The 57,671-nt window shown below is 37.3% G+C and carries 58 protein-coding genes, 5 pseudogenes and 1 CRISPR repeat array (1 of these 64 running past the window's edge); of the genes and pseudogenes, 43 read left to right on the forward strand and 20 right to left on the reverse strand.

Annotated features, from left to right (window positions below):
• Positions 1-29: 29 nt before the first annotated feature.
• Complete coding sequence (gene alr / locus H5968_RS01730) at positions 30-1,217, reverse strand: alanine racemase (protein WP_187038563.1); 1,188 nt, start codon at positions 1,215-1,217, stop codon at positions 30-32.
• 334 nt (positions 1,218-1,551) lie between these two features.
• Here alr and H5968_RS01735 point away from each other — a divergent pair, with 334 nt between their 5' ends.
• The 8 genes and pseudogenes from H5968_RS01735 to H5968_RS01770 all read left to right on the forward strand — a co-directional run bounded on the left by H5968_RS01735 (position 1,552) and on the right by H5968_RS01770 (position 10,185).
• Positions 1,552-2,049, forward strand: a complete 498-nt coding sequence (locus tag H5968_RS01735; RefSeq protein WP_096570942.1) for an HNH endonuclease — start codon at positions 1,552-1,554, stop codon at positions 2,047-2,049.
• Positions 2,050-3,033: 984 nt separating this feature from the next.
• Positions 3,034-4,332 (forward strand): bifunctional oligoribonuclease/PAP phosphatase NrnA, encoded by a 1,299-nt coding sequence (locus tag H5968_RS01740; protein ID WP_187038564.1) that lies wholly within the window; start codon positions 3,034-3,036, stop codon positions 4,330-4,332.
• Between the two features lie 188 nt (positions 4,333-4,520).
• Positions 4,521-4,619, forward strand: coding sequence for a DUF29 family protein (locus tag H5968_RS01745; protein WP_187038565.1), 99 nt, complete (start codon positions 4,521-4,523; stop codon positions 4,617-4,619).
• 252 nt (positions 4,620-4,871) lie between these two features.
• A pseudogene (locus H5968_RS01750) lies at positions 4,872-5,195 on the forward strand (transposase); the annotation flags it as partial.
• The gene (locus H5968_RS01755; RefSeq protein ID WP_255427017.1) at positions 5,167-5,697 is read left to right on the forward strand and encodes a TniB family NTP-binding protein; all 531 of its coding nucleotides are present in this window, start codon (positions 5,167-5,169) and stop codon (positions 5,695-5,697) included. The pseudogene H5968_RS01750 and the gene H5968_RS01755, both read left to right, overlap by 29 nt.
• Entirely contained in the window at positions 5,697-6,203 is a 507-nt protein-coding gene (locus H5968_RS01760) for a TniQ family protein (protein WP_187038566.1), read from the forward strand. The genes H5968_RS01755 and H5968_RS01760 overlap by 1 nt, the downstream gene beginning before the upstream one ends.
• A 179-nt stretch (positions 6,204-6,382) precedes the next feature.
• On the forward strand, positions 6,383-9,145 hold the full coding sequence (locus H5968_RS01765; protein ID WP_187038567.1) for an N-6 DNA methylase: 2,763 nt from the start codon (positions 6,383-6,385) through the stop codon (positions 9,143-9,145).
• A complete protein-coding gene (locus H5968_RS01770; RefSeq protein ID WP_187038568.1) occupies positions 9,142-10,185 on the forward strand; it encodes a ComEC/Rec2 family competence protein in 1,044 nt (347 codons plus the stop codon). Before H5968_RS01765 ends, H5968_RS01770 begins: the two co-directional genes overlap by 4 nt.
• 83 nt (positions 10,186-10,268) lie before the next feature.
• Here H5968_RS01770 and H5968_RS01775 read toward each other — a convergent pair whose 3' ends face one another.
• Positions 10,269-10,754: a MerR family transcriptional regulator gene (locus H5968_RS01775; RefSeq protein ID WP_222620523.1), complete on the reverse strand. Its 486-nt coding sequence runs from the start codon at positions 10,752-10,754 to the stop codon at positions 10,269-10,271.
• Positions 10,755-10,904: 150 nt separating this feature from the next.
• On the opposite strand from H5968_RS01775, the gene H5968_RS01780 reads away from it, so the two are divergent.
• Positions 10,905-11,078 (forward strand): hypothetical protein, encoded by a 174-nt coding sequence (locus H5968_RS01780; protein WP_187038570.1) that lies wholly within the window; start codon positions 10,905-10,907, stop codon positions 11,076-11,078.
• Positions 11,079-11,274: 196 nt separating this feature from the next.
• Here the strand turns inward: H5968_RS01780 and H5968_RS01785 are convergent, their stop codons facing one another.
• The 4 genes from H5968_RS01785 to H5968_RS01800 form a co-directional block, all read right to left on the reverse strand.
• On the reverse strand, positions 11,275-12,606 hold the full coding sequence (locus H5968_RS01785; protein WP_187038571.1) for a type I restriction endonuclease subunit R: 1,332 nt from the start codon (positions 12,604-12,606) through the stop codon (positions 11,275-11,277).
• Between the two features lie 78 nt (positions 12,607-12,684).
• Positions 12,685-13,188 carry a restriction endonuclease subunit S gene (locus H5968_RS01790; protein WP_222620524.1) on the reverse strand — a complete coding sequence of 168 codons (504 nt, stop codon included), beginning with the start codon at positions 13,186-13,188 and terminating at the stop codon, positions 12,685-12,687.
• A complete protein-coding gene (locus H5968_RS26005; protein ID WP_222620525.1) occupies positions 13,175-13,852 on the reverse strand; it encodes a type I restriction-modification system subunit M N-terminal domain-containing protein in 678 nt (225 codons plus the stop codon). The genes H5968_RS01790 and H5968_RS26005 overlap by 14 nt, the downstream gene beginning before the upstream one ends.
• Positions 13,853-14,026: 174 nt before the next feature.
• Positions 14,027-14,488 (reverse strand): MerR family transcriptional regulator, encoded by a 462-nt coding sequence (locus H5968_RS01800; protein ID WP_255427018.1) that lies wholly within the window; start codon positions 14,486-14,488, stop codon positions 14,027-14,029.
• Positions 14,489-14,561: 73 nt separating this feature from the next.
• On the opposite strand from H5968_RS01800, the gene cas12k reads away from it, so the two are divergent.
• A complete protein-coding gene (cas12k, locus tag H5968_RS01805; protein WP_187038573.1) occupies positions 14,562-15,620 on the forward strand; it encodes a type V CRISPR-associated protein Cas12k in 1,059 nt (352 codons plus the stop codon).
• Between the two features lie 219 nt (positions 15,621-15,839).
• On the opposite strand, the gene arsS is transcribed toward cas12k, so the two are convergent.
• From arsS to arsM, 3 genes are read right to left on the reverse strand one after another with little or no spacing between them, the layout of a single operon-like run.
• Positions 15,840-16,829 carry an arsenosugar biosynthesis radical SAM (seleno)protein ArsS gene (gene arsS / locus H5968_RS01810; RefSeq protein ID WP_187038574.1) on the reverse strand — a complete coding sequence of 330 codons (990 nt, stop codon included), beginning with the start codon at positions 16,827-16,829 and terminating at the stop codon, positions 15,840-15,842.
• Positions 16,830-16,880: 51 nt separating this feature from the next.
• Positions 16,881-17,840, reverse strand: a complete 960-nt coding sequence (locus tag H5968_RS01815; RefSeq protein ID WP_187038575.1) for an inorganic phosphate transporter — start codon at positions 17,838-17,840, stop codon at positions 16,881-16,883.
• Positions 17,841-17,861: 21 nt separating this feature from the next.
• On the reverse strand, positions 17,862-18,830 hold the full coding sequence (gene arsM, locus H5968_RS01820; RefSeq protein ID WP_187038576.1) for an arsenosugar biosynthesis arsenite methyltransferase ArsM: 969 nt from the start codon (positions 18,828-18,830) through the stop codon (positions 17,862-17,864).
• A 118-nt stretch (positions 18,831-18,948) separates the two neighbouring features.
• Between arsM and sixA the strand changes: the two genes are divergently transcribed.
• The 8 genes from sixA to H5968_RS01865 all read left to right on the forward strand — a co-directional run bounded on the left by sixA (position 18,949) and on the right by H5968_RS01865 (position 26,223).
• The gene (gene sixA / locus H5968_RS01825; RefSeq protein ID WP_187038577.1) at positions 18,949-19,443 is read left to right on the forward strand and encodes a phosphohistidine phosphatase SixA; all 495 of its coding nucleotides are present in this window, start codon (positions 18,949-18,951) and stop codon (positions 19,441-19,443) included.
• 112 nt (positions 19,444-19,555) lie between these two features.
• Positions 19,556-20,692, forward strand: a complete 1,137-nt coding sequence (locus H5968_RS01830) for a citrate synthase (RefSeq protein ID WP_187038578.1) — start codon at positions 19,556-19,558, stop codon at positions 20,690-20,692.
• Positions 20,693-21,291: 599 nt separating this feature from the next.
• Positions 21,292-22,410: an NADH-quinone oxidoreductase subunit NuoH gene (gene nuoH / locus H5968_RS01835; protein ID WP_187038579.1), complete on the forward strand. Its 1,119-nt coding sequence runs from the start codon at positions 21,292-21,294 to the stop codon at positions 22,408-22,410.
• A 96-nt stretch (positions 22,411-22,506) separates the two neighbouring features.
• On the forward strand, positions 22,507-23,091 hold the full coding sequence (gene ndhI / locus H5968_RS01840; protein ID WP_096572790.1) for an NAD(P)H-quinone oxidoreductase subunit I: 585 nt from the start codon (positions 22,507-22,509) through the stop codon (positions 23,089-23,091).
• Positions 23,092-23,193: 102 nt separating this feature from the next.
• A complete protein-coding gene (locus tag H5968_RS01845; protein ID WP_187038580.1) occupies positions 23,194-23,799 on the forward strand; it encodes an NADH-quinone oxidoreductase subunit J in 606 nt (201 codons plus the stop codon).
• A gap of 134 nt (positions 23,800-23,933) precedes the next feature.
• Positions 23,934-24,239, forward strand: coding sequence for an NADH-quinone oxidoreductase subunit NuoK (gene nuoK, locus H5968_RS01855; RefSeq protein ID WP_006199065.1), 306 nt, complete (start codon positions 23,934-23,936; stop codon positions 24,237-24,239).
• Between the two features lie 6 nt (positions 24,240-24,245).
• Entirely contained in the window at positions 24,246-25,169 is a 924-nt protein-coding gene (locus H5968_RS01860) for an NAD(+) kinase (protein ID WP_096570924.1), read from the forward strand.
• Between the two features lie 268 nt (positions 25,170-25,437).
• Positions 25,438-26,223: a GNAT family N-acetyltransferase gene (locus H5968_RS01865; protein WP_096570922.1), complete on the forward strand. Its 786-nt coding sequence runs from the start codon at positions 25,438-25,440 to the stop codon at positions 26,221-26,223.
• Between the two features lie 183 nt (positions 26,224-26,406).
• On the opposite strand, the gene H5968_RS01870 is transcribed toward H5968_RS01865, so the two are convergent.
• Positions 26,407-27,165 carry a Uma2 family endonuclease gene (locus H5968_RS01870; protein ID WP_187038581.1) on the reverse strand — a complete coding sequence of 253 codons (759 nt, stop codon included), beginning with the start codon at positions 27,163-27,165 and terminating at the stop codon, positions 26,407-26,409.
• Between the two features lie 216 nt (positions 27,166-27,381).
• On the reverse strand, positions 27,382-28,107 hold the full coding sequence (gene sfsA, locus H5968_RS01875; protein ID WP_187038582.1) for a DNA/RNA nuclease SfsA: 726 nt from the start codon (positions 28,105-28,107) through the stop codon (positions 27,382-27,384).
• A 453-nt stretch (positions 28,108-28,560) separates the two neighbouring features.
• On the opposite strand from sfsA, the gene H5968_RS01880 reads away from it, so the two are divergent.
• Both H5968_RS01880 and H5968_RS01885 read left to right on the forward strand, forming a co-directional pair.
• Entirely contained in the window at positions 28,561-29,229 is a 669-nt protein-coding gene (locus tag H5968_RS01880; protein WP_187038583.1) for a 2OG-Fe dioxygenase family protein, read from the forward strand.
• Between the two features lie 218 nt (positions 29,230-29,447).
• Positions 29,448-30,725: a tetratricopeptide repeat protein gene (locus tag H5968_RS01885; RefSeq protein ID WP_187038584.1), complete on the forward strand. Its 1,278-nt coding sequence runs from the start codon at positions 29,448-29,450 to the stop codon at positions 30,723-30,725.
• Positions 30,726-30,858: 133 nt separating this feature from the next.
• Here the strand turns inward: H5968_RS01885 and H5968_RS01890 are convergent, their stop codons facing one another.
• Together H5968_RS01890 and H5968_RS01895 are read right to left on the reverse strand one after the other, a co-directional pair.
• Positions 30,859-32,952, reverse strand: coding sequence for a serine/threonine-protein kinase (locus tag H5968_RS01890; protein WP_187038585.1), 2,094 nt, complete (start codon positions 32,950-32,952; stop codon positions 30,859-30,861).
• Positions 32,953-33,308: 356 nt separating this feature from the next.
• Positions 33,309-33,815, reverse strand: coding sequence for a 2TM domain-containing protein (locus tag H5968_RS01895; RefSeq protein WP_137667287.1), 507 nt, complete (start codon positions 33,813-33,815; stop codon positions 33,309-33,311).
• A gap of 277 nt (positions 33,816-34,092) precedes the next feature.
• Between H5968_RS01895 and H5968_RS01900 the strand changes: the two genes are divergently transcribed.
• Positions 34,093-34,476 carry a hypothetical protein gene (locus H5968_RS01900; RefSeq protein ID WP_187038586.1) on the forward strand — a complete coding sequence of 128 codons (384 nt, stop codon included), beginning with the start codon at positions 34,093-34,095 and terminating at the stop codon, positions 34,474-34,476.
• Between the two features lie 175 nt (positions 34,477-34,651).
• Here H5968_RS01900 and H5968_RS01905 read toward each other — a convergent pair.
• A pseudogene (locus H5968_RS01905) lies at positions 34,652-35,752 on the reverse strand (nickel-dependent hydrogenase large subunit); the annotation flags it as partial.
• A gap of 372 nt (positions 35,753-36,124) precedes the next feature.
• Between H5968_RS01905 and H5968_RS01910 the strand changes: the two are divergent.
• From H5968_RS01910 to H5968_RS01930, 5 genes and pseudogenes are all read left to right on the forward strand, one after another.
• Positions 36,125-37,539: pseudogene (locus H5968_RS01910) on the forward strand (site-specific integrase).
• Between the two features lie 241 nt (positions 37,540-37,780).
• Positions 37,781-38,377 (forward strand): GRAM domain-containing protein, encoded by a 597-nt coding sequence (locus tag H5968_RS01915; protein WP_187038588.1) that lies wholly within the window; start codon positions 37,781-37,783, stop codon positions 38,375-38,377.
• 198 nt (positions 38,378-38,575) lie between these two features.
• The gene (locus tag H5968_RS01920) at positions 38,576-39,583 is read left to right on the forward strand and encodes a restriction endonuclease (protein ID WP_187038589.1); all 1,008 of its coding nucleotides are present in this window, start codon (positions 38,576-38,578) and stop codon (positions 39,581-39,583) included.
• Positions 39,584-39,733: 150 nt separating this feature from the next.
• Positions 39,734-40,285: a DUF6036 family nucleotidyltransferase gene (locus H5968_RS01925; RefSeq protein ID WP_187038590.1), complete on the forward strand. Its 552-nt coding sequence runs from the start codon at positions 39,734-39,736 to the stop codon at positions 40,283-40,285.
• On the forward strand, positions 40,282-40,587 hold the full coding sequence (locus tag H5968_RS01930; RefSeq protein ID WP_096570896.1) for a hypothetical protein: 306 nt from the start codon (positions 40,282-40,284) through the stop codon (positions 40,585-40,587). Before H5968_RS01925 ends, H5968_RS01930 begins: the two co-directional genes overlap by 4 nt.
• 22 nt (positions 40,588-40,609) lie before the next feature.
• On the opposite strand, the gene H5968_RS01935 is transcribed toward H5968_RS01930, so the two are convergent.
• Entirely contained in the window at positions 40,610-40,795 is a 186-nt protein-coding gene (locus tag H5968_RS01935) for a hypothetical protein (protein ID WP_096570894.1), read from the reverse strand.
• A 120-nt stretch (positions 40,796-40,915) separates the two neighbouring features.
• Between H5968_RS01935 and H5968_RS01940 the strand changes: the two genes are divergently transcribed.
• The 7 genes and pseudogenes from H5968_RS01940 (at position 40,916) to H5968_RS01970 (ending at position 43,113) form a co-directional block, all read left to right on the forward strand.
• Positions 40,916-41,101 (forward strand): hypothetical protein, encoded by a 186-nt coding sequence (locus H5968_RS01940; protein WP_187038591.1) that lies wholly within the window; start codon positions 40,916-40,918, stop codon positions 41,099-41,101.
• Positions 41,102-41,304: 203 nt separating this feature from the next.
• Positions 41,305-41,526 (forward strand): hypothetical protein, encoded by a 222-nt coding sequence (locus H5968_RS01945; protein ID WP_137668688.1) that lies wholly within the window; start codon positions 41,305-41,307, stop codon positions 41,524-41,526.
• Complete coding sequence (locus H5968_RS01950; RefSeq protein WP_137668687.1) at positions 41,504-41,761, forward strand: type II toxin-antitoxin system RelE/ParE family toxin; 258 nt, start codon at positions 41,504-41,506, stop codon at positions 41,759-41,761. Before H5968_RS01945 ends, H5968_RS01950 begins: the two co-directional genes overlap by 23 nt.
• Positions 41,762-41,911: 150 nt before the next feature.
• Positions 41,912-42,244 carry a GIY-YIG nuclease family protein gene (locus H5968_RS01955; protein WP_370569740.1) on the forward strand — a complete coding sequence of 111 codons (333 nt, stop codon included), beginning with the start codon at positions 41,912-41,914 and terminating at the stop codon, positions 42,242-42,244.
• Between the two features lie 3 nt (positions 42,245-42,247).
• Positions 42,248-42,478, forward strand: a pseudogene (locus H5968_RS26010) (hypothetical protein).
• A 211-nt stretch (positions 42,479-42,689) separates the two neighbouring features.
• Positions 42,690-42,929, forward strand: a complete 240-nt coding sequence (locus H5968_RS01965) for a hypothetical protein (protein ID WP_187038594.1) — start codon at positions 42,690-42,692, stop codon at positions 42,927-42,929.
• A complete protein-coding gene (locus tag H5968_RS01970) occupies positions 42,916-43,113 on the forward strand; it encodes a type II toxin-antitoxin system VapC family toxin (protein ID WP_228051833.1) in 198 nt (65 codons plus the stop codon). Before H5968_RS01965 ends, H5968_RS01970 begins: the two co-directional genes overlap by 14 nt.
• Before the next feature lie 66 nt (positions 43,114-43,179).
• Here H5968_RS01970 and H5968_RS01975 read toward each other — a convergent pair whose 3' ends face one another.
• The 4 genes from H5968_RS01975 to H5968_RS01990 all read right to left on the reverse strand — a co-directional run bounded on the left by H5968_RS01975 (position 43,180) and on the right by H5968_RS01990 (position 45,891).
• The gene (locus H5968_RS01975) at positions 43,180-43,986 is read right to left on the reverse strand and encodes a NifU family protein (RefSeq protein WP_187038595.1); all 807 of its coding nucleotides are present in this window, start codon (positions 43,984-43,986) and stop codon (positions 43,180-43,182) included.
• Positions 43,987-44,083: 97 nt separating this feature from the next.
• Positions 44,084-44,308, reverse strand: coding sequence for a hypothetical protein (locus H5968_RS01980; protein WP_187038596.1), 225 nt, complete (start codon positions 44,306-44,308; stop codon positions 44,084-44,086).
• Between the two features lie 55 nt (positions 44,309-44,363).
• Positions 44,364-44,624 (reverse strand): hypothetical protein, encoded by a 261-nt coding sequence (locus H5968_RS01985; protein ID WP_187038597.1) that lies wholly within the window; start codon positions 44,622-44,624, stop codon positions 44,364-44,366.
• Between the two features lie 286 nt (positions 44,625-44,910).
• Positions 44,911-45,891, reverse strand: a complete 981-nt coding sequence (locus H5968_RS01990; RefSeq protein WP_187038598.1) for a hypothetical protein — start codon at positions 45,889-45,891, stop codon at positions 44,911-44,913.
• A 597-nt stretch (positions 45,892-46,488) separates the two neighbouring features.
• Between H5968_RS01990 and H5968_RS01995 the strand changes: the two genes are divergently transcribed.
• From H5968_RS01995 to hypB, 10 genes and pseudogenes are all read left to right on the forward strand, one after another.
• The gene (locus H5968_RS01995; protein WP_187038599.1) at positions 46,489-47,451 is read left to right on the forward strand and encodes a hydrogenase small subunit; all 963 of its coding nucleotides are present in this window, start codon (positions 46,489-46,491) and stop codon (positions 47,449-47,451) included.
• 99 nt (positions 47,452-47,550) lie between these two features.
• Positions 47,551-48,060: pseudogene (locus H5968_RS02000) on the forward strand (nickel-dependent hydrogenase large subunit); the annotation flags it as partial.
• A gap of 445 nt (positions 48,061-48,505) precedes the next feature.
• On the forward strand, positions 48,506-49,645 hold the full coding sequence (locus H5968_RS02005) for a hypothetical protein (protein ID WP_187038600.1): 1,140 nt from the start codon (positions 48,506-48,508) through the stop codon (positions 49,643-49,645).
• Positions 49,646-49,690: 45 nt separating this feature from the next.
• Complete coding sequence (gene hypF / locus H5968_RS02010; protein WP_187038601.1) at positions 49,691-52,033, forward strand: carbamoyltransferase HypF; 2,343 nt, start codon at positions 49,691-49,693, stop codon at positions 52,031-52,033.
• Positions 52,034-52,169: 136 nt separating this feature from the next.
• Positions 52,170-52,418, forward strand: coding sequence for a HypC/HybG/HupF family hydrogenase formation chaperone (locus H5968_RS02015; protein WP_096570872.1), 249 nt, complete (start codon positions 52,170-52,172; stop codon positions 52,416-52,418).
• 50 nt (positions 52,419-52,468) lie between these two features.
• Complete coding sequence (hypD, locus tag H5968_RS02020) at positions 52,469-53,620, forward strand: hydrogenase formation protein HypD (protein ID WP_187038602.1); 1,152 nt, start codon at positions 52,469-52,471, stop codon at positions 53,618-53,620.
• Between the two features lie 105 nt (positions 53,621-53,725).
• The gene (locus H5968_RS02025) at positions 53,726-53,941 is read left to right on the forward strand and encodes a 4-oxalocrotonate tautomerase family protein (RefSeq protein WP_096570868.1); all 216 of its coding nucleotides are present in this window, start codon (positions 53,726-53,728) and stop codon (positions 53,939-53,941) included.
• A 130-nt stretch (positions 53,942-54,071) separates the two neighbouring features.
• Entirely contained in the window at positions 54,072-55,175 is a 1,104-nt protein-coding gene (gene hypE, locus H5968_RS02030; protein WP_187038603.1) for a hydrogenase expression/formation protein HypE, read from the forward strand.
• A gap of 75 nt (positions 55,176-55,250) precedes the next feature.
• Positions 55,251-55,592, forward strand: coding sequence for a hydrogenase maturation nickel metallochaperone HypA (gene hypA, locus H5968_RS02035; RefSeq protein WP_187038658.1), 342 nt, complete (start codon positions 55,251-55,253; stop codon positions 55,590-55,592).
• Positions 55,583-56,398: a hydrogenase nickel incorporation protein HypB gene (gene hypB, locus H5968_RS02040; RefSeq protein ID WP_187038604.1), complete on the forward strand. Its 816-nt coding sequence runs from the start codon at positions 55,583-55,585 to the stop codon at positions 56,396-56,398. Before hypA ends, hypB begins: the two co-directional genes overlap by 10 nt.
• Before the next feature lie 49 nt (positions 56,399-56,447).
• A CRISPR array of direct repeats spans positions 56,448-57,364; the repeat unit is 37 nt; unit sequence GTTTCAATCCTCAATTACCTTAATTAGTAATTGTCAC.
• A gap of 229 nt (positions 57,365-57,593) precedes the next feature.
• Here the strand turns inward: hypB and cas7c are convergent.
• On the reverse strand, positions 57,594-57,671 hold the 3' portion of the coding sequence (cas7c, locus tag H5968_RS02045; RefSeq protein ID WP_187038605.1) for a type I-C CRISPR-associated protein Cas7/Csd2. Its footprint extends 807 nt past the window's final position; the window shows 78 of its 885 coding nt (coding positions 808-885); its start codon lies off the right edge, out of view — the gene reads right to left on this strand; the stop codon is at positions 57,594-57,596.

The raw sequence follows: 57,671 nt of genomic DNA on the forward strand, positions 1-57,671 counted from the left end.
CCAGTCCCCAGTCCCCATTCCCCAGTCCCCTACATCACAGCAACACGGGGTAGACGATGCTTGAAGCCGCAAAGAATTTCCCACGAAATGGTATTTAATTGATTTGCCCAATCATCAGCTGTGATTTTTTCTCTTCCTTGTTCTCCCAATAAGGAGACTATTTCCCCTTCCTGGACATCGGGTATGGAACTGACATCTATCATGAGTTGATCCATTGTAATCGCGCCAATTTGCTGCAAACGCTGGCCACGCAGTAAAACTTGCATTTGTTGGGAAAGACTGCGGGGAACTCCATCCGCATAACCAATACCCACTACTGCAATCCGCATTTCTCTGGGTGCGATAAACTTATGACCATAGCTCACACCAGTTCCCGCAGCAATTGTTTTTACATGGGTAATTCTGGCTTTGAGTTGTAAAACTGGTCGCAGTTTGATTTGATTTTGCAGGTGGGGAGCAGGATAAAGTCCATAAATGGCTAAACCTGCACGCACCATATCATAATGTAATCTCGGATCTGCCAGGGTAGCGGCTGAATTAGCTAAGTGCAAACTGGGAATTGTGATACCTCTGGCTTTGATTTGGGCGATCGCTTCCTCAAATCGTCTATGCTGTTCTTCCATGATCGCCGGATCAGGACTATCTGCTGTAGCTAGGTGAGAATAAATACTGTCAATATTTAGATGTGGTAATCTTTGTACTAATTGCACAAAATCACCTGCTTGCTGCCAATTAGTACCTAATCTCGACATTCCCGTATCTAGTTTGATATGTACAGGTAAGGGAGAATTATATTTAATTGCTTCTAATGTGTTGGAAAATATTAAAGCTTGTTTAGGGCTGCAAAGTGTAGGTTGCAGTTTCCAATGAGCGATCGCATGAATTTGTTCTGCTGTATTGGTTGCTCCTAAAATTAAAATCGGTGCTTTTATCCCACCTTCCCGTAATTGAATACCTTCGGGAACTGTCGCTACCCCCAACCAACTCGCACCCGCTTCTAACACAGTTTTAGCAACAGTTACCGCCCCATGTCCATAGGCATCAGCTTTTACCACTGCCATTAACTGTGTACGTGGTGATAAAAATCTTACTAATTGCTTGACATTATCGGACAACGCCCCTAAATCAATTTCCACCCAAGCACGTTGAGAAAACCAAGCGTAAGTATTGCGCTCCTGACTATCAGCAAAACTAGGGGTTTGTTTGCTACTAAACATTCCTCTTCACTCCTATCACACCACTGCAAAGCTTCCAGACGCTCCGACTGTGCTAATTTTTGCCCCTTAAAGCCATATCAATTTAATCAGCAAAGTGTAACGTTGATCCGGGAGTTTGTACAAGTAGTCAGGAGTCAGAATAATTTTAGATTTTAGATTTTAGATTTTAGATTTTAGATTTTAGATTGGAATTGACAAAAATAATCCAAAATCCAAAATCCTTTCATTGTATCCCCAGTCACCAAATCATTGAGGAAGTATAAATTATTCTCATCTCCCCAGAAAGGTATATTTGTGTTAAAATATCTAAAACTAATACCTTGAGCTAATATCAATGGGGAAGGTTTTAGTCCTAAACGCCTCCTACGAACCGCTCAACATCACGAGTTGGCGACGTGCCATAGTTTTGTTGATAAAAGGCAAGGCAGAACACGTAGAACACAATGGCAAATTCCTCTACTCGGATTTTCCTCTGCCAACCGTAATCCGGTTGCGTCATTACGTGCGTGTTCCCTATAAAGAAATTCCTCTGACGCGCCGAAATATATTGCATCGAGATGGGCATACTTGTCAATACTGTGGCTACACAGGTGATGAGTTGACCCTAGATCATGTAATGCCGCGATCGCGTGGAGGAGGTGACACCTGGGAAAACATCGTTACTGCCTGTGTACGCTGCAACGTCAAAAAAGGCTGTCGTACACCTCAAGAAGCCCGGATGCCTTTGCGCCATCCACCCCGTCAACCATACAGTAGCCTCTATTTTGAGGTGACAAAACATCTTAAGAGTGGACTTCATCAGGAGTGGCAAAAATATGTGATAGGACTTTGACATTAACACAGAACTAATTGAGACAGCAGGGGAATGAGTCTTCACCTGTAGGTGTTGCTGTTTGACCTTGGTCAAGACAGTATACCACAAGTTGAGGGTTAAATTTGCCCTTGGTAAGTGTTTTTTTGCAGCTTTTCAGGGGCATTCCCCAAAGCTGGAAGGATTGTTTGTTTAAATTCCAGCGAGACAACACAAACACAGGCTCACTATTGTACCTCATTTTTTGAGGCATGGATCATTGTCACTATAAATTATTCCCAATCATCACAAAATTTACCCAAACTGAGATAAATATTGAAGTTAAAATCAGCTTTTAAGAAAAAGTTGCTGGGTTATTCCCAGTAACTATATGTACACCAGTTAGATGTCACTCGATTCTGGATTTACGTTAGCGAAGCGTACGTAGGGTTTGCTGAATAAACCTAAAACCTTGATATATCAAAGGTTAGAGGCTGATAAACACAGAAATTAGTCCAAGGGTTTTGAAGGGTATACCGGAAAAAGTGTGCATTTTTTGGGATTTCAAGAGATGGCAAAGAAATTTTCAAATCTCCTCCTGACTCCTGACTCCTGACTCCTGACTCCTATGCCCTCACGGAAAGACTTTCTCAGCAACCCCTACGTAGCGCAGCGAGTATTTTGGATTTTGGATTGAATCCACCCTAAAGTGTGGAAGCTCGAGAATTTTGGATTTGGGATTTACGTTAGCGAAGCGTGCGTAGCGCAGCGAGTATTTTTCCGTCCTGAAAGACCTAGACCTGTACCAAATTTTTTTAATCTAAAATCTAAAATCTAAAATCTAAAATCTAAAATCTAAAATCTAAAATCTAAAATTCCCGGTCAGCAATCCCTGACTAGTTGGCTTGACAAAACATAGACAAACATGATGCCGTGCCAAAGCTGTAGATTTCTGTCAAGATCGTAATGTGTGGACGAGCCAGAGCATAACTGGTGGAAGCCACAAAGCTGAAAACTAAATTCCCTATGTATTTGAATTCTCCCGTTACTCAATTTGAGGGCTTTTCATTGACCACAGAGCCGAATGGGGAGGAAGTAGAAATAGAGAGAGATGCTCTTGAACTTCCACCACTTACCCGGCCTTCCTTACCAGCAGCAAATGGGGCAGCAGCAAATGGTGATGGAGGTATCTATTTAGCTCAACGTGGCAATTCCCTGGCGATTCAGAAGTCAGAAGAGTTACAAAAAACCCTGCTCAACCATAGACATGAGCGCCATCTGGTACTTCTACAAGATTTTCCTGACCCTGATGCTCTTTCTTGTGCTTGGGCTTACCAACTAATTGCCCAACAATACGATATCAAATGTGAAATAATTTATGCTGGCACTCTCAGCCATCAGGAGAATATTGCCTTAGTTAAGCTAACTACTTTACCTGCTCAACGCTGGACAATGCAAACCCTAAAAAGTAAAGATTTGTTATCTTATCAAGGGTTTGTGTTGATTGATAATCAGGGAACTACATCTCAATTACTAGCAGCAGTACAACAGGCTGGACTTCCCCTAGTCGTGCTGGTTGATCATCATAGCTTGCAAGGAGAACTGAAAGCTGAGTTTACCGATGTTCGTCCTTATGTACGAGCAACTGCCACAATCTTTACACAGTATTTACAATCAGGTTTACTCACATTAGATAGCAGTCTTAGCCAGCACGTAAAATGTGCAACTGCTTTAATGCACGGTTTGCGCTCAGATACCAATCGGTTAATGCAAGCGCAAGAAGAAGATTTTATGGCAGCTGCTTACCTGAGCAGGTTTTATGATGCTCAGTTGCTCAATGCCATTTTACAAGCCAATCGTTCTAAGCGTGTAATGGATGTGATCGAGCGATCGCTCAAAAATCGCATTGTCCAAAATAACTTTTCCATAGCTGGTGTAGGTTATTTACGCTACGACGACCGAGATGCTATACCCCAAGCAGCTGATTTTCTGGTGACAGAAGAAAACGTGCATACTGCTGTAGTGTACGGCATAGTTCACGATGAAGATGACGAACTAGAAGTAGTCATAGGTTCTCTGAGAACCACAAAACTTACCTTAGATCCTGACGAATTTATCAAAGAAGCCTTTGGACAAGATAGCACAGGACGGTTTTTTGGTGGTGGACGCACTGGTGCAGGTGGCTTTGAGATTCCGATGGGATTCTTATCTGGCGGTAACGAAAATTCTGCTTATGCGAAAATGAAATGGGAAGTTTTTGATGCTCAAATTAAGCAGAAATTATTGAAATTGGTAAATCCTAAAGATAACCCAATTCAGTCTTAGTTACACTGTTTCGGCAAAAATCGCCTCATTCCCCATCCGTTGTGAGGTTGGGGGTAAATAAGGCAAAAGTCAGGAGGCAGAAGGCAGGAGTCAGGAGTAAAACTGGCTTTGTGTATAGGTTTTAATTGAGATTGCGTACCTCATTGATATGCAATCTTATTTATCATCATTAAAATGTGAGCAATTCTATGATGAAATATCTTTACGAACAGGATTTTCAAGTTTGGATTGATACAACAATTCAGAATTTACAAAAACGTGAATTTGAATCACTAGATGTACAGTAACTAATTATCTGTCGTCGGGACAAATTAATGTGATTATACAAATCCTTGCTGTATAAGGGTTTTAGCCATTTTACGATACTATACTTAATCTAGTGCAGTGACAAATTAAATGTCAGATTCCATAAATGTGACAAATTAAATGTCGCGTTTCGGACTATAAAAAAGGTCTTATAAATTTTCATAATGACAAATTGACTGTCGCTTTCCATTACAATAGAATAACATTATGTGTTTATAAAAAATTCGTGTTTCATTGATACTTATTCTCGTTGCATTATGGGTATTAATTTAGGTTTTGATGCACCTAGCTCTCAGGTAGTTTCCTTAGCATTACGTCATGCGATTTTACCCAAAAGGTACGGTTCAGAGTACAAACTTCACTGCGAATGGGGAACTTACGGTAAGCCAGAACATTTCTATACTGATGGGGGTAAAGACTTTCGCTCTAACCATTTAAGCCAAATTGCAGCACAATTGGGATTTGTCTGTCATTTACGCGATCGCCCCTCGGAAGGTGGAGTAGTTGAGCGTCCTTTTAAGACATTCAATGATCAACTGTTTTCCACTCTACCTGGTTAGGTATGTTCGATTCAAATCCATCAATGGAACAGTATCTGATATTCGCGACAAAACAACACAAGCCTTAACACACTGTTGTGTAGAAATGATCATTATTGATGAAGCTGATCGGCTCAAGCCTGAAACTTTTGCAGAGGTGCGTGATATTTATGACAACTTGGGAATTGCTGTTGTCTTGGTAGGAACTGACCGTTTAGATGCAGTAATTAATCGAGATGAACAAGTTTATAACCGATTCAGGGCTTGTCATCGTTTTGGAAAGTTGACAGGGAAGGATTTCCAGGATACTGTCCAAATCTGGGAAGATAAGGTTTTAAAGTTACCATTGCCTTCTAACCTGATTAGCAAAGATATACTGCGTATTCTAACTTCGGCTACAGAAGGTTACATTGGTCGCCTAGATGAAATTTTGCGAGAAGCAGCTATTCTCTCTTTATCAAGAGGATTTAAGAAGATTGACAAGGCTGTTTTACAGGAAGTTGCTAAAGAATACAAGTGATGAAAGCACCAAATATTGAGCCTTGGCTTTTTATTATTCAGCCTTATGATGGGGAAAGCTTGAGCCATTTTCTAGGCAGGTTTAGACGTGCCAACTATTTATCTGCTGCTGCTTTGGGTAATTTGGCAGGTGTTGGTGCTGTAGTAGCACGGTGGGAAAGGTTTCATTTTAATCCTCGCCCTAGTGAGAAAGAGTTGGAAGCGATCGCATCTATGGTGGAAGTGGATGTCCAGAGGTTAGTCCAAATGCTGCCACCTGTTGGGGTGGGTATGCAGCATGAACCCATTCGGTTATGTGGTGCTTGTTATGCAGAAACACCTTGTCACCAGATTAAGTGGCAGTTTAAGGAAACAGCAGGATGCGATCGCCATCATTTGCGTTTACTGTCCAAGTGTCCTAAGTGTGAGGCTAGGTTTAAAATCTCTGCTTTGTGGGAGTTTGGAGTTTGCCACAGGTGTACAACGCCATTTGCTGAGATGGTAAATTATCAGAAGTCATTTAATTGAGAAGTTTCACTACTAAATCTCGATTAGTAGAATATTAAAACCCCAATTAATTTGGACTTAGCGATCGCTTTTTTTGAGTAATTCCACTATAGTAATAAAAGCCGTATGTCGGCGTGAAGCTGATAACGGTAGACCAGCGATACAATTTTCTGTTTATAAAACTTGGCTTCGATTTTAACATGGCTGTAAGGGGACTAGATTATGCAATTGAAACTGCACATCGAGTGTGGCAAATAGAGCCACACCGTCATGTCCGTATACCTCCAGCCCAAGGTGATCAGCAACCCATACCTGTAGATGCTTTGTGGACGGATTATGGTCTTCGCCCTAATGCCAATAACTTGTCTTTCATGGTTCAATCTGTTCAGGAATCGGAAATAGACAAATGGAAACAGAGGTTACGTTATTGGCCTATTCGTGCAGGTTTGTTAGTCTCAGATGAAATTTATATACTTCAATATTACACTCAATCTGGCTTAGAAGAACGAATTGTAGATCGTGAATCTCTATCTTCAGAACTAACTAGACCAGATAGCCACTTGTTTAAACCAAAAGCACTGGCAGAATTTCGTACTGGTCAGCTAACACTAGCAGATATTGAAGAATCTGTTTCAGAACGTAGTTTTTCTTTTTTACTGCGGCAAAGAGCCGAATTAGATCAAGCATTCCAAAATGCTATTCAAGAGGTGCTGGCAGAAATCGGTATTCCTAAAAAGAGAAATCCCAAAAATCAAATATCTTCTCGTCACGAAATAGCAGGTCATGGAATCCGTGTAGCGATCGCATTTTTAGCAGGAAGAATTTTAGAAGATAAGGGATTTTTTGGTTCTGAATCACTCATTCCTACAAATGATCCTCGTCTTTTACTTGAAAAAACAGTACCTCGTGCTAATGGTTTTTTCAAAAAAGCACTGGAGGAGTCAATACCTCATCTTACTGACAGAATATTACAGCGTTTAGCAGCTAACTTAGGTAGTCGAGTTAGTTTTGCACTGGTAGATCATCGAGACGTGGGATTGCTGTATGAAAGAGCTATTAAAGAATTACCTAGTGAGATTGAAGGTGAACAATGGACTGATTTGCAGCGACACTATACGCCAATTGCGATCGCTGAAAGAATGCTAGAATTACTGCCTTTAGAAAGGTTACGTCCAGAAGAAAGAATAATTTTTGATCCTGCTGCTGGTTCTGGTAGTTTATTATTAGCTGCTACATCACGTTTAGCAGGGATGATTGATATTCCTGAAAAATTAAAAGCAAGAAAATCTTATCTTGCCAATCATGTAGCTGGTAATGATTTAGATCAATATGCGGATTTAGTAACACAACTACGATATACCCTAGCTAGAGAATCACTAGGTCAAGATATTCCATTTCCTTTTCCTAATAACTTCACTCATCAAAATTATGAGTTATTAACTAAAGAGAATATGGGTATTAAACCAAGAGTTATTGTTGCTAATCCTCCTTTTGCAGAAGATGGTAATACTCAACGGGCTGCAAGATTTATAAAAAAAGCATTAAGTTGGCTAGAACATGGTTCTCAATTTGCTTTTATTTTACCTCAATCTTTTTTAACTAATACAACTCATGGTATTCCCAATGCACGCAGGTTATTAAGTGAAAATTGCCAAATTTTTGAAGTTTGGCAATGTCCAGAAAAAGCGATTGGAATTGAGGCAGAACAGGCTGTATGTATAATATTAGGACAGGTAGGTAAATCAAAAATAATAATTCCCAGTGCATCAAGAGCAGTATTTTCTAGGTCGAAAGACACTGTATCTAATATTCGTGATAATGGGTTTCTTGGTACTCAATGGATTACACAATTAAATTTAGATAACTGGGAAGTTTTTACAGCACCACCTATTGATATTCAAATTCCTACAATTCCGTTAGGAAATCTTTTCTTCGTTTTTAATGGAGTAACTCCTAGTAAAAACTACAAACCAGTTAGTCAATGTCCACCAAATACCCAATGTAAGAGAAACTGGCGTATGAAATGGCGTGATCAAGATCGCTTATGGGTAGATCCAACTAGAGTTCCTGACAACCAGCGTTGGTTAATGTATGGAAAACAATATCTTTCAAGTGCTAGATTAAAATATGAACCACTTTTTGACTTACCAAAAATTTTTGTAGGTCGTAAAGTAAATCGAGGTTCTTTATATCCCCTTGCTGCTCAATTAGATACTATAGGTCTTTGTCCTGACAATAATATCTTTTGTGTTCTTCCTGCACAACAAGCAGGAAAATCCCCTCAACTACCTGATAATAAAAAATTTGTGAAAGAATGGAATCAGCTAACTGATGAAGATCAAAGATTATGGTTGTTAGGCATTCTATCATCTAAAATTGCCAATTCACTATCTTTAATTGGACGCAAAACACATGAAATAACAAGTGATGAGCTATGTAAATTTACCTTACCTCAGAAAATAGATCCGCGAATAATTGAAATTACTCGTCAAATTGTTGAAAGAGATCAACAACATCTTGACATTCCTGAACCAGATAATATACGAATTCAATTAGATAAAATTGTAGAAGAATCCTATGGAAATCCTCATTGGATAGAACTTAAACGAACTGGAGAACCTCCAGAATTAGAATTATGGAAATCAGAACAAACAAAACCTACATTAACTGTGATTGGTCAAGTTTTAGAAATTTCTCAAGATAATACCCACATACTTCTTTATTTAAGTGGTTTGCTAGACGATAACGAAGAAGCATGGCTTCCTATCCTACCAGAAATGCCTGGTTGGGCGCTTGATGGTACAGCTTTTGAAGCTGAACTAAGTGAGTATATAGAAACATTTGAACAACTTGCACAACATCCTTGGGCAATTAGAAGTTTTCGCCATACGCCTTATCCATACCTAACTAATGAAGAATTAAAACAAAAGTTAAGGATAGACAGTATGGAGGAGCGTTTATGACTTGTGAAATTTCATTTTTACCTGTAGGTAATGCTGATTGTATGGTTATATGTGATCACAGTGATGCCGCAGTTGTTGTTGATATTGGGAAACCACGTTTATTACAGAAATGGCTTCAAAACAAAAATAAAAAATATATAAAGCGAATTTATATTACTCATGCACATGATGATCATCTTCCACCGCTACTCAAGCTTGTAGAGTTTCTTGATATTTGGTTAAAACAGGGAGAAGTAGAAACATTTTGTCTTCCTCACTCTTTTTATAAAATCTCAGTCGAAAAACTAATAGCTAATAAAGGAACAAGTCCTAAATATGACAGGCTAGAATTGGCACTGCATCGCCTTGATGATTGGGATAGACTGGGACGTATTCGGTTTATTCCAGCTTCACGGGATTCAAACTCATACACACAGGGAAATTTAGAAATTCACGTTTTACATCCACGACAATTATTCGTTGAAAAGCATTTAGCCACATCTAACACTAAACTTAACGAAATTTCCCTTGTCCTGCGTGTAATTTATGGTAATTTTGCAGCAATACTACTTGCTGATATTGAAAATGCAGGTTTGAAAGAATGCGTAGATATTTGCCAACCAGATGAACTTAACGCTAATGTTGTTAAAGTTCCTCATCATGGAGCGTGGCCAAGAAATGGGGATGATTTAAAGCAATTACTAGAAACTATCAATCCTGAAATAGCAGTTTTATCAGTAGGTAGTACCAACATATTTGGCCACGTTGTTCCAGAACTATTTAACTTGTTACTCAACCTACAAAATGATAATTCTAAACAGTTGAAACAATTTGTTTGTACAGAAGTGACTCGAACTTGTGTTAAATCAGCAAGCGATCGCTCTAGTATGGGTAAATCAGGTTTAACAGCACAACAATTATGTGCAGGAGAAATTACCATTCTTGCAGAAACTTCTGGAAAATGGACTTTGAAGACTCAGACAGATCATGAAAATGTAATCTCTTCATTACCATATCCAGCGTGTCAAGGTCATGCAGAATTGGGTGCAGTCTCTACTTAGTAGGGTAAGTGTTGGTAATAAATTTTTCCAGATTTCATCGTTGATACGTTTGGGTAAACCTCTGTCACCATCCTTATTGGGAATTATGCAGCTTCATTAGAATCATCTTTGTCTTTAATTCTTCTCTTGAATTCTTCAATATTAATTACGCTTGATTGTTTAGCAATACCCCAAATTTCGTTAATAATTTCTTTCAATGCTGGTACGACCAAAAGAGTGTACTGCCCTATTCCTTTACCACGGGAATCACCTATTTTCAGTGCCGAGATTATTTCTCCAAAGTCTGACCAACTAATATCCACCCAAAAGACTTCTTCATTGACTACTACTATTTGCTTGTCTCTTAAAGTTTTATCAATTTGATAGTTTTCAAAAAAATTAAGTATCTTCCTAATTACTTGCAGTGAAGTGGTTTCTCTGAGATTGCGTATTGCTCTTATTTCCAAAATCTGCTGCCAGGTATAGTAAACCTCTGGCTTCTTTTTACCATTCCATACTCGTATTGGTTTGATCAGTTCCGAACGCTCAAGATACTGTAACTGATTGGATGTTGCCCCAGTCAGTTCCATCGTCTCTCGCCTAGTAAACTGATTAATTACACTCATCTTCAAAAAATGTATTCAAACCCGCAAAACAAAATACATTTGCTAGTATAGTTTCTAGAGCATGAGCCAAGCGCCACTTAGCCCATGCTTAGTAAAATATACGAGGCTTTTTCTATGCGATATCGATCTGGACAGAGAGTGCCTGTTAGTGGTCAATATGCAATTATTGATCCTTACGGGCGAAATACCGGATATGAGGTAACAGTAGTTAGTGGAGAACCTTTTCCACCTACCTCTAGTCCTGGCTATACTTTCTTGCTGGTTGATCCAACAAGACACAGAAGATAGTTCTATTTTACAACTCAAGGGCAAGTTGTAAATGGGTCTAAAGACAGGGTGAGAATAATTAGTTCCAACCCTGTCTTAAAAGCTAAAACCTACTGGACTGGGAATGCAGCATGAACCCATTCGTTTATGTGGTGCTTGTTATACAGAAACACCTTGTCACCAGATTAAGTGGGAGTTCAAGGAAACTTATTACTATTTACTCACCAGATGCCTGAGAGTTTCTTTCTGCCAAGTATTGCTGTAAATTATGAAACATGACTTGACGGAACAACTCCCCAAATTTTGTATCATCTGTCAGCTTTTGGTAAATATCAAAATTCGTGTCAATCATGTCTTCTAAAGTAACCTGGAAAAAGGATTCAAATGCTAACTTGCGAGTTTCTTCAGAGGGATTGATACTAGCATCCAAGGCTAGAATTAGGTCTTCCTGGTTTGCTAATATACTGTTCATATCTTCAGTAAACTGATTGAGTTTATCCTCATCTGACCAATCTCCAGGATCAAAGTGTTCATTAACATAAGCCAAAATTGCTGATAGAGGGGCTGGATTATCAGTTTTTGGTTTAACTACACTCAGATCAGATAAAGGCACTAATTCCCCATCTTCTGTTAAAAGCTGAATTCTCCCTGTACTGGTTTGCTCGATGCGATAGGAGTCCATGCTAATGTAATTAGTTAAATCAGTGGGGTAGCGATCGCCAGCAAAGGGCAATTTTTTCAAAAGTAGTCGCCCAAACTGGTAAAATTTCTCTAACTCTGCATCTGTAAAAGTAATTACTTGCACTAAAAAAGCGTAAATACGTACATATTCCCCTAAACGTAAGCGAATTTCTGCCTTATCTTCTGGCGTGCGTTGTTCATATCTATCTACAATGGGGTTGAGGATGGGGTGTAAATTTGCTTGGTTAGGATTGGGGTTTTGTGTGGTGGGAAAGTAAGCACGGGCAAAATTTTCTACTTCATTAGTCGTGAATAAAGCAAAGTTTTCTAATAAGCGTTTGAGGTCATAGAGTCTATTTGGATCTGTAGATTCAGATAAAATTGTTGCTTGATAATAGTCTTGAAAAGCTGACTCGATATCATCGGTTTTGTTAGCAAAATCTAAGACAAATACGCCATTTTTACCGGGGTAATTACGGTTAAGACGGGAAAGGGTTTGTACTGCTTCTACTTTTTTGATGCGTTTATCAACATACATTGTTTGCAATAAAGGCTGATTAAATCCTGTTTGAAACTTACGAGCAACAATTAAAAAACGATATTCTTTTTGTTTAAATACCTCCACTGTCCGACTTTCAGGAAAACCATTGAGACGTGATTCGGTGTAAGGTTCAGGTAAAAGGTTTTCTGGATCAATAACTCCACCAGTGAAAGCAACTAAAGCTTTATATGGATAACCTTTTTCTTCTAAATAACTGTCAAAAGCTAATTTATACTTAACAGCATGAAGACGAGAACGGGTGACGATCATCGCTTTGGCTTGTCCATCTATCAAAGCTGATACCTGTTGGTGAAAATGTTCCACCATGATTTCGGTTTTACTGTTGATGGTGTGGGAGTGGGTTTCAGCGTAGGATTGAAGAACGTAAGCTGCTTTTCTCTGATCCTAATTTGGGGTTTCTGTCGCTTTTTGAACTAATTTAAAATAAGAAGTAAAAGTAGTGTAATTCTGCAAAACATCTAAAATAAAGCCTTCTTCAATGGCTTGACGCATGGAATAAAGAACAATACTATCTGGAAAACAAGCAGGAAAATCTAAAATAGCAACATCTCCAATATTTGCAGCAATAGCCATTACAAGAGTACCTTTAGGAAACTGCTTGCTTACGGCAAAACCAAGAGCATTTAAAGTTTGCTCATAGGTGGTAATATATTTATCTGTAGCGGCGATATCTCCAGTTTGTATAAATGGATAATCCCCATCATATAATTTAGGATCATTTCTTGGACGATGTGAAAATTTACCACGTAAAATTGTTGAAATATATTTAATTTTCTTAACTTCCCAATGTCCAGGAATTTTACCCAACCACTCAACCCCCGAATTTTTATACTCAGAATAAGGGGGAAAATCTTGAAAAAACTTTTGAGCAACTTCAACTAAAGTCAATAGATAACATTCCACCAGAACCACAAGCACAATCATAAATAGTGCGTATCACTCCTGGTTGTTTGAGTGCTGTTTCATCTCCTCGTAATACTAAACGCACCATTAATTTAATTACTTCACGGGGTGTAAAGTGTTCCCCCGGATTTTCGTTCATTTGTTCGTTAAAACGGCGAATTAGTTCTTCAAAGATTGTCCCCATTGTATGGTTATCAATCTTATCTGGACTCAGATCAACTTCGGAAAATTTGTTAATCAGAGGTACTAATAAATTTTTAGAATCTAAAGTATTAATAGTAGTACGTAAACTAAATTTATCAATTACCTCACGCATATTTTCTGAAAATCCGTTGAGGTAAGCAATGAGATTTTTAGCTAAGTTCTTTTTATCTTCTAGTAATTTTTTAAAGTCATATCCAGAAACGTTATAAAAAGATTTTCCTCCTGCTGCTTTGCGTAATTGCCCATCTAGGTTTTGTAGTCCTTTTTGTTGAAGAAATTCATATCTTTTTAACACCTCATCTTTAGTAGGTGCTAAAACGCAATCTAAGCGACGCAAGACTGTAAATGGTAAAATCACATCAGGATATTTACCGCGCTTAAAGTCATCTCTGAGTATTTCATCAGCTATTTGCCAGATAAAGTTAGCTGTTTCTTGGAAGTTCACAATTGCACCACTGATAAATTAGTCAGGTGTTTTATTCCCTAACCATAATTGCAGCTAGTTGGTTAGAGGTAAAGATGTCTTGATCGAGAAACTAGACAAATCAATATAGAGATAGGGAATATTATTATACCCGTCTAGGGACATTTATTGTTTTTTATAAAAATAAATACATATTTAGCCAGTAAAGGCTTTGAGATTATCTTTCAATTGTTGATGTAAGCGATCGCACCAGAACGGAACCACAATGTATCCCTCAGACAGTGCTTGTAGTGCCATTTGGCTATCAAACTCTAACACTTTCAGAGGATATTTAGGCAATCCCGTCAGTAATAACATCATTCGCTTTAACTTATCTTCTTCAAGATACAACTTAAACAGCCAAGGTTCTCTTTCGCGTAATACGTCCAAAGCTAGATTGCACACTTCAAAGCTTAAACCTCTTGACAGCAGATGCCCCATGACCATCAACTCGAACAAGTCTGCTTTGGAATAATAAACATTTCTCCCTTTCCCAAAGGCATTAACAGTAGGTACAATAATCGCCTTATCCCGCCAATACTGTAACTGTCGGCGAGAGCAATTAGTAATTTCAGCCGCTTCGGTGCTTGTGTAAAATCTATTGTCCATAAGAATCATCCTAGTAGAAGATTTTTTGGAAACGCATATTTTTTTTAGAATACATTATGTGTTTTTGTGATATTTTATTTTCATGAGTAAAATCACGGTTCAATGTCGCCTAATTGCCAGTGAATGTACCCGTCAAAAACTCTGGACACTTATGGCAGAATTAAACACACCCCTAGTTAACGAATTACTACAACAGCTTCGCCAACACCCAGATTTCGAGAAATGGCGTAAAAATGGCAAATTGCCTTCAAGCGTTGTTCATAAACTTTGTAAACCGTTAGAAACTGATCCTCGTTTTGCCGGACAACCAAGCCGTTGTTATTTATCCGCGATTCATATTGTGGATTACATCTACAAGTCGTGGTTGGCAATCCAGAAACGACTACAACAGCAGCTAGATGGCAAAATACGCTGGTTAGAAATGCTCAATAGCGATGCTGAATTAGTAGAAACCAGTGGTTACAGCTTGGAAGCTATTCGTACCAAAGCTGCTGAGATTTTGGCAGCAGCAACACCAACATCTGACCCTGATGCTCCTGCAAATAAAACCAGAAAGACTAAGAAATCCAAGAAATCCAAACAAGCATCCGCTTCCAATTCTGAGAAGAGTGTATCTAATCAATTATTTGATGCTTACCAAGAAACTGACAATACACTCAGCCGTAGTGCTATCAGCTATCTGCTAAAAAATGGCTGTAAATTGAATGATAAAGAAGAAGAACCAGAGAAGTTTGCTAAACGTCGCCGTAAGCTAGAAATACAGATTCAAAGGTTAACAGACAAGTTAACCAGTCGAATTCCCAAAGGTCGAGATTTAACCGATGCTAAATGGCTGGAAACACTGTTGACTGCTGCAATCACCGTTCCAAAAGACAACACTGAAGCCAAACACTGGCAGGATATTCTGTTAAGTCGATCAAGTTCCCTTCCTTTTCCCCTAATTTTTGAAACGAACGAAGACCTAGTTTGGTCAAAAAATGAAAAAGGTAGGCTGTGCGTTCACTTCAATGGACTGAGCGATTTAATTTTTGAAGTATATTGCGATAGTCGCCAACTGCACTGGTTTAAACGCTTCTTAGAAGACCAACAGACTAAACGCAAAAGCAAAAATTACATCTTCAACGACAACAATTTGGCATAATGACATTAATTTGTCACCGATGACAAATAATTAGTCACTGTACAAGAAAAAACCGCGAACCAAGATAGTTGGTGTCACGGCTTTCGGTATGGTGTGAGGAGCTTAACTAACTCCATCATAGATCACCAAATCAAGAATGGGGATACTCGTATCAATTTTGGTAACAGAATTTTTTTAGTAACAGGTTATTTGAGGATTTAGCTATCAGCTATCAGTGATTCATTCTACTAAAGCACCACCACAACTAGAACCACATCCAGCAGTACAACCATAACAATAATCAGCAGTTTGTACTTCTTTGATGACATCTAAACTACCAAGTTCTAATAATTTACTAATTGTCAAAGTTTCACCATTGTGAGTTCTTGCTGGTAAATTCATCATTTGGTTAAAATCGCAATCATAAACATTACCCAAATAATCAACAGAAATTTCCTCACGACACATTAAATTATTAACGGTGTCAGGGTTAAAATGTGATTCTAAAAACTGCAAATATTGTTTATAAAGATGTTTACGTTCTAAATATAACTTAGTTCTTCCTACAGGTAAGTTAGTAATAGTCAGTAAGTTATTAAAGACAATATCAAAATGTTCTTGTAAGAAATTTTTATAAGCTAGTTGAAGATTTTTTTGATCTGGAGTTAAAGAAAAATTTTCATCCTTTGGTAACTGAGGATTATAAACCAAATCTAAAATTAAATTTGCATCTTGACCATAACCCAATTTATTTAACCATTGTAAAGCTTGAATAGACTGAACAAAAACACCATGACCCCGCATTTTATCCACATTATCAGCTAAATAACAGGGAAGAGAAGCAACAACACGCACTTGATTTTTAGCTAAAAAGTCAGGAATATCTGCAAAACCTTCCACAAAAAAGATTGTTAAATTTGATCTAACAATTACTTGTTTACCTGCTTTTCTCGCAGCTTCCACCAATGGTTTAAAACCATAATTCATCTCTGGTGCGCCCCCAGTCAAATCAACAATTTTAATTTCAGGAAATTTATGAATAAAATCAATTAAATCTTGACAAACTGCTGGGGAAAGTTCCTCAGTTCTTTTAGGACTTGCTTCCACATGACAATGAGAACAAGCAAGATTACAAAGTTTACCGAGATTGACTTGTAAAACTTTGATTTCTTTTTTTGTTAAAGGATAATTTAGTTTATCTTGGAAATTTGTGATTGATATAGTCTGCATGGCTGAATGCTCACAAAAGATGAAAAATTGATGATTACTTAGATGTTGTAATTACGGTTGTAGTAATTTATAGGTTATTACACTAATCATAGCCGCAATAGGTAAAGTTAATAACCAAGAAAGGAGAATCCGATAAAAAATGCCCAAATTTGAATTTTTATTAATCAAACCTACTCCAAAAATTGAACCGACTGAAACATGAGTAGTAGAAACGGGTAATCCTAAACTACTAGCACCAATTACCATAGAACCTGTGACAATGTTGGCAGATAAACCCTCGATATGATTGAGAGAAGTAATTTTTTTACTCATAGTTTTGGCAACTTTGTGGGCGTTGAATAAACCACCTAATGACATTGTTACAGCTATAGCTATGATTCCGCCTGGAAGCGAAAATGCTTTAATAATGAGAACGAGAGCAACAATTTTGGGTGTGTCATTTAATCCTCTAGCAAAACTCACGATACCAGAACTCATAAAATGACTGGTATCAATAATTTTCTGGTGATTTTTGATTTTGAAGTTCAGGTTCATGTAATCAAGAAATATGTAAATTATTGCTCCTAAAGGTATAGCGATGAGTGGACTAAATAAGAGGGGTAAAAAAAATGATTTTCCTAAAGCTGAAAAATTCACTGGGAAACCTTGAGCTACTATTCCAGCACCAACCAGCGCACCTGTTAAACTGTGAGTTGTAGAAATAGGAAAACCAATAAAGGTAGCAATGATGATAGTCAAAGCAGCACCAATAGCTACAGCTATCCTAAATTCTGGTGTATTGGCGATCGCATCGGGAACTAGACCTTTACCAGAAAAGTTTTTAATTAGTGTACTAGCGATAAAAACCGAAGCAACTGAACCAGCAAAAGTTGTCAAAGTTGCCCACCAAATTGCTGTTTTATAGCTAGTAGTTTGACTTCCAAATAATGTTGCTACACCTTTAAAGTTATCATTTGCGCCATTAGAATAAGCTAAAAATAGCGTAGCCAGAAACAAACTGATGAAAATCATTATTTATTTACAAAAAATTCCCTAACAGCAACCACCACCATCATAATACCAAGTAGAATCAGTAATCATGATTTCTTCTGGTTTCAAATCTCCCAATTTAGCAGCCGTTTTATCACAAACTGCGGCAGGAATACCACGTTGTAAAATATGTCCTGCTCCATCATCAAAAAATGATTCTGAACCTGCATAAATTGCTGTTTTACCTGTGAAAATACAAGCACCGTCTTCAGGAATTTGCACCTTAAAAGAAACGGAATCAAGACTTTCCAAAAGTAGATTTTCTTCCAGGTTATAAGTTTGTTTATCTAATAATCTATAGGGACGACGGGCGCGAATTTCTATTTGTCCAAATCCAGCATTGATAATTAATTGTGTATATTCTTCATAAGTGAGCGCACCGGATAAACACATTGCCCTTAATCTTTCATCTTGTCGTAAATGTTGGGGAATAGGACGGGTAGCAATGGGGTCACTCATTTGTAATCTGCCACTGGGTTTTAAAACTCGATATGCTGCTTTTAAAGCGCGGGTTAAATCAGCAGGTTCAAAGATATTAAAAAGACAATTTTGGGCGACTATATCAACAGAGGCATCATTGACAGGTAAATTAAAAGCATCCCCGGCAATAATTTCCACAAAACTAGGATCAAACCAAGGATTTTCTTGGGCAGCAATTTCTAAATTTCTTTTCGCAGCTTCTCGCATTTCTGCTACTGGTTCAACTGCGATGACAGCACCAGGACGACGGGAAAAATAAGCAAATTGTAAAGCTTCTAAACCACCACCGACACCAACATATAATACTGTAGGTTGGTTTGCTAATTCGTTAGTATGAACGGTAGTTCCGCAGCCATAATTCATTTCCTGCATGACTAAAGGAATTTTTAATCCTGGTAGTTGCAGGGGTGTACTTTGGACACAACAAAGTCCTACTTCTGGTGTTTGAGCAACTTCGCTGTAAAATTGGGCTGCGGTTTCTAAATAGGTCATTGCCGTTTTTTGGGTTTAACTTTGTATATATTGATTCTGCATATTAATATATTGACATATATTCTGAGGAGATTTTAATGATTTTTACAGTGATTACGGTGATTACCGTAGAAAATTTATGGAACTATATTTAATCCGTCACGGTATCGCAGAAGAACATCAACCAGGGTTAAAAGATGAAGGGCGATCGCTCACCCAAGAAGGCAGACAAAAAACCGCAAAAGTAGCCCAAAGATTAATAAAACTTGGTTTTAAATTTGATTTAATCCTCACTAGTCCCCTAGTCCGCGCCCAACAAACAGCAGAAATACTCATGGCAGCCGGATTAAGTTCTCAGTTAGAAACCTCAGATTATCTCAGCTTTGAAGGCGATCTTCAATGGTGGCTAAGAGACTGGTTAGAACCGAGAAAATATCCTCAAAATACCCAACTAGCACTGGTGGGACATGAACCCTGTTTAACTAATTGGGCTGAAATTCTCCTTTGGGGTGAAGCAAAAGAACAACTCGTCCTTAAAAAAGCAGGTATGATCGGAATAAAAGTACCAGATGATGGTTCTCCTGTGGGTCGTAGTCAAATGTTCTGGTTGACACCTCCCAAGTACCTACTATAACAGTTTTTCGAGCTTTCGCATAAAATAGTTGTTAAATCGGCAACTGTTATAGTGAAAAGGATCTCTGGTAAGTTAGCGTGTTCAGATATTTCACAAAGCAAGTGGTGTAGCCATGACGGTGTGCGAATATAAGCCTGGTTTAGAAGGCATTCCCGCAGCCCAGTCTAGCATTAGTCATGTAGACGGGCAAAAGGGAATACTAGAGTATCGGGGCATTCGGATCGAAGAATTAGCAGAAAAAAGTACCTTCCTAGAAACTGCTTATCTTTTAATCTGGGGAAAATTGCCCAGCAAAGAAGAATTGACAGCTTTTGAGAGTGAAGTTAACGCTCACAGACGGATAAAATATCGTATTCGGGACATGATGAAATGTTTTCCCGAAAGTGGTCATCCAATGGATGCTCTCCAAGCCTCCGCTGCTGCCTTGGGTTTATTTTATTCTCGTCGTGACTTACATAATCCTGTCTACATTCGTAATTCTGTAGTCCGGTTAGTAGCCACAATTCCCACAATGGTAGCAGCGTTCCAGTTGATGCGGAAAGGAAATGATCCTGTAAAACCGAGGGATGACTTAGATTATGCCGCCAACTTCTTGTATATGCTCAATGAAAAAGAACCTGACCCCCTAGCAGCGCGGATTTTTGATATCTGCTTAATTCTGCACGTTGAGCATACAATGAATGCTTCTACCTTTAGTGCGCGAGTCACAGCTTCCACCTTAACCGATCCCTATGCAGTTGTAGCTAGTGCAGTAGGGACATTAGGCGGACCATTGCACGGTGGAGCAAACGAAGAAGTAATACAGATGTTAGAGGAAATTGGCTCTGTAGATAACGTCCGTCCTTACCTAGAAGATCGTCTACAAAGAAAGGCGAAAATCATGGGATTTGGACACCGCGTGTATAAGGTAAAAGATCCTAGAGCCACAATATTACAACTTTTAGCGGTGCAATTGTTCGAGAAATTCGGCTACGACAAGTTTTATGAAATTGCCCTGGAAGTAGAAAGGGTAATGGCCGAAAAAGTTGGCAGTAAAGGAATTTATCCTAACGTTGACTTTTATTCTGGTTTAGTGTATAGGAAAATAGGAATTCCCACAGATTTGTTTACACCAGTATTTGCGATCGCCCGTGTTGCAGGTTGGTTAGCACACTGGAAAGAACAACTTGAAGAAAACCGGATTTTCCGACCCACACAGGTCTACAACGGTCTACACGAAATTCCTTACACTTCCATTGAGCAGCGTTAACTACCTGGGAAGGTGACAGGTGACAGTTATGAGGTATTTTCCTGGGAATAGGTGATAAATACCCAATTTTAGATTTGAGATTCTAGATTGATGCTCTCAAGTGGACAGATTGATAAGTGTCATCTGTCAGCTTGATGAGGTTGACAATCAAAAATCTCGAATTTACATGGATAATCTGGAATTGGCATTGTCATCACAACCTGCTGTACAGGAAAATCAGACAATTTGCATAGAATATAAAACCGTTACCAATTTGGGGACGGTAACTTTGTCTTGTCAGAATAATAGGTGACAGGTGACAAGTGACAGGTGACAGTAAGAAGAGAAAAGGAAGAGGAGGAGGAAAGAGGTTTTTTCCCAATCACCAATCACCAGTCACCAATCCCTAATCACCAATCTCAATCTCAACCATAAGCAGAAGTTGTCATCTGGGATCAAAAGGGTAAAACCATCAAAGGATATACTAAACTCAGGAATTGGCAACAAATCTACAATCAGGCATCATCTCAATAGAGATTCTAAACCAGTAAATTTACAGATATTAAATTAAATAATGTTTGTTAATTTACTATGACTCGACGAATTACAGAGTAGCAAACATGAATGCAGGAATTGACCTCCAAGGAACTTTTATCGAATCCGTCAAGGATTTGGGCATACCAGCAGGGGCAGCCAAAGCCCTGTGGATGCCATTACCAATGATCCTGATGCTGATTGGGGCAACAGTAGGTGTACTGGTTGCAACCTGGCTAGAACGGAAAATTTCTGCGGCCGCACAGCAACGGATTGGTCCTGAATATCAAGGTCCATTTGGTTTGCTAGTGCCTGTAGCCGATGGTTTAAAGCTGATCTTTAAAGAAGATATCGTACCAGCCAAAGCAGATCCCTGGTTATTTACCCTTGGTCCAATAATCGTAGTAATTCCGGTATTCTTATCATTTTTGATTGTTCCCTTTGGGGAGAATATCGTGATTACTAACGTCGGTATGGGCGTATTTTTGTGGATTGCATTATCCAGCATTCAGCCCATAGGCTTATTAATGGCTGGTTACGCATCTAACAACAAATACTCCTTGTTAGGGGGTTTGCGGGCAGCCGCGCAATCAATCAGTTATGAAATACCATTGGCGTTGAGTGTATTGGCGATCGCCATGATGTCTAACAGCCTCAGCACCATTGACATCGTAAACCAACAATCTAACTTCGGGATTTTGGGTTGGAACGTTTGGAGACAACCACTAGGTTTCATCATCTTCTGGATCGCCGCCCTAGCAGAATGCGAACGTCTACCCTTTGACTTACCCGAAGCGGAAGAAGAACTGGTAGCAGGATATCAAACCGAATACGCAGGGATGAAATTCGGTTTATTTTACTTAGGTTCATACATCAACCTGATCCTGTCTTCCCTACTCGTAGCAATTTTATATTTGGGCGGTTGGCATTTTCCCATTCCCGTCAGCTTGATAGGTGACTTTTTGGGAATGAGTGAAACCAACCCCATCTTACAAGTAATCACAGCTGCTTTAGGTATCACAATGACCGTACTTAAAGCGTATTTTCTCGTATTTCTGGCCATCCTGATTCGTTGGACAGTACCACGGGTACGGATTGACCAACTGCTAGATTTAGGATGGAAGTTCTTACTACCAGTTGGCTTGGTTAACCTGTTATTAACCGCAGCACTAAAACTAGCCTTTCCCGTCGCTTTCGGTGGTTAAAGAGATTTTAGATTTTAGATTTTAGATTTTGGATTGAATCTTAAATCTAAAATCCAAAATCCAAAATCCAAAATTGTTAGAGAAGAGACACAAAAAATGCTAAAGTTCCTCAAACAAGTTGGTGATTACGCCAAAGAAGCAGTACAATCAGCGCGTTATATCGGACAAGGGTTATCCGTCACCTTTGACCACATGCAACGCCGCCCTGTTACCGTACAATACCCTTATGAAAAACTGATTCCTGGTGAACGGTTTCGGGGTAGGATTCACTATGAATTTGACAAGTGTATTGCTTGTGAAGTGTGTGTGCGTGTTTGTCCCATTAACCTCCCTGTAGTTGACTGGGAAATGGACAAAGCCACTAAGAAGAAAAAACTCAAACACTACAGTATAGATTTCGGAGTTTGTATTTTCTGTGGTAACTGCGTGGAATACTGTCCCACAAACTGTTTATCCATGACAGAAGAATATGAACTTTCTACTTACGATCGCCACGAATTGAACTACGATAGCGTAGCATTAGGACGCTTGCCCTACAAGGTGACAGACGATCCAATGGTGACACCACTGCGCGAACTGGTTTATCTACCTAAAGGCGTACTTGAACCCCACGGAGTCCCCGCAGATGCTCCCCGTGCTGGTTCTCGTCCAGAAGACTTAGTTGAAAGTGGTAATGGGTAATGGGTAATAGGTAATGGGTAATAAATCGTTTTTTCCAATTACCAATTACCAATTACCAATTACCGATCAGCATTTATCAAAACATCAAGAGGATCGAAAAAAGTGAATTTAGCCGAAGGAGTACAATCTGTTTCATTTGGCATATTAGGTGTAATGATGATTGGCGCAGCACTAGGAGTAGTGTTGTTTTCCAACATCGTTTATTCCGCCTTTTTGCTGGGTGGTGTATTCATCAGCATGGCCGGACTTTACCTATTGCTAAATGGTGATTTTGTCGCAGCAGCACAAATTCTGATTTATGTGGGTGCGATCAACGTCTTGATTTTGTTTGCCATCATGTTGGTAAACAAACGTCAGGATTTTTACCCTTTACCCAGTGCTGGTTTACGGAAAATCATTACCGGTGTAGTTAGTCTGGGACTATTTGCCCTATTAAGTACAATGGTACTGGCAACACCTTGGGCTAATACCTCTACACCTGTAGTTGGTCAAAATTCCATAGTTTTAATTGGTGAACATTTCTTCACGGACTTTTTGCTTCCCTTTGAATTAGCTTCCGTATTGTTGCTAATGGCAATGGTAGGAGCAATCATTTTGGCACGTCGGGAATACTTACCAGATGAAGTTACCCCTTCCGAACTGCCACAAACCATCTTAACCTTGCCAGAACGCCCCAGAGAATTGGTATCTAGTGGCACTGATGACTAGGGTACTGGTGACTGGTGACTGGTGACTGGTGACTGGGAATATGAATTTACCCAATGCCCAATTACCAATTACCAATTACCAATTACCAATTACCAATCACCAATTACCAATTACCAATTACCAATTACCAAACTATGCAACTTCAATACTTCTTACTACTTGCAGCAGCTTTATTTTGCATCGGTATCTATGGTTTAATTACCAGCCGTAACGCCGTCCGTGTACTCATGTCAATTGAGTTACTGTTAAATGCTGTTAATCTAAATTTAATGGCATTTTCCAATTTTCTCGACTCAACATTAATTAAAGGTCAGGTTTTCACTGTTTTTGTGATTACTGTGGCAGCTGCGGAAGCGGCGGTAGGGTTAGCGATTGTACTGGCTATTTATCGTAACCGTGATACCGTTGACATGGAGCAGTTTAATCTCCTCAAGTGGTAACAGTACGTGCAATTAAAGCAGGTAATCATAGCTTACAAAGCGCGAGACTCCCAAAGTAAACGCTGGGCTGAACTCTGCGCTAAACAATTAGAAGACCGCCAATGTCAAGTTTTGGTTGGACCTAGTGGACCCAAAGACAACCCCTATCCAGTGTTTTTGGCATCCGCCAGCCAACCAATTGATTTAGCTTTAGTCCTTGGTGGTGATGGTACGGTTTTAACCAGTGCTAGACATTTAGCCCCGGCTGGTATCCCCATTTTGGGGGTAAATGTGGGTGGCCATTTGGGGTTTTTAACTGAGTCAATGGATGAGTTTCAAGAACCGGAACGAGTTTGGGATCGGTTATTTGAAGATCGCTATGCTCTCCAACGCCGAATGATGTTACAAGCGGCTATTTATGAGGGTCATCGGACAAATTTAGAACCAGTTACAGAACATTACCTCGCCTTAAATGAGTTTTGTATTAAACCCGCTTCTGCTGATAGGATGATCACCTCGATTCTGGAAATGGAAATTGATGGTGAGGTGGTTGATCAATATGTGGGTGATGGGTTAATTATTTCTACTCCTACAGGTTCTACAGGTTACACGGTTTCGGCTAATGGTCCAATTATGCACGATGGGATGGAGGCTATTACCATCACTCCTATTTGTCCGATGAGTCTTTCTAGTCGTCCCCTAGTTTTACCTCCTGGTTCTGTGGTCAGTGTTTGGCCGTTTGGGGATTATGATTTAACTACAAAATTATGGATGGATGGGGTGTTGGCTACTTCCATTTGGCCTAATCATCGTGTTGATGTGCGGATGGCTGACTGTCGTGCTAAATTTATCGTTTTGCGGGCTAATAATTCCTATTATCAAACTCTGCGAGAAAAGTTACTTTGGGCTGGTACTAGGGTTCGCTACACTAATCATGGTCAGCACAATTAAAAATAAGTATTCAGCCATCAGCTATCAGCCGTCGGCTTTTGAGGCTAAAAGTCAATTCACCTGAAAAAACTCAATACCAAGATCCCAGGTTTCTTGTAGAAGTCCGGGATCTATTACTATTTAGGGCTTTTGTTATTGACAAAAAAAATAAATTGTGTAATTACAAAATTTGTATTCTATTGCCAGATTTTAGTGATCAAAATGTTCATAATTAGATATTAAATCCTCTTAGAATTTTTCACAAATTTAAGTATTAACCTGGATGTAAATGTATTACAATCCTATCACTTCATCTTTTTCATCTGTACAGTTTACTGATTTTCCGGTCTTGGAAAGTGAAAAGTATATCCTGCGACTGGCTAAAACTGATGCAGAGTTAGAATCTATTTTTCGCTTACGGTTTCAGGTTTTTAATCAAGAGTTGGATTTGGGTTTTTCTAGTTCTAATTTTTCTCAAATGGATCGGGATAAGTTTGATTATTTTTGTGATCATTTATTGCTGATTTGTAAAAGGACTGGTGCAACTATTGGTACTTATAGAATGCAAACTTATACAATGGCTGCAAAAAATTTAGGTTTTGATGCTGCTGATATATTTAATCTTGCTCAAATTCCTGATTTTATATTGCAGTCTTCTGTAGAAATTGGTCGTGCTTGCATAGCTCAAGAATATCGCAATAGTTACACACTTTTATTACTTTGGCAAGGTTTAGCTAATTATTTAATTTATACTGGTAATCAATATTTTTTCGGTTGTGCATCTTTGTTAACTCAATGTCATAAACAAGCTGTTTGTGCTTATAATTATTTTCTCTATAATCATTGTTTACATTCTCATATTTTAGTGAATCCTCATCCAGAATATTCCATAGAAATTAATTCTAATTGTCCAGATATCTATAATGTAGAAATTCCGAAAATTTTACAAGCTTATTTGAGTATTGGTGCAAAAATTTGTAGTCTTCCTGCTATTGATAGACAGTTTAAAACTATTGATTTTTTAATTATCTCTAATATTGGGGATTGGGGATTGGGTATGGCTGATTTAGCGTAAGCATTCAGCCATCAGCAAGCCCTATGTATCTGATACCAATTTTATTTGAGGTTGCCCTATTCCGTAGGGGCAATTCATGAATTACCCCTACAATGTATAATTTGACAAAAATCTGATTATGGCAGTAAAATCTAAAATTGCCGGTTAATTGTTCATTGTTAATTGTCCATTATTTAATTTGGGTTACTCTCCGATAAGTTGCTTTGCGTCTAAACCTGTTAACTGTGTGACTTGTTCTATAGGCATTCCATTATTTAACAAATTAACTGCCACTTGTCTTAATTTATTTTCAGCTTGTTCAGCCCGTTGTTTTTCTTGTTCAGCAAGTTCTAAAGAAGTAGGAAATAACTCACCGATCTTATTTGCCCAGCGTAACCAAGTGGCATTGACACCGCGATAATTACCCTGCCAACGTACTAAACTTAAACCTAAAACTGTACTTACTAACTGATTTTTTTCATTAAAAGCAATCGGTTCATACACACCGGTATTAATGTGAAAACCTGCAAAATCATCTGGGTTAAAAGGATCAAACCAAAAATATTCAGAAACACGCATTTGATTTTGATAAATCAGTTTTTTCTCATTTTTATCATTTTTAGCTGTGCTTTCTGAAAGTAATTCAATTACTACATCTGGTGATTTTCCTTCTTCCCAAACTACCCAAGAAAGACGCTCTTTTTTGGGAACTCCTAAGACGGTAAAGAAGTCTGGACCACGAAAATCCTGATTTTTTAATTGCGCTAAACTGTAGTAGACAAACATATTGCCCCCTACATATCCATCAGTCCTTTGATCTAGCCAAGGCTGAATGGTATCAATTAAAATATCCAATTGTAATTTATGTCTTTGTGTCTCCATCGGAATACCGTCATCATAAGGAAGTTCTGCCTGGGTGGGTGGCATTTCCACAGTAGTTTCAGTCGCAAGAGTTTCTAACATATAGCAATCTGATATGATGACTCAGATCATTCACGTTTCCTGCTGTTTGTTGTTTTTATCCAACAAAAACTGCTGATCAAAAATAGGAAGTTTATCTTTGCTGTTTGTGGAAACGTGAGGAACAATCTTTGTATTCATATTAGCATTCTCTTGAAAGAAAGTTTGTGTGTAAATAATGATGCACTTTGCTTTCATTTTTGGCTGGCTGATCAATGCTTAAATTTTCAGTTCTGCTAACCCCAAATAACGGATACCTTCAGGAGAAATATCAAACCGATAAGGGAGAACTTCTAAACCTTGTTTAATTGCTTCCCGTAACAATTTACCATATACAGGATCTGTGCTATCTCCTGGGGCAAATTGTGTACAATCTCCGCGATTGATAAAATACAACATTACTGCCCGACTTTGGGGTAAAACTTCCATTAATTCCCGCAAATGTTTTTGTCCTCTGGTGGTTTCTGTGTCGGGAAACAGGGCTAAAGTTCCCTGCGACCAAGTTGTATTTTTTACTTCTAAATAAATGGGGCGTTGTCCTTCTTTTCCGGTCAGGTAAAAATCTACCCGGCTTTTTTTGTCTTTTCCATAAACAACTTCACCTTTAACTTGTGTATATTCACTTAATTCTGGGAAAAGATATTTCTCTAAAGCCTGTTTCACAACTCGATTAGGTAAAGCAGTATTGACACCGACCCAAGTTGGTGCTAAATCATCTACTTGAATCAATTCCAGTGTATAAGCTAATTTGCGGTTAGGATTATCACTTTTAGATAACTGTACAGGACTACCTACTTTGGAAACTCCTGTCATGGGTCCTGTATTTGGACAGTGTGCTGTTACAACCTCCCCGGAGTCCAGTTGAATATCAGCAAAAAAACGCTTGTAGCGTTTGAGTAAAATACCAGTGTATAATTTAGGGTACTGATACAGCCAGTTATTCATTCTGCTAGGTAAATTATAAATTTGAATTAATAGTAAATATACGATAAAAGAGGTTAGCAGGAGGAATGAGAGCTTTGAAAATATTGGGAAAATATTGGGAAAATATTGGGAAAATATTGGGAAAATATTTTTGTTCCCAGATGAGTAACTATATAATGGAGTAGGGAATAGGGAATAGGGAATAGGGAATAGGGAATAGGGAATAGGGAATAGGAAAGTGAGTAGCTAGAGTTCTTGTTAAATATTCCAACTTAATAAATTTTGTAGTCACATTTACAACAATTACTAAATAATTGCTTATAATAGATATTACATACCTCTCATGTAAAAAATGGGAGGAATTTAAAAATCCAGTTCGCATTCAGCTATTAGCGGTCAGCAGTCAGCTAAAACTACCTGGAAAATGGAGTTTTTGCTGGCTGAATAATTATAAAATGCAAGGAGAAAAATCCTATGCAACAAGTATCTTCTGTAACGGGGTTAGAATATGCTTTTCTGTTTACTCTGAGAAAGGTAAATTCTATTAATAATCAAGGTTTCCAGCCATTTTTTGAGAACTTACCTGTTGATCCTTATATTAAGGGCAAATATCGCTCTAGAAGGTTATCAAGAGTAATGGTTGCTGAGAATAAGTTGATTAAACTTTCTCATGGATATTTGTGCCAAAGTCGAGAATATAATCCTTTATTGGGTGATATCAAAAGAGAGTTCGCAGAATTAGAATATGGACTGATAGAACTGGAAATTTTTAAGAATTTGGTTCTAGCATTTATTGATTCTTGCAAACTCCATCCAGAAGCAGAAATTGGTATTCATCAAATCAGAACTACTTGTTCACCAGGTCATTTAGGAAATCCCGCCCCTGAAGGTATTCATCAAGATGGAACTGATTTTATTGGCATTTTTTCTGTTGGTAGGAACAATATTCAAGGTGGAGAAACACATTTATATACTGCTAAAAAAGAGAAACCAGTTTTTCACAAAATTCTCCAACCCGGAGAACTGCTTTTAGTTAATGATCATGAGTTCTTCCACTTTACTAGCCCGATTAAATCTGAAAATCCAGCACCGGGAACTAGGGATGTTTTCGTGTTGACTTCTCCTAGTTTAATTCAACCTTAAAAAGGGTAATACTCAGATCCCCGATCTCTTAAATAAGTCGGGGATATATCCACTTTATATTTGATGATAAGTATGTCGAAAAACCACATTTTCCGTAGGGGTTGAGCATTGCTAAACCCCTACAACACGACAACAATAAATTTTTGTGATATAATAAAATTTGTGATATAATATTGTTTTAAATAAATTTAAATCGAGTTCATAGAAAAAACTAAATTATGACTTCTGAATTTTACAATCGCGGCTTAGAAAAAGCGAAACAAAAAGACTATGCTGGTGCTATTGAAGATTTTAACCAAGCTATACAGCTAGATCCTTACTTTAGTACAGCTTACATAGAAAGGGGTTTAGCTTATTATAAATCAGGTGCGACTTTACAAGCAGTTTTTGATTATAATGAAGCTATTAAGCTGGATGGAGAAAATGCCAAAGCTTATTATTTTCGGGCGTTAGCAAAATTAACTTTAAAAAATCTTCCTGGTGCTTTAGAAGATGTAGAAAAAGCGATTCAGTTTAAATTTAATGATGCTGGTGCTTATGATTTACGGGGGATAGTACAGCGCAAACAAGGAAATATTCCAGAGGCGATCGCTAATTTTAAAAAAGCAGCAGAATTATATTTAGCACAAAAAGATAAAGAAAATGCGTGTCTTTGTTTAGAGAAGATTAAACAACTACAACCAAAAGCAGAACCAAAACTAAATCAAGAAATCAATAAACCAGCAGCAATTCCCACACCAATTATATCTACTCAATATTATTTCACACAATTATTAGAAAAGGCAGAAAAGGGAGATACAAAATCGGCAATTTCTGATTTAAATTGGATATTAAAAGCTGATGCTCAAGATGCCCAAGCTTATTGCTGTCGTGGGGTGGTACTTTGTAAAATGGGTCAATATCGAGAGGCGATCGCAGATTTTAATCAAGCAATAAATTTAAATTTTCAAGATGCTATTGTTTATCGGAATCGGGGAAAAGCTCGTTCTCAAATAGGAGATTATCAAGGGGCTTTGGCTGATATCAATCAAGCCTTGAAAATACAACCCCAAGACAATTTAGTATATATTGCTAGAGGTAATGTCTATCAATCAATGGGCAATTATTTAGCAGCAATTCAAGATTATTCTCAAGCAATACAAATGAATCCTGAGCATCCATTAGCTTACTATAATCGTGGTATTGCCTACACTTGTTTAGAAGAAATGCCCAATGCTGTGGAAGATTATCAAAAAGCAGCTAGTATCTATTGTGAACAAGAAGACTGGGAGAATTATCAACTAGTTTTAAATAGTCTGCAAAAAATTCAATCATCTATCCCAGCAACCAACAAAGCCACCTATAATTTATTACGTCAAAGACTATTACGTATGGTTGGAGGACATTGGGAAATAGCCGCAAGATTAATTGAGCAAAAGCAAGATTTTTATCCAGGTATGTCGGAGGAGTGGTATTTACAAACAGTAATTGATGATTTGGAAAGAGATAGACGATAACAATTGATAATGGACAATTGACAATTGACAATTACATCTTTTTCTCATTAAAAGGAAAGGTTTTAAACTTGGCATCAAACAATTATCAATTATCAATTATCAATTATCAATTATCAATTACCCAGTTGCTACATTATTGTGAAAAACGCCAAATCTTAATTTTATTATCCTCTCCACTGCTAACTAAAGTTTTGCCATCAGCACTAAAAACCAAGGATGTGACGGTGTTAGTATGTCCAGTAATAGAGGAAATTTCCTCACCTGTAGCCACATTCCATAGTTTAATATTAGGTTTAATAGTTGGATGACATTCTATACAATCTCGATTACCACTAACAAGAGTTTTACCATCTGGACTAAAAGCTAAAGATGTGACATTATGATCTTGTTTAGTTATAGTGCGAATTTCCGTTTTTGTATTGATATTCCACAGTTTAATTGTGCGATCGCGACTAGCACTAGCGAGAATTTTACCATCTGGACTAAAAGCTAAAGATGTCACAGTTTGGGAATTAGGAGTTAATGAATAAATTGATTTTTCTGGTGATTTTTCTGGTGATTTTTCTTGGGTGATATTCCACAGTTTAATACTTTTATCAAAACTACCACTTGCTAAAGTAAAACCATCAGGACTAATAGCCAGAGAACGTACCCAATAAGTATGATCTTTGAGAGTAAGAATTAGCTTTCCTGTTGCTAAATTCCAAACTTTAATAGTTGTGTCATCACTAGCACTAACCAAAGTTTTCCCATCCTTACTAATAGCCAAAGCATGAACTGAATCAGTATGACTAATTAAGGTATGAATTAACTGACCTGTTGCTAAATTCCAAACTTTAATTGTTTTGTCATCACTACCACTGACCAAAATTTTACCATCAGGACTAATAGCCACGACATTGATTTTTTGTGTATGTCCTTGCAGTGAATAAATCTCTTGATCTGTGGTAATATTCCATAGTTTAATAATGCGATTACCAGCACTAGCAATAGTTTTAGCATCTGAAGTAATAGCTACAGAGGAAATTGATTCATTTGGTTCTGTGATAGTTTTCAATAAAGAAATTTTTTCTAAAGACTCCTGTGGTGGTTGTTGAACAATAGTATCACTCTTAGTTTGACTTTTCCTATTTTGCAGGGGACTCCAGCGAGAAAAAATAGTTGTTTGTAGTTGGTGAAAGTGTCTATAACCAAATTCTCCCAAACCTAAAAATACTATTGTTCCTACTATTAAAATTGAATTTCTCAGCAAAATATATTTTTGAGGATAAACATTAGCTTTCTTTGCTGGTGCTGATAATAAAGAATTACTAGCTGGTGCTAGTAGATGTGTGTACTGTTTACTTAAATCTCTAATCACTTCATCAGCAGATTGATAGCGATTCCGAATATCTATTTGTAGTAACTTATCAATAATTATTGCTAACTCATAACTGAGAGGAGAATGCAAATAAGATTGCCAATTATTTAACCAACTATATCCATGTTCCATCCATAACTGAAAAGGAGAAATTCCCGTTAATAAATGAAAGCAGGTAGCACCCAAACTAAATAAATCACTAGCAGGGTACGCTTTACCATCTCTGATTTGTTCAATGGCAGAATAACCATGTGAACCTATAGAAGTTCCATGTTTTTTCTGCACTTTAGCTGTTAATTGTTTAGAAGAACCAAAATCAATGAGAGTTAATCTTCCGTCACTTTTGCGGCGGATAATATTTTCCGGTTTGATATCTCGGTGAATAACTCCACGACTGTGAATAAATTTGAGAATAGGCAACAAATCTAACAAAATAGATTGAATATCCCAATCTTTGTAGTTTTTCCGTAATTGCAACTCCTGTAATAAATTTTGTCCATCAATAAACTGTTGTACCAAATACAGACAGTTATCTTGTTCAAAATAAGCTAAGAGAGTGGGAATTTGTGGATGTTCTCCCAGTTCTCTCAGTCGTTTTGCTTCTTCACAAAACAACTCCATTGCTTTTTTTTGTGACCAAGTTCCTTGGAATTTTGGTGCTAACTGTTTAACGACACAACAATCATTTAATTTATCTGTATCTTCTGATAAATAGGTTCTACCAAAACCTCCTTCATCGGAAAGTACCCGAATCACACGGAAACGATTTCTTAAAAGTGGTACTAAGGGAGTATTGCAACTTTGACAAAACTCTTTTCCTTCTGGATTTTGAGGATTTTTGCAATCAGGATTTAAGCAGCATATCATGATCAAAGAAGAGTGACTGCATGATAAATAATGCTAAGTTATTTCCGCATTTTCCCTTGATTTCATGGCTTCTTGCTGACTGAAATGGTAGATCAACCTGGTGAGGGATTGAGGAATTACTTATTATATTCCAAGTTTTTAAAATGTCTTCTGTTTTCCTGAAGATGGGAAAACCACAAGAGCCATTATTTATATCTTTTGATCATACCGCAAGCTCAATCAAAAATCATGTCAAATTGCCATGACAATCTTTGATTTATATGTTATTGATTTCTGAGACCAATACTACTAAATGCAGTAATCACTCACCAATTACCCATTACCCATTACCCATTACCCATTACCTATTACCAATTTTAATGTGTTTGTAATGCTTTAAACCATTTATTTAGAACTGTATTGATAGTTTGTTTAATTTGATGCTTACGATTCCATTTTTGGAAAGCAGCTTCATAGTCTTCACCTTTGCTTTGAAAGGTGTTCCAAATATCAAGTACAATGGTGAGTCCAGAGAATAGTAAAATGTATAGTGACCAAGAAAGACCAGCACCACCAACCAAATCTACAAGTATGAAAAAACTATTAACAATTGCATAATTACCCAGACGTTTTTTAAATTTACCTTGGCGGTAAAGATCAAAAGCTTTGCGTTGTTGTACTTCGCTTTGTTGGACTATCCAATCACATTCCGCTTGTTTAACTGCTTCTGGTGAAATTTGTAACTCGGCAGCAATTTCGATAATTTGCTGATATGAAAATTCTTGATCACGATCATCGGTTTGACGAGCGATCGCTAATTGTAGAATTTGCTGCACCTGTTCTTGACTGTAGGAACGGGGGTTGTTAGATTCAAATACGGTCATAATTTTTGCTCTGATAAGAATTTTCATAATTTGCACTACTTCTACAGTAGCAAATCTAGATGGTAGATGGTAATTGGTGACTGGTGACTGGTGACTGGTGATAGGGTTATTAACTTCCCCTACCGCCCTATCACCTCATCTTCCCACCCAGCGACAACAGAAGTAGTCATTTGAGGGCAACTTTGGGGCTAAAAGCTGCAAAGATGTAGATTTACCCAGGAATTTAAGGTAATATTAAAAGGTAATATTAAATATTATTGCCAAGTTACCTGATGCTATGTTTGATATATTGCCCTTTAGATTTGAATTAGATAAAATTGCGATCGCTGGAGCTTGTTTATGGTCTTTAGCTTTATATTTAGCTTTAGCATCCACCAGAGAATGGGTAATAGATCAATTAAATCGCTGGTTTAATTTTGCCGAAAGATTCCTTTACACCAGTGAAACAGAATTTGAAAAAACCCGCAAGGCCAGAGAATCACAAAATGCTTTTTACGCTTCACTTTTTAGCATTGTACCTTTTTTCATCTTTGGTGCATTATCTAACTGGGGTTTAGAAATCAGTTTAGGTGAGAGTTGGGGAATTAGCACAGGTATACTGTCCTGTATGGGTGCGGGTATTTATGAACTAGGGCGTAGAGATGGGGAAAATTCTGATTAGATGGGTGTAAATTGAGTAAAATGTGGGGACGATAAAACACATACTAGAGATGTTACATTGAAAAATGTGTTAAATTGATAGAAATATAATAGGCTATTCGGCAAAAAATAAATCAATCTCAAAGTTAAATCAGGTGGGAAAAACCCACCCTATAAAACATAACTCAAAACATAAATTAAGCCGTCCGAAAACGGGCTAATTCTTTTCCTGTTTTAGCATCATGGGCGTGAACAGTACACACCAAACATGAATCAAAAGAACGCGCTACATGACCCACTTCTACAGGATCATTAGGATCAGCAATAGGTGTACCTATTAACGCTTCTTCCACAGGTCCACGTTTTCCAGCACCGTCACGGGGTCCAATATTCCAAGTTCCGGGGGCGATAACTTGGTATTGTTTAATCTTACCTTCTTCTATTTCCACCCAGTGACACAAAGCGCCTCTCGCTGCTTCCGTTGCACCCCAACCTTTACCGTCTTTTTCTTGGGGTTTAATATACCAGGGTTCGTTTAATTTAAACTCCTTCAAACAACGTTCCGCTTGCCGATATAATTTGACTAATTCGTGAACTCTCGCTAGTTGTCTGAGGTGAACATTTGCACCGCCCATTTTTTTGAAGACATCAAGAATAAATGGGTCATAATGTTGCCATGACTCTCCATGTTTTCCACCTGCAACTAATTGACGTGCTAAAGGTCCAGCTTCTAATCTTCCTAAGTCTTGGTGTAGGACTGCACTTGCCCAAGAATATGCACCGCTAAAATCTTTTTGGTTGTTGATAGTTGGGGACGTTTTGCGATCGCTCGGATGCCAATCTTGAGTACCTTCATTATACCAAGAATGGGTTAAATTTTCCCGTGCAAAAGCCTGATCCATCAATCTATGAGTATCTTTACAACCATCGTAAACACCGCTTTTCATAATTACCGCAGCGTTACGTCCTTCAATGGTGGGTTTATTATATCTATCCTCATGGGGTAAATATCCCCAAGTGACATATTTACCCACACCTACACCATATCTATCTAACCCGATATCTAGACCCATACGCCAGTATAAACCTAAGTCAGATTCTCGGTGTTTGATATCTTCATTTAACCATTTTTGGAAATCCTCATAAGATTGAATTTCCTCATATCTTTCTAAAGAACATCCTAACCAAACTGGTTCTAACCAATTAGTGCGGAAATATTCTAAAATCCCCCAAGCGCGGGTAATATCAGTCAAAGTGGGGGCGCACATTACACCACCAGGAACCATATAACTGCTATGGGAACTGGTGATATACTGAAAATGTTACTAAAGAACTTATTTTTTCAGGTAATTTTGCTCAGTTATAACATTTTATTTTCACTATTTCCGCTTTTATAAATAAGTGAATATTTAGGGAATAATTCAGTAAAATCAGGGAAATTGCGTAGGCGCAGCCCGCCGCAGGCATCGCCAAAAGTTAATATCGGAAACCTATCCCCCATCTCTACATGAGGATGCAAATACAGACTCCGGGGACTGGTTCGCAGATATGTTTGCAGATTTTGTATAGATTAGACTTCTCCAGAAAAGAAATTATGGCTTATTTATGGGGGCAGGTCGAAGCATTTGGGATATCTAGATGTCTGATTTTTCCGTCAAATTATCGCCCAAATGCTTCGCCCCTACAATATATTAAAAATCAATACATTCTATTTTGGAGAGGTCTATTTTGAACCGCAGAACACTACAGACGGTAGGTATAGGGAATGGCGAAAATAAAAGCAACGGAATTACAGTATCAAGCAGTTTTTGAACAGAAGTTAATTGAAGCTAATAGTAATTTAAAAAGGGAGAGAGTTAAAGTTAGTATTAAACAAACTGGAAATTCTCTCCAATTACGCGCTACGTTACCTTTAAAACCAGGAGATAGTAGTGTAGGTAAACAGAAAAAACAGTATGATTTATCTCTGGGAATACCCGCAAATTTAGAGGGTTTAAAAACTGCAATTGAGGAAAGTTACGAGTTAGGTAAATTAATTGCTCGTCATACTTTTCAATGGAATGAGAAGTATTTAGGAATTAAATCGAGAGAGAAACAAGAACTTAAAACCATTGGGGAATTATTAGATACCTTTGATGAAAAATATTATCAAACCCGTCAAAAAACTATCACCAGTGAAAATACTTTTGCTAACTATATATCTGTGATTAAAAGAAACTTTGATTTAACAATTTTAGCTACTAAGGAAAATTTTGAGGAAGTGATTAATTCAGTTAATGGTAATAAAAAAAATGAATTAATTGCGGTAACTTCGGTTTTGATCAAAACCTTTAATTTAGGATTTCAATTGGATGTAAAACGAGATCACGTTATTCCTAATTATCGAGAAATACCGGATGATGAAAAAATTATCTCTAGTTTTTACCTCTTTGAAAAATTCGCCCTCAACCGCAAAAATACAAATATTAGTGATGAAATAGACACATGGGAAATGTGGCGTTGGGTATATGGAATGTTGGCAACCTATGGATTAAGGCCAAGGGAATTATTTGTAGAAACGGATATTAATTGGTGGATGTCCCCCCAAAATATAGATCATACTTGGAAGGTGAATAAAAATACCAAAACTGGATATAGAGAAGTTATTCCTTTTGTACCTGAATGGGTAGAATTATTTGATTTAAAAAATCCTAAACCGTTAAATATTTTAGCAAGAAAACTTGAAAAAATTGCTTCTGTACAAAATATTAATTGGATGAGAAGAGATATATCCAGATGGTTTAGAAAAGTGGGAATTGAGTTTCAACCTTATGATTTACGCCATGCTTGTGCAATTAGAGCGCATCTTCAGGGAATAGCAATTAAAGCAGCAGCAGATAATTTAGGTCATACTGTTGATGAACATACTAAGACTTATCAAAGATGGTTTGGGATTGAAAACCGGAAAAAAGCTTTTGGTGAGGTAATTAGTCAAAGGTCGTTAATTGAGTTGCAGAAGAATGAGATTTTGGCGTTAAGGATGGAGAATGAAAGGTTGAGGTTGGAGGTGGAAAGGTGGAAATTGTTGGGAGGTAAGAATTTATAGGGGTGGGAACATTTATACGAAAAAATCCCATATAATCCTGCTGTTAAGGGTAATTATAGTGAAAAATTCTGTATAATATCTGAATAAGGATATAATAAATAAGTTTTCCATATAATACGAAAATAGGTGCTTGTAATGCTTGATATATAGGGATTAAGATTAGTGAGCTAGATGGTTAAATGACTGTTAAAATACCCTGTATTGCGTATATATTTATTAGCTATAAATGAGGTGTATAAGCATGGACATAGATAGACGAATTTTCCTGGATGGAGAGAAATTGCTGCTTAGTAAAGCAAGTAATGCTGTTTTCAAGATTAGCGATTACGGATTAAAGTCGCTTCCGTATGATCAATTGATGTCAGTCATGGGTTTTAATGGTAAAGAAGCTATCGGTGGCAAATTGCATTTAACAAACTATCGCTTGATCTTCAAATCTCACCCTTTAAATCGGGTTACAGGTAAATTCAGTATTTTTTTACCTACGATTAATAGTGTGCTTGATACATCTCAATTTCTAACAAAGAAAATTGAAGTATCTACGCATACGCAAAATTTTGAGTTTATTTTATGGGGTATTCCATCCTTTATTCAGGCTATTAACTCTGCATCAAATAGTTTGACTGAAACGCAAAAGACTGATATTAAGAATTACGTAAAAAAGGATTATGAGAAAGTGGGTGATGGCTTGAAAATTTCTAAAGTCATGGATAAAATTGCATTAAAGATGCCAGATACAGTAAATCAAGTTCTTGAAATTGCTCAAGATCCTATCAGCCTCACAGGAATATTGAACGTCCTTGAACTGTTGGAAATGATTATGAAAGATGGTGAATAGCAGTTTGTTTCCTTGCCATTTTGTAGTAAATGGGTAGCAAAATTGTGGGTAAACCTATGATAATGTACCTTTTTTGAATACGAGTTTGATGAACCGCTTGTTTTAACACTTTGCTTACTAGATAATTGTATGAAAAAATGTTATATGTAAAATTTGTATATAATTTAAGTTGTATTGAGACAATAATCTGGAAAAATTATGAATCGTACGGCAGTCGAAAGAGCATCTGCGTTTGAAAAATTAGTAGCTGATTTGTTAATTGCCTTGGGTTTTGAGAATGTGACATTGCAATCCACTATAGCAAGCCCGGATAGGTGTGTGGATATTCAAGCTTATAATATCACAAAATCACCAACTGGCGAAAAGGTTTCTGAATTGTGGCTTGTAGAAACTAAATACTACGTTAACAATCAAATTGATTCCCGTACAATCGCACAACTATCAGGTATTCTTAATATTGAAAAAAGAGCTAAGGCTCTCCTTGTTACTTCAAGTAATTTGACTTCTTCTGCTTGGAATTACGTGCATAAGTTAAATGCCTCAGTTGAAAAAAGACTTGAAGTATGGGACAGAGATAAGCTACTAACTCTATTGGCAAAATTTCCACAACTAGAAGAAAAATATAAACAAATTACTTCCAGCTTTCCGTTAAGCCTATCCACAGCTAAAAACGAAATATCCTCCTCACTAATACAAAGGCTATCAATCTGTCCTTTAGGGAAAGAAGGGTGGAAAGATTTTGAAGATATTTGCACACAGATTTTAACTGAAGTATTTGTTCCTCCTCTCAAGCCACCAAAACAACAACCTCGTACTCTCAATGGTCTTGAAAGGCGTGATGCACTTTTCTCACTTAGGGATGCAGACATAGATACTGGATGGGCAAAGATTTGTAGAGATTTTGATTCTAGATTTTTACTGTGTGAATTTAAAAACTATACCAATCCTTGTACTAAAGATGAAGTAAACCAAACTCGGAATTACTTAAAACAAACTATTGGAAGATTTGGTATAATTTTTAGTAGGAAAGGCGCAGATTGTGGTGCTTATAGAATGCGAAATAGTATATATTCTGAGGAAAAAAAGATCATTTTACTTTTTGATGACAACCATCTGATTGAACTACTTAAACTCAAGGCCGCTAATCAAAATCCTATCGATCTTATCCGTGATGCCATAGATGATTTCTACATCTCTCATGAGTGAGATATCAGCTACCAGCCACATAACAACGCCACTTCACCAGATAGTGCGATCGCTCAACTTCTTTTTTGTGCTTCCTTAACTATTATTAAATGAGATGTTTACAGATAGGGAAGCGATCGCTCAATATCCAAACAATATATTAATAAAAATATGCGTGAAAACATTGACACTCAAAAGTTAGAACGTCTGATGCAAGTCTTAGGTAGAGAAGCCCAGGGTTCAGGCTGCATCTACTTTACAGGAGGAGCTAGTGCGCTACTAATTGGATGGCGTAACTCCACAGTTGATGTTGATCTTCGTCTAGATCCTGAACCACCAGGCATTTTTCAAGCTATTGCCAAACTCAAACAAGAATTAAACATTAATATCGAATTAGCATCTCCCCAGGATTTCTTACCACCTCTTCCTGGATGGCGTGATAGAAGTGTATTCATTGGCAAACGAGGTCAAATTTCGTTTTATCACTATGATTTTACCGCCCAAGCTCTTGCTAAACTATCCAGGGGATTTGACCGTGATATTAAAGATATTGAAGCCATGTATAAACAGAAATTATTCTCTTTGAATGATGTACGGAATTGCTTTGAAGCGATCGCACCTGAACTAATCAGATTTCCCTCTCTAAACCCTGATATCCTTAGAAGTAGAATTGAGAAATTTATTGAACGTTGTGAAAATAACCTGGAGGAAAATCAATCATGAATCTTAATGAATTACCAGGTGCAGAAACAATATTACCTGGACTGAATGATCTTCACAATGGTGAATCTAATACAATTGGAGCATTATTAATTGCAATTGCCTCAACACGGTTATCTGAAGCAGGTTTAGATATCCCTAAAGATCACCTAGCACCAGAACCAGAGTTAACTTTATATGCTAATCTCCAAGATAAACAAGAGGATGCTTACAGTTACTATAATGCTTTGCTTAATCAACTAAATAGCTTTTGCAATGCTCTTGAATTAAGTTATAAATATCAGCCGTCTAAATTTACTGTTTAACATCTTTGAGAAAAGCGATCGCTCAATCTTTATTTTCTAGTGCTTCGTTAACTACTAAGTCGTAGGGCGACCAAATTGGATACTCTGAGGCAGAAAAGATTACTTGTAATTCAGCATTTGGGATTTGTTTTGCTAGGAGTTTCAAGAGTGATAATTTATCTGACTGACTCAGATTATTGACTAGAGGAATTAACTCAGCGAGTGACATATTTTAAATTTTTAGATATACAATAATACATTGATTATAAGCGATCTGTGAGGTAAAAATTAGAATTACTCCTCTCTACAAAGCTATAATGTGATTGAAGTCAAAAAACCATAACCTGAAATGTCAACCATTGAACAAATTGAAGCAGCTATTCTGACGCTTCCACCAGAACAGTTTCAGCGACTCCGGCAATGGATATTAGACATAGACTACCAACATTGGGACGAGCAGCTAGAACAAGACATCGCAGACGGCAAACTGGAGGCTTTAGCAGAAGAAGCGATCGCTCAATTTCCTTTTTTGTGATTCCTTAACTGTGATTAACTGCGATCTCATGAGTAAGCGATCGCCAATTCTGTGGGGTGCGTTAATGAAATGTAATGCACCTGATAAATTCACCATTAAACATCTTTAATAAGTGGGGTCAGTCAAATAGCTACCATCTCAATAGCGTTTCAATGCTATAATTGGTAATAATATAGAAAAGTTCTTGAAATGTAAAATCTTATATGACTACTCTCCTAGAAGTTGAATCAGCAATCAAGCAATTGCCAGAGAGTGAAGTTCGTGATCTGGTAAAGTGGCTTCAAGAATATATTGATGAGATGTGGGATCAGCAAATTGAGGCAGATTTATCATCAGGGAAATTAGATCGCCTTATTGCTCAGGCAGAAAAAGATATTGCAGCCAACAACGTGAGGGATCTTGATGAAATCCTTTGCAACGAGTGAGTTTTGGAAAACTTATGCTAATTTGTCACCTGAGATGCAAGAGCAAGCGCGGAAGGCTTATCAGCTTTGGCAGGAAAACTCACTTCATCCCTCTTTGCACTTCAAAAAAGTCGGTAAAAATCTTTGGTCTGCCCGTGTCACTGGTGGATATAGAGCCTTAGCCTTAAAAAAGGGTGACGATTATTATTGGATTTGGATCGGTAATCACGATGAATATGAAAGTCTTTTAAATTAGCCCGTTGTGGTAAGCCAGTTTGCCAATTCTATAGGGTGCGTTAATGAAATGTAAAGCACCTTTTTCTGTGGCATGATGAGTTCGATAATCTACAATCTACCTTCCGTGCCAACGAACAATTCTGAAATACAGAACCAAGCAAGAAACATCTTGGATGCAATTGCGTTTACTCCCTTTGAGCAATGCCAACCCTTGAGCCAGGATTTTAGCGATATTCCTGATCGTCCGGGTATTTACGCAGTTAGGCATAGATATCAAGGATTGCTTTACATTGGTAAAACCAAAAGCTTACGAGGTCGTTTTAAAGGTGGACACAAGGCTTTTTTGTGGGCTTGGCTCGATCAATATAAAAGTGAAGATGTAAGAATTGCGGTGCAGATAATACCTTACTCGAAAAACCCTGCGTTATTATTAGAACTAGAGGCGATAATTTTGAGAGCGACTGAGCCACCATATAACGTTAAAATCCATATCGAGTCCTAACCCATGCAAGTGAAACCTTCGGAGCAAATTTCGTCCGATGATGCAGAGATTATTTTAAAACACTTACCAGACTGGATTCAAGATGCCCTGATTTCTCGTGCTAATGAAATTGATTATCCCGTTGAAGCAATTATTGAGATGGCGTTCACGTAGTGTCTCTGAAAGAGAATCGCCAGCTTTCTAGACACAGAAGCATTAAGTTTTGCCGACTGTAAGCCAGGGCGAGGTCAATAAGTCTAATAAACATCTTTGCAAAAAGCGATCGCTCTACTTCCTTTTCTTGTACTTCCTTAACTATTATTAAATGCGATACCTACAGGGAGGGAAGCGATCGCTAATCCTGTAGGGTGCGTTAATGAAATGTAATACACCTTATCTGAATCTGATTGGTTTTGTAAAAAAAATTCTCGCTAAACTATAATCAGAGAAACAGCAAAATCAGATTATGAACTTAGATACAATTCAACAAGATATTGCCTCTCTTCCTCCCGATGCACAACAAATCATAGTCGAACTTGTAGAAGTCCTAAAAAAACCCTATCTTCTGAGTCAACACAAATCTTCAGAAAATTCCTTGCAAGACTGGTCAGACTTTATCGGTTGTATAGAAGCTGAAACTGACCTCTCTAAAAACTATAAAAACTACTTAGATAGTGAACTTAATCAAAAATATGATCATAGTTGATACAGGCTTTTGGTTAGCTCTTGCTAATAAACAAGATGTAGTTTATATAGCCGCCAAAAAACGATTTCAAGATTTAGCTAATCAGCAATTTATTACAACCTGGTGTGTCGTTACAGAAACTTGCTATTTGTTACAAAAAAGAGTAGGAGTAGATGCTCCAAAAATATTTATTAATATTTATTAATATTTATTAATATTTATTAATAGTTATTAATATTTATTAATAAAATTTCCACAGGAATCTCAAACTTTAAACCTGGACATACACTTTATCACCTTTAACTTGCACTTGATAACTTTGTAGAGAAATATCCGGTACTGTTAAACATTTGCCTGTATTTAAATCGTATTCAAATTGATGGGATGCACAGGTGATAATACCATTTTTAACTTTACCTTTATCCAAGGGAAAACCTAAATGAGAACAGGCATTACCATAACAGTGTACCTTATTATCTTGTTTGTATAAAATCAAGTTATGATTTTCAATTCTAACTCCTAATATTTGATTTTCAGGAAGTTCATTAACATTCGTAACTCTTACCCAATAGGAATTTGTGGGAATAGTAGCAATTGTAGAATTAGGAGTATTATTAACAGCTACAATTTTGGTAATTTCTGGACAATGGTTTTTAATAGTTTGTTCTACTAACTGAGTTAAAGTCAAAGTAGAACTGGCACAATTACTACAACTACCAATTAACTTAACTTCAACTGTATCCGGTGGTTTAATAGCAACTAATTCCACATCCCCATTATGGCTTTGTAAACTAGGGCGAATTTCCGCTAATGCTGTTTTTATCCGTTCTGATAATGGCAGTTTTACCAAATTGTGATACAATAAAACCGCATAAACAATATCATCATTTACCGCATTGCTTAAAGCGGCTAAATTATCCTTTTTCAAACTTTTAATCAAGTTCGTTAAAGCTGCTTTATGTAAAGCTTCAACTGCACTTTTTAAACCAACGGCCACACATCTTTGACTTTCATCCCAATCAGAAATAATTGCTTCAAATCTTTGAATATCTGCTATTAATTCATTTAAATTATCCATAAAAATCTGCATTTATATGCGTTTGTCTGCGTTCAATCATAAAACAATCCCCCAGATAAATCTGTAGGGATTGATAAGTTTTATAATTGTAACTGCATCATTTCATGCGAAAATCTTTCAGTAGAAAAGGCATCATGACACCTGTAACTAAACTAGTTACAGTAATAGGAATACAAACGGGAATTGATAGCTGTGCTAATAAAATTAATAATAGTGTACCAATACCACTAGCGATTATTGTTTGACGCAGAAAATATAGTGGATCACGAAATAATTTACCCTTGAGAAATAATCTCAAAGAAAACCAGCCTAATTCTAACATATATCCTCCTATTAGTTACCTATTAGTTACCTATTAGTTACCTATTAGTTACCTATTAGTTGCCTAACAAATTTAAAATTAATAACCCTAAAATGAGGGTGGGAATTACGCCAGCAGGGGCAAATAAACTACCAATGGTGGCTGAAAATTTGTAGCCTAAATCTTTACCGGCTAATATCATACCTCCAATTGCACCACCTACCATTGATAAAATTACGGCAATGGCTAACCAAGCTAATGCAGTGGTAAAATTGAGGTTAGTATTTAAACTATAAAGAAAATCTCTAAATTCTGGGTTGGTGATAAAATCAAACATTGTTTTTTCTCCTATTTGTTGACAAGTTAATAGTCATTTTTCAGGATTCATCAGATTCATCAGTTTGTTTGATTTGATATTGAAGCCTGATTAATGAAACCTGATTAATTAAACCTGATGAAAATACTTGCTTTTCTCCATTTTTGATGCAAGTAAATATTCTGAATCCTGACTCCTTTACGGGTGTTCGCAAAGCGTGCTGGAAGCATCAGCATTCGGGCAATCAGGTATCAATTTTTGTCCAAGGGTATTTTCCGAATGCTTGTCCCCTAATGATTCCTAATATTTAATTTAAGGAAACTGCTAGTATTTCTGCTTCCAAATCTTGGATTGCTTGGGCTACTATTTCCGCTTTCTCAATTTCTTGATGTGCTGTAAATATTTGCCAAGCTTCTTGATAGTATAATTTGGCTTGTAGCAGGTTTTCAGGATTCCCTAATTCTGGTTTTTCAGGATCGTCGGGTAAGTTAAAAAATACGTTAGCCTTGTTAGAAATTGTGTTAGCATATTCCAAGGGTGTATCTCTAGAATTACGCACTTTTAAAGCTTCATCGTAAGCTGCAACAGCCCGCAAATTATTGTCAATGGGATGGGAACTAATTAAATATTGCAAAGCATTACCTAAATTATTTTGCAACATGGCATATTCCCTGGGATGATCAATTATGTTAATATGCTCAAGTGCTACTTCAAAAGATTGTACTGCTAACCCTTGACGTAAATATTCCCGTTCAGATGCCATGGGCATTGAAAGATAGGCGATCGCAATATTATTATATAAAATCGCATATTCTTGGGGGTATTCTTGCCAAGTAAACACCCGCAAAGCCTCATGATAAGCTTGGATACTATCAGTTATCCGCGCTAAATTATAGGGAACTAAAGACTGTAAAACTAAACCCAAATTCATCTGCGCTTCTGCTACTTCTTCTGGTGTAGCAAACTGCTGTAAAATAGGTAAAGCTTCTTCGTAACTATCCTTAGCTTGTACTAATAATTGGGGATTAGAATCGGGTATTATTTGTAAAGTACCCGCCATTCCCACTTTTGCCCGTGCTTTCAGTAAAGGATAATCTTCACCACACATTTGATAAGCACGATAAAACAATCCTAACCCACTGCGTAAATCTTGGGAATTTTTCGGTTTTTTGAGAAAACCCTGCGCCATTTCTATCAGCATTTGGATTTTTTCCTCTGCTGTTGCTGACTCATCAGAAATGGCCGCCATAGCCGCTTTTACGGCAGAATCTGTAACACTAGAAGTCATAAATTGGCCATAGTAATTGAGTCATCAACTAAGCCGATTTACGCAGTTTTTGATTAAGTATTTTTTTACAGATTCCCCTTTTAATAGCTATCGGCTATCAGTTATCAACTATCAGCAGTCAGATTTTTAAAAGTTATTCTGACTCCTGACTCCTGCAAGGTTTTACCAGTGCTAAACCCCTACTAAATCATGAAAATAAAGTGTTTGTACCTATCCTTTGTTAAGATTCAAGGAAAGGGTAATAACATTAATATTTTTCACTATAAAAGATTCATTTAAGAAAAATCTAGCGTAAAATTACTAATGTTAATTTTTGTAGAGATAAATTGATCACTTGAGCAGAAATTTCTGTATCATCAATCAATCAAAATCCAGTAAATCAACAAATCCTGTCAATTCTGATTCAGACAGAAATTCCATGTTAAAATAACAATAATAATCAATCAGCGAGACTCTACAAAAATCCTCAGTAGTAGAAATTCAAAAATTGATAATGTTGCTAAAATTCCTGCGTATCTCCCCATCAACACTGACGGAATAATCCCGTGAAATAATCCCGTGTATCTCTCCACATCTACAATAGAAAAATCATAGCCAATGACAAATGTACTCTGGCTGCAAGGTGGTGCTTGTTCAGGTAACACCATGTCATTTCTCAATGCCGAAGAACCTACAGCTTGTGATTTAATAGCAGACTTTGGCATTAAAATTCTTTGGCATCCTTCCCTGGGTTTAGAACTCGGTGCAAACTTACAAACCTTGCTTTGGGAATGTGTCTTAGGTAAAACTCCTCTGGATATTTTAGTATTTGAAGGTAGCGTAGTTAACGCCCCCAATGGTACAGGAGAATGGAACCGTTTTGCAGATCGCCCCATGAAAGAATGGTTAAACGACTTAGCCCAAGCTGCTAACTTTGTTGTAGCCATTGGCGACTGTGCCACTTGGGGCGGTATTCCTGCAATGTCACCCAACCCCAGCGAATCTGAGGGTTTACAATTTCTGAAACGGGACAAAGGTGGTTTTTTAGGTAAAGATTTTGTCAGCAAAGCCGGTTTACCTGTAATAAATATACCCGGATGTCCCGCCCATCCTGACTGGATAACCCAGATATTAGTCGCCATAGCTACCGGACGCATCAGCGATATTACCCTAGACGACCTACACCGTCCCCAAACCTTCTTTAACACCTTTACCCAAACTGGTTGTACTCGTAACATTCACTTTGCTTACAAAGCCACAACCGCAGAATTTGGACAACGTAAAGGCTGTCTCTTTTATGACTTAGGGTGTCGTGGTCCCATGACCCGTTCTTCCTGTAACCGCATTCTTTGGAATCGCGTATCATCAAAAACCCGCGCCGGAATGCCTTGTATTGGTTGCACAGAACCAGAATTTCCCTTCCATGATCTCAAACCAGGAACAGTATTTAAAACTCAAACAATTATGGGTGTTCCCAAAGAAATACCCCCCGGAGTCAACCAAAAAGATTACGCAGTTCTCACAGTTGTTGCTAAAGATGCAGCACCAAAATGGGCTGATGAAGACTTTTTCTTGGTTTAGTCATTAGTCATTAGTCATTAGTCATTAGTCATTAGTTATTAGTCTTGATGTCTTAACTTTTAACTTTTGCCTATTCCCTATTCCCTATTCCCTTTAATTATGCCAATTCAAACATTAGATATTGCTCCCGTTGGTAGAGTCGAAGGTGATTTAGATGTCCGTGTAGAAATCGAAGACGGATATGTTACAAATGCCTGGACTCATGCAGAACTTTTTCGCGGTTTTGAAATAATTTTACGCGGAAAAGACCCCCAAGCCGGTTTAATTGTCACCCCTAGAATTTGCGGAATTTGTGGCGGTTCTCATTTAAGTTCAGCTTCTTGGGCTTTAGATACTGCTTGGGGAACAGAAGTTCCTAGAAATGCAATTTTGGCGAGAAATTTAGGTCAAATTGTGGAAACAATCCAAAGTATTCCTCGCTATTTTTATGGATTGTTTGCCATTGATTTAACCAATAAAAATTATCGCCGCAGTCATTTTTATGATGAAGCTTGTCGTCGCTTTGCCGCTTTTACAGGTAAATCTTATGAGATTGGGGTAACAATTTCTGCTAAACCTGTAGAAATCTACGCCTTATTAGGTGGACAATGGCCGCACAGCAGTTATATGGAGATAAATTAGGAAATTGCTGATATAGCAAGCATTTTTCAGGATAGGTCTGATTATTCCCTGTTTTTTCCTTAATTTAAGCGATAAACCCACCCCATATATACAATAAGTTCATTTATTTTTACCTACTAGAAGTCATTTGGGGTTCTCAGACGTTACCTAATTTTTCCCTAACCTTATTAGGGGCGAAGCATTCGGGTGATAAACTATCGCTGAAACCAGTTCATATTCTGTCCGAATGCTTCACCCTGACGATTAATGAATTGGTGTTCTAGATTAGCGAGCATAACTATGGTAATGGGATAAATCCAAAACGGGTTTTTACACTCAAACAACAACAGCAGACTAAATTGCCATTAAAACTACATCTTAGTATCATCAAATATTCTTAAATAAATAAACCCCAAAACTTCTCCTTCTCTTTGCGCCTCTGCGTGAAATAATAATGAAGCCAATACCCCTCACTTCCCAAGCTGCAAAAATCATCTTAGGAAACCCTAACAAACCCGAACAAATAACCATACCCCTTGCACCCACACCCTCAACAATGTTCGGACCCCGTGCAGCTTGTTTACTATCACCAACTGGACCATTATGGGTGTCAGATACAGGACATCATCGGTTATTAGGATGGCGAAATTTACCGACGGAAGATAACCAACCGGCAGATTTAATTATCGGACAACCGGACTTTTTTAGTGAAGGACAAAACGCCAAAGGTACACCATCAAAAAATACATTTAGTGTTCCTACAGGTATTTGTAAATATGGTAATGGTTTAGCCGTTGCTGATGCTTGGAATCATCGGATTTTAATTTGGTATAATCTCCCAGAGGAAAATAATCAACCCGCAGATTTAGTATTAGGACAAAGTAATTTTATCGCTAATGAACCTAACCGGGGCAGTCAAGAACCAGCAGCTAATACTTTACATTGGCCTTATGGGATTTTATGTGATAAAAATCAATTATTTGTTGCTGATACTGGAAATAGAAGATTATTAATTTGGCATAGTTTACCTACAAAAAATGGACAACCTGCGGATATAGTTTTGGGACAACCAAACATGATTTCTCGTAATGAAAACGGGGGCAGTTCTCCCACTGCTGCTAGTATGCGTTGGTGTCATGATATTACGATTTGGAATGGTAATTTGGTGGTGACAGATGCGGGTAATAATCGGGTGATGATTTGGGAAGGAATACCTACAGAAAATAATAGTCCTTGTGCGGTGGTTGTGGGTCAGAAAAATTTTAATTTTGTGGAATTAAATCAAGGTGTTTATTTTCCTAGTCGTAGTAGTTTAAGTATGCCTTATGGTGTAGATATTTGGGAAGATTGGTTAATAGTTGCTGATACTGCTAATTCTCGTTTGTTAGGATGGAAGAAAAGGGAAAATATTTTTTTGTTACAGGGTGCAGATGCTGATGGAATATTGGGACAGGATAGTTTTACAAGTAAGAGTGAAAATAAGGATTTTGGTTTACCAACTAGGGAAAGTTTAAATTGGTGTTACGGAATTAAGGTTTGTGGGGAAAATATGGTAGTTTCTGATTCTGGGAATAATCGAGTTTTGATTTTTTAATTTTATTAATCTCACCCAGAGACGCAGAGAACGCAGAGGATAAGAATGAGAAAAGAGGAAATTAGGGTTAAGGGTACTGTTCAAGGTGTGGGTTTTCGTCCTACTGTTTATCGGTTAGCGAAATTTTGTGGTTTGAAGGGTGATGTTTGTAATGATGGGGAAGGGGTTTTAATTCGGGTTGCTGGTAGTGAGGAGAAAATTACTGAGTTTGTAGATAAATTATATCAGGAATGTCCGCCCTTGGCTAAAATTAATAAGTTAATTAGAAGTTCATATTTGGGTGATTTTGATTTTGATGATTTTGTGATTTCTCATAGTGTGAATACTGTGGTGAAAACTGAAATTTCCCCTGATGCAGCAACTTGTTCTCAATGTCAAAAGGAGATTTTTGACCCTTTTAGTCGTTATTTTCGTTATCCTTTTACAAATTGTACTCATTGCGGTCCGAGGTTAACTATTATTCGGGCTATTCCTTATGATAGAAATCATACGAGTATGGTTAAGTTTCCGATGTGTGGAGACTGTAACACAGAATATGAAGATGTGGAAAATAGGCGTTTTCATGCCCAACCTGTGGCGTGTTTTAAGTGTGGTCCAAGTGCTTGGTTAGAACGTGCTGATGGTCAACCTGTCATCGCTGATATGTTCTCGATGTTGGATGATGTGGATGCGGTTTGTACTTTATTACAAAAGGGGGAAATTGTCGCTATTAAGGGTTTAGGGGGTTTTCATTTAGCTTGTGATGCAACTCAAGAAACGGCTGTTAAAAAGTTAAGGGAACGGAAAAGACGTTATCATAAACCTTTTGCTTTGATGGCTAGGGATATCAATATTATATCTGAATATTGTTATGTTTCTGATTTAGAAAAAACTTTATTAACCAGTCCTGCTGCACCTATTGTTTTATTAAATATTAAACCTGAAAAACAGGTAGCTATATCAGTTGCACAAGGACAAAATACTTTGGGTTTTATGTTACCTTATACGCCTTTACATCATTTAATTCTCAGAAGAATGAACTGCCCTATAGTTTTGACTAGCGGTAATATTTCTGATGAACCACAATGTATAAATAATGAAGATGCTAAAGAGAAGTTAGGGAAAATAGCAGATTATTTTTTATTACATAACCGGGATATTGTTAACCGGGTTGATGATTCAGTTGTGAGGGTTATTGATGATAAAATACAAATCCTGAGACGTGCGCGGGGATATGCACCAGCACCAATTATTTTACCATCTGGTTTTGAGAAAGTAGCACCTATTTTAGCAATGGGTAGCGAGTTAAAAAATACTTTTTGTTTATTAAGAGAAGGTGAGGCGATTTTATCCCAACATTTAGGAGATTTAGAAAACGCTGCTGGTTTTAATGCTTATCAAGAAACATTGAATTTATATCTGAATTTATTTGCACATAAACCAGAAATAATTGCTATTGATAAACATCCAGAATATTTATCATCAAAACTGGGAAAAGAATTAGCAACAAGTAACGAAATTAAATTAATAGAAATTCAACATCATCACGCCCATATAGCAGCTTGCATGGCAGAAAATAAAATACCATTAGATGCAAAACCAATCTTAGGAATAGCCTTTGATGGGTTAGGATATGGGGAAGATGGGACATTATGGGGAGGGGAATTTTTATTAGCTGACTATCAGAAATTTCAGAGAATAGCCACATTTAAACCTGTCGCCATGATAGGAGGAGAACAGGCAATTTATCAACCTTGGCGAAATACCTACGCCCATTTACAAACTGCATTTAACTGGGAAGAAATTAAACAAAAATATGCTGATTTAGAAATTATCAAATTTATAGAACAAAAACCCTTAAAACTACTCAACCAGATGATAGAAAAAGGTATTAACACACCCTTAGCATCATCAGTTGGGCGGTTATTTGATGCAGTAGCAGCAGCAATAGGTATATGTCGGGAAGAATGCAGCTATGAAGGACAAGCAGCCATAGAAATGGAGGCAACAGCTAATGTTAACATATTAAACAAAGATGAAGAAACTATAAATTATCCCTGGAAAATTGAAAAATTAGATAGAATTTATTATATAGACCCTGCACCGATGTGGGAAGGGATATTACAAGACCTCAAGCAGCAAATTTCACCATCAGAAATAGCTGCAAAATTTCACATAAGTTTAGCTATTGTCATCACAGAAATAGTTAAACAACTAACCCAAGAACACAAAATTAATCAAGTAGCATTAACAGGAGGAGTATTTCAGAACCGGATACTTTTAGAACAAACAACCAAACACTTACAAAAACTAGGAATAGAAGTTTTTACCCATAGTATAGTACCTGCAAACGACGGCGGTTTATCATTAGGACAAGCTGTTATAGCTGCTGCTAGATGTATGAGGTGACAGGTGACAGGTGACAGGTGACAGTTAAAAAGAGAAAAAGATAGAAATTCAATAATTTGATTTTTATCTCATTTTAAATTAAAACCTCTGCGTTCTCTGCGCCTCTGCGGTTCTTATAAAAAAGGAAAATAAAAAAATGTGTTTAGGAATACCCGGACAAATTGTAGAAATAACCAACCCAGAACATAAACTAGCAATGGTAAACGTCGGCGGAGTCAAACGCCAAATAAACATAGCGTGCATCGTAGACGAACAACACCCACCAGAAAAATGTATAGGCGACTGGGTACTTGTTCACGTTGGTTTTGCCATGAACAGAATAAACGAACAAGAAGCAGCAGAAACCCTAAAACTACTGCAAGAAATATCCCAAGCATACACCTAAAAACCCTTTTCTTCCTTTGCGTCTTTGCGCCTTCGTGGTTCAATAAAAATATGAAATATGTAGACGAATTTCGTAACCCAGAAAAAGCCCAAGCCTTACAAAAAGAAATAGAAAAACTCAGCCGCCAAATAGACAAACATTTAAAAATCATGGAAGTATGTGGCGGACATACCCATTCTATCTTTAAATACGGCATCGAAGAAATATTACCCCATAATATTGAACTAATTCATGGACCTGGTTGTCCAGTTTGTGTGATGCCTAAAGGTAGAATAGATGATGCGATCGCCCTCTCCCAAAATCCTCACATCATCTTAACAACTTTCGGCGATGCCATGCGCGTACCCGGTTCAAAAACCAGCCTTTTACAAGCAAAAGCCCAAGGCGCAGATATCCGTATGGTTTATTCACCCTGGGATAGCTTAAAAATTGCCAAAGAAAACCCCGAAAAAGAAATAGTTTTCTTCGGTTTAGGGTTTGAAACCACTGCCCCCAGTACCGCTTTTACCGTTCTCCAAGCAGCAGCAGAAAATATTACCAACTTTAGTTTATTTTCTAATCATGTATTAGTAATTCCCGCATTACAAGCATTATTAGAAAATCCAGATTTACAACTTGATGGTTTTGTTGGTCCAGGTCATGTAAGTATGGTCATAGGAACAGAAACCTATGAATTTATTGCCCAAAAATATCATAAACCCATCGTTGTTTCTGGCTTTGAACCATTAGACATTTTCCAATCTATTTGGATGTTATTAAAACAAATAGTAGAAAATCGCTGTGAAGTTGAAAATCAATATAATCGCTTAGTTGAAAAATCAGGAAATAAAAACGCATTAACAGCCATGAATCAAGTTTTTACACCCCGTGAAAAATTTGCATGGCGTGGGTTAGGAGAAATACCCAATTCTGGTTTTCAAATAAGGGAAGAATACGCCCAATTTGATGCAGAAGTTAAATTTGATCTTCCTAATTTAACAGTTCCCGATCATAAAGCCTGTAAATGTGGTGACATTCTCAAAGGAGTTTTGAAACCTTGGGAATGTAAAGTATTTGGCACAGCTTGTACACCAGAAAATCCCATTGGTGCTTGTATGGTTTCTTCCGAAGGTGCTTGTGCAGCATATTATAAATATGGCAGACTGACAACAATGGAGAAAAAAGCCAACCAGCAAAATAAAGTAGTGGCAAATGTCAGTTAAAACCTCACATAAGTCCCTGATTTATTTTAATAAATGTATTCATTTATAGAGAATATAAAAAAGAAGTCGGGGATCTTATAAGTTGTAGATTAAAGGTAAATTATTATGCCATTTGTAACTGTACAAATTGCCAAAGGACACTCTATAGAAAAGAAGCGGAAACTAGCGCAAGCTGTCACAGATGCTTTAGTTTCTGCTTTAGGTACAAAACCAGAATGGATCACTGTTCACATTGATGAATTTGAACGGGATAACTGGGCGGTTGGTGGTGTTTTACATTCTGATAAACACGCCGGTAGACATGAGGAAACTGGGAGGTAGTTTATAGGGTGCGTTGGCGTTGTCGTAACGCACCAATTCTTTTTTTTATAACCGCAAAGTACGCAAAGTACACAAAGGAAGAAAAGAAAGGTTTTTAAGTTAAGAAGTTTATAAGATGAAGATGTTTAATATGGAAGTTTACAATAATCAAGAAGTTAAAAATCCGCTATTTCAAAAAATTGAACAGGTGCGCCGTCGTGCTAATAAGGTGAAAGATACTCACATTAATTTATCTCATGGTAGTGGTGGTAAGGCTATGAGAGATTTAATTAATGATGTGTTTGTTAGTAGTTTTGATAATCCGATTTTATCACAGTTGGAAGACCAAGCGAGTTTTGATTTATCTCAACTTTCTCTATTAGGAAATAGGTTAGCTTTTACTACTGATTCCTATGTGGTTGATCCGTTGTTTTTCCCTGGTTCAAATATTGGTGAATTAGCGGTTAATGGCACTATTAATGATTTAGCTGTGAGTGGTGCGAAACCTTTATATCTTACTTGTAGTATGATTTTGGAGGAGGGTTTGGAGTTAGAAACTTTAAGAAAAGTTGTCTTTAGTATGCAAGATGCCGCCCAAAAAGCAGGGGTACAAATAGTGACGGGAGATACTAAAGTCGTCCATCGTGGTTGTGCTGATAAACTCTTTATAAATACTGCGGGTATTGGTATTATTCCTTCAGGAATTGATATTTCTCCCCGCAATATTCAACCCGGTGATGTGGTAATTATTAACGGCGAAATAGGAAATCATGGTGCTGCCATTTTAATTGCTAGGGGAGAATTAGCATTAGAAACAGATATAGAAAGTGACTGTCAACCATTACATGAATTAGTCGCCGAAATTATTAATGTTTGCCCAGGAATTAAAGCTATGCGAGATGCAACCAGAGGAGGTTTAGCCACAGTATTAAATGAATTTGCCCAAACTGCCAATGTGGGAATTAGTATTCATGAAAAAGCCATTCCTGTACGAGAAGAAGTAAATGGAATGTGTGAAATTTTAGGTTTAGATCCTTTATATTTAGCCAATGAAGGAAAACTAGTAATAGTTGCACCCAAAGAAAAAGCCGAGTTAATATTATCAATAATGCAAAACCACCCAGCCGGAAAACAAGCAGCAATTATTGGTGAAATTCTCCCCCAACCCCCAGGAATAGTATTATTAAAAACAGCATTTGGTGCAGAAAGAATAGTAGATATGCTAGTAGGTGATCAACTACCCAGAATATGTTAGTCATTAGTTATTTAGTTATTGGTTAATTTCTTCCCAGTCCCCAGTCCCCAGTCACCAGTCACCAGTCACCTCAAAATGCACGAACTAGGAATAACTCAAAACATCATCGCTATCGTTAGCGAAAACGCCCAAAATAAAAAAGTCCAAAGAGTTCTATTAGAAATTGGCAAACTCTCCGCCATTATGCCCGATGCCATCAAATTTTGCTTTGATATTTGCGCCCAAGGTACAATAGTCGAAGGGGCAATATTAGAAATATTAGAAATACCGGGAATGGCAAGATGTCGCCAATGTGGTAATACATTTTATGTAGATAAACCCTTTGGAATTTGTGACTGTGGTAGTGTAGAATTAGATTTAATAACCGGTCAAGAATTAAACATTAAAGAAATTGAGGTAGAAGAATTATGTGTGTAACCTGCGGTTGTTCTGATGATAACAATACAACTATTACAAACATGGAAAATCAACATTCACATACTCATACTTTACCCGATGGAACTGTAATTACCCATTCCCATGATCATCATCATGAATCACCAGCAAATGTTCACGCTAAAATTCATAATACTACTATATCCTTAGAGCAGGAAATTTTAGGTAAAAATAATTTATTAGCTGCTCAAAATCGAGGCTGGTTTAAAGGTAGAAATATCCTGGCTTTAAATTTAATGAGTTCTCCTGGTGCGGGTAAAACTACTTTATTAACTCGTACTATTAATGATTTAAAAGAGAAGTTAAATATTAGCGTCATTGAAGGTGATCAAGAAACTACTAATGATGCAGAAAGAATTAAATCTACAGGCTGTAAAGTGGTGCAAATTAACACCGGAACAGGTTGTCATTTAGATGCTTCAATGATAGAAAAGGGTTTACAGGAACTTAACCCCCCATTAAATTCTGTAGTGATGATTGAAAATGTAGGTAATTTAGTTTGTCCAGCTTTATTTGATTTAGGTGAACAGGCTAAAGTTGTCATTTTGTCGGTGACGGAAGGGGAGGATAAACCAATTAAATACCCTCATATTTTCCGCGCTAGTGACATTATGATTATTACAAAAATTGATTTGTTACCCTATTTGCAGTTTGATGTAGAAAAATGTATTGAATATGCAAAACAGGTAAACCCAAAAATACAAATTTTTCAGGTTTCTGCTACTACTGGTGTGGGTTTAGATGAGTGGTATGGGTTTTTGTCATGTCAATCTGCAATTACTGTATAATTTCTTATTGTGAAAATCATTATCTTTTAGTTTAGTTTCAATCCTCAATGTTTCAATCCTCAATTACCTTAATTAGTAATTGTCACTCCTTTAACGCTAGATCCTCTAACACTAAAATCAAGTTTCAATCCTCAATTACCTTAATTAGTAATTGTCACGTTCCGTTAGCAGCAGTATCAGCAGCAGCTAGACTATACAGTTTCAATCCTCAATTACCTTAATTAGTAATTGTCACTTGCCGGGGATGCCTTCTTTGTGGTTAGACTCTTTCCCTGTTTCAATCCTCAATTACCTTAATTAGTAATTGTCACGAAACAAAGACGAGCGTGACACTGAAATTCTAGACGTTTCAATCCTCAATTACCTTAATTAGTAATTGTCACTTAACACACACCCTTGGGTTAAGAAAGATATGTCAGAGTTTCAATCCTCAATTACCTTAATTAGTAATTGTCACCCCGGGTCTTCATATCATGTAGCTGTACCATATACTGTTTCAATCCTCAATTACCTTAATTAGTAATTGTCACTTGGTAGCAAGTGCCGTGCTATGCGTATTGAAAATGTTTCAATCCTCAATTACCTTAATTAGTAATTGTCACCTTTCTTTTGTAGAGCCATCGCCTTTAAGTTTAGATTGGTTTCAATCCTCAATTACCTTAATTAGTAATTGTCACCCCGCCCCAAACTGCATTGTCTACAATGAACCATTGTTTCAATCCTCAATTACCTTAATTAGTAATTGTCACCGAAAATTTATCAAATCTCCTAATATTTCTAAGGTTTCAATCCTCAATTACCTTAATTAGTAATTGTCACTCTACAATTATCACGTAAAGTATCCGGGGAACTACCGTTTCAATCCTCAATTACCTTAATTAGTAATTGTCACACCGCCGTCAGCGCAAGGAGAAGTTTTACAACAATTGGTTTCAATCCTCAATTACCTTAATTAGTAATTGTCACCAACCGATCGCGCAAACCCTTAGAAATAGGACATTTCCACAACGATTTGCGCGGATGCCAAAATAATACCCCATTTCAGAGAACAGCACAAGAGCGAAAAACGCCGAAACCCTTACAGCGTAAGGTGCGCGGGTGGTTGACAACACCCAACGGATAAAAACTAGACAGTGTAAGAGTTTCCAGCTTAATCATAATCACTCCGACTTAACACCCACCCATCCGCGCATTTTCAAGCCAACTTTGTCAAAGTCACACCATCAGGTAACACCTCATCCAAGTCAACCTGATAATCAGCAAAACTGCGGGG

Source organism: Sphaerospermopsis sp. LEGE 00249 (assembly GCF_014299995.1).
GTDB lineage: Bacteria > Cyanobacteriota > Cyanobacteriia > Cyanobacteriales > Nostocaceae > Sphaerospermopsis > Sphaerospermopsis kisseleviana.

Bases quoted from the DNA above. Each gene is read 5' to 3' on its own strand.
- alr (WP_187038563.1), bottom strand. From the start codon at position 1,217: ATGTTTAGTAGCAAACAAACCCCTAGTTTTGCTGATAGTCAGGAGCGC.
- H5968_RS01735 (WP_096570942.1), top strand. From the start codon at position 1,552: ATGGGGAAGGTTTTAGTCCTAAACGCCTCCTACGAACCGCTCAACATC.
- H5968_RS01740 (WP_187038564.1), top strand. From the start codon at position 3,034: ATGTATTTGAATTCTCCCGTTACTCAATTTGAGGGCTTTTCATTGACC.
- H5968_RS01745 (WP_187038565.1), top strand. From the start codon at position 4,521: ATGATGAAATATCTTTACGAACAGGATTTTCAAGTTTGGATTGATACA.
- H5968_RS01755 (WP_255427017.1), top strand. From the start codon at position 5,167: ATGATCAACTGTTTTCCACTCTACCTGGTTAGGTATGTTCGATTCAAA.
- H5968_RS01760 (WP_187038566.1), top strand. From the start codon at position 5,697: ATGAAAGCACCAAATATTGAGCCTTGGCTTTTTATTATTCAGCCTTAT.
- H5968_RS01765 (WP_187038567.1), top strand. From the start codon at position 6,383: ATGGCTGTAAGGGGACTAGATTATGCAATTGAAACTGCACATCGAGTG.
- H5968_RS01770 (WP_187038568.1), top strand. From the start codon at position 9,142: ATGACTTGTGAAATTTCATTTTTACCTGTAGGTAATGCTGATTGTATG.
- H5968_RS01775 (WP_222620523.1), bottom strand. From the start codon at position 10,754: ATGGAACTGACTGGGGCAACATCCAATCAGTTACAGTATCTTGAGCGT.
- H5968_RS01780 (WP_187038570.1), top strand. From the start codon at position 10,905: ATGCGATATCGATCTGGACAGAGAGTGCCTGTTAGTGGTCAATATGCA.
- H5968_RS01785 (WP_187038571.1), bottom strand. From the start codon at position 12,606: ATGGTGGAACATTTTCACCAACAGGTATCAGCTTTGATAGATGGACAA.
- H5968_RS01800 (WP_255427018.1), bottom strand. From the start codon at position 14,488: ATGATTCTTATGGACAATAGATTTTACACAAGCACCGAAGCGGCTGAA.
- cas12k (WP_187038573.1), top strand. From the start codon at position 14,562: ATGAGTAAAATCACGGTTCAATGTCGCCTAATTGCCAGTGAATGTACC.
- arsS (WP_187038574.1), bottom strand. From the start codon at position 16,829: ATGCAGACTATATCAATCACAAATTTCCAAGATAAACTAAATTATCCT.
- H5968_RS01815 (WP_187038575.1), bottom strand. From the start codon at position 17,840: ATGATTTTCATCAGTTTGTTTCTGGCTACGCTATTTTTAGCTTATTCT.
- arsM (WP_187038576.1), bottom strand. From the start codon at position 18,830: ATGACCTATTTAGAAACCGCAGCCCAATTTTACAGCGAAGTTGCTCAA.
- sixA (WP_187038577.1), top strand. From the start codon at position 18,949: ATGGAACTATATTTAATCCGTCACGGTATCGCAGAAGAACATCAACCA.
- H5968_RS01830 (WP_187038578.1), top strand. From the start codon at position 19,556: ATGACGGTGTGCGAATATAAGCCTGGTTTAGAAGGCATTCCCGCAGCC.
- nuoH (WP_187038579.1), top strand. From the start codon at position 21,292: ATGAATGCAGGAATTGACCTCCAAGGAACTTTTATCGAATCCGTCAAG.
- ndhI (WP_096572790.1), top strand. From the start codon at position 22,507: ATGCTAAAGTTCCTCAAACAAGTTGGTGATTACGCCAAAGAAGCAGTA.
- nuoK (WP_006199065.1), top strand. From the start codon at position 23,934: ATGCAACTTCAATACTTCTTACTACTTGCAGCAGCTTTATTTTGCATC.
- H5968_RS01865 (WP_096570922.1), top strand. From the start codon at position 25,438: ATGTATTACAATCCTATCACTTCATCTTTTTCATCTGTACAGTTTACT.
- H5968_RS01870 (WP_187038581.1), bottom strand. From the start codon at position 27,165: ATGTTAGAAACTCTTGCGACTGAAACTACTGTGGAAATGCCACCCACC.
- sfsA (WP_187038582.1), bottom strand. From the start codon at position 28,107: ATGAATAACTGGCTGTATCAGTACCCTAAATTATACACTGGTATTTTA.
- H5968_RS01880 (WP_187038583.1), top strand. From the start codon at position 28,561: ATGCAACAAGTATCTTCTGTAACGGGGTTAGAATATGCTTTTCTGTTT.
- H5968_RS01885 (WP_187038584.1), top strand. From the start codon at position 29,448: ATGACTTCTGAATTTTACAATCGCGGCTTAGAAAAAGCGAAACAAAAA.
- H5968_RS01890 (WP_187038585.1), bottom strand. From the start codon at position 32,952: ATGATATGCTGCTTAAATCCTGATTGCAAAAATCCTCAAAATCCAGAA.
- H5968_RS01895 (WP_137667287.1), bottom strand. From the start codon at position 33,815: ATGACCGTATTTGAATCTAACAACCCCCGTTCCTACAGTCAAGAACAG.
- H5968_RS01900 (WP_187038586.1), top strand. From the start codon at position 34,093: ATGTTTGATATATTGCCCTTTAGATTTGAATTAGATAAAATTGCGATC.
- H5968_RS01915 (WP_187038588.1), top strand. From the start codon at position 37,781: ATGGACATAGATAGACGAATTTTCCTGGATGGAGAGAAATTGCTGCTT.
- H5968_RS01920 (WP_187038589.1), top strand. From the start codon at position 38,576: ATGAATCGTACGGCAGTCGAAAGAGCATCTGCGTTTGAAAAATTAGTA.
- H5968_RS01925 (WP_187038590.1), top strand. From the start codon at position 39,734: ATGCGTGAAAACATTGACACTCAAAAGTTAGAACGTCTGATGCAAGTC.
- H5968_RS01930 (WP_096570896.1), top strand. From the start codon at position 40,282: ATGAATCTTAATGAATTACCAGGTGCAGAAACAATATTACCTGGACTG.
- H5968_RS01935 (WP_096570894.1), bottom strand. From the start codon at position 40,795: ATGTCACTCGCTGAGTTAATTCCTCTAGTCAATAATCTGAGTCAGTCA.
- H5968_RS01940 (WP_187038591.1), top strand. From the start codon at position 40,916: ATGTCAACCATTGAACAAATTGAAGCAGCTATTCTGACGCTTCCACCA.
- H5968_RS01945 (WP_137668688.1), top strand. From the start codon at position 41,305: ATGACTACTCTCCTAGAAGTTGAATCAGCAATCAAGCAATTGCCAGAG.
- H5968_RS01950 (WP_137668687.1), top strand. From the start codon at position 41,504: ATGAAATCCTTTGCAACGAGTGAGTTTTGGAAAACTTATGCTAATTTG.
- H5968_RS01965 (WP_187038594.1), top strand. From the start codon at position 42,690: ATGAACTTAGATACAATTCAACAAGATATTGCCTCTCTTCCTCCCGAT.
- H5968_RS01970 (WP_228051833.1), top strand. From the start codon at position 42,916: ATGATCATAGTTGATACAGGCTTTTGGTTAGCTCTTGCTAATAAACAA.
- H5968_RS01975 (WP_187038595.1), bottom strand. From the start codon at position 43,986: ATGGATAATTTAAATGAATTAATAGCAGATATTCAAAGATTTGAAGCA.
- H5968_RS01980 (WP_187038596.1), bottom strand. From the start codon at position 44,308: ATGTTAGAATTAGGCTGGTTTTCTTTGAGATTATTTCTCAAGGGTAAA.
- H5968_RS01985 (WP_187038597.1), bottom strand. From the start codon at position 44,624: ATGTTTGATTTTATCACCAACCCAGAATTTAGAGATTTTCTTTATAGT.
- H5968_RS01990 (WP_187038598.1), bottom strand. From the start codon at position 45,891: ATGACTTCTAGTGTTACAGATTCTGCCGTAAAAGCGGCTATGGCGGCC.
- H5968_RS01995 (WP_187038599.1), top strand. From the start codon at position 46,489: ATGACAAATGTACTCTGGCTGCAAGGTGGTGCTTGTTCAGGTAACACC.
- H5968_RS02005 (WP_187038600.1), top strand. From the start codon at position 48,506: ATGAAGCCAATACCCCTCACTTCCCAAGCTGCAAAAATCATCTTAGGA.
- hypF (WP_187038601.1), top strand. From the start codon at position 49,691: ATGAGAAAAGAGGAAATTAGGGTTAAGGGTACTGTTCAAGGTGTGGGT.
- H5968_RS02015 (WP_096570872.1), top strand. From the start codon at position 52,170: ATGTGTTTAGGAATACCCGGACAAATTGTAGAAATAACCAACCCAGAA.
- hypD (WP_187038602.1), top strand. From the start codon at position 52,469: ATGAAATATGTAGACGAATTTCGTAACCCAGAAAAAGCCCAAGCCTTA.
- H5968_RS02025 (WP_096570868.1), top strand. From the start codon at position 53,726: ATGCCATTTGTAACTGTACAAATTGCCAAAGGACACTCTATAGAAAAG.
- hypE (WP_187038603.1), top strand. From the start codon at position 54,072: ATGGAAGTTTACAATAATCAAGAAGTTAAAAATCCGCTATTTCAAAAA.
- hypA (WP_187038658.1), top strand. From the start codon at position 55,251: ATGCACGAACTAGGAATAACTCAAAACATCATCGCTATCGTTAGCGAA.
- hypB (WP_187038604.1), top strand. From the start codon at position 55,583: ATGTGTGTAACCTGCGGTTGTTCTGATGATAACAATACAACTATTACA.